The sequence below is a fragment of the Chitinophagaceae bacterium genome (genome assembly GCA_016717285.1).
Lineage (GTDB): Bacteria > Bacteroidota > Bacteroidia > Chitinophagales > UBA10324 > JACCZZ01.
The window spans coordinates 346029-403699 of sequence record JADKFU010000001.1 but is presented as its reverse complement, the minus strand read 5'-3'; the positions used below and the strand labels follow the sequence as shown (position 1 = coordinate 403699).

46 protein-coding genes (2 of these 46 cut by a window edge) are annotated in these 57671 nt (G+C 41.2%); 26 read left to right on the top strand and 20 right to left on the bottom strand.

Going from position 1 to position 57671, the window contains the following annotated elements:
* On the top strand, positions 1–939 hold the 3' portion of the coding sequence (gene ftcD / locus IPO83_01740; protein MBK9730004.1) for a glutamate formimidoyltransferase. The gene continues 720 nt to the left of window position 1, outside the view; only the last 939 of its 1659 coding nucleotides appear in the window; the start codon falls outside the window, past its left edge; its stop codon occupies positions 937–939.
* A gap of 88 nt (positions 940–1027) precedes the next feature.
* On the opposite strand, the gene IPO83_01735 is transcribed toward ftcD, so the two are convergent.
* Positions 1028–2215, bottom strand: coding sequence for a T9SS type A sorting domain-containing protein (locus tag IPO83_01735; protein ID MBK9730003.1), 1188 nt, complete (start codon positions 2213–2215; stop codon positions 1028–1030).
* 391 nt (positions 2216–2606) lie between these two features.
* Between IPO83_01735 and IPO83_01730 the strand changes: the two genes are divergently transcribed.
* Complete coding sequence (locus IPO83_01730; GenBank protein MBK9730002.1) at positions 2607–3113, top strand: hypothetical protein; 507 nt, start codon at positions 2607–2609, stop codon at positions 3111–3113.
* A 98-nt stretch (positions 3114–3211) separates the two neighbouring features.
* On the opposite strand, the gene IPO83_01725 is transcribed toward IPO83_01730, so the two are convergent.
* Positions 3212–3709: a DinB family protein gene (locus tag IPO83_01725; GenBank protein MBK9730001.1), complete on the bottom strand. Its 498-nt coding sequence runs from the start codon at positions 3707–3709 to the stop codon at positions 3212–3214.
* Positions 3710–4245: 536 nt separating this feature from the next.
* Here IPO83_01725 and IPO83_01720 point away from each other — a divergent pair.
* The gene (locus IPO83_01720; protein ID MBK9730000.1) at positions 4246–5466 is read left to right on the top strand and encodes an aminotransferase class I/II-fold pyridoxal phosphate-dependent enzyme; all 1221 of its coding nucleotides are present in this window, start codon (positions 4246–4248) and stop codon (positions 5464–5466) included.
* 225 nt (positions 5467–5691) lie between these two features.
* Here IPO83_01720 and IPO83_01715 read toward each other — a convergent pair whose 3' ends face one another.
* Positions 5692–5826, bottom strand: a complete 135-nt coding sequence (locus IPO83_01715) for a DUF4907 domain-containing protein (GenBank protein ID MBK9729999.1) — start codon at positions 5824–5826, stop codon at positions 5692–5694.
* A gap of 85 nt (positions 5827–5911) precedes the next feature.
* Here IPO83_01715 and IPO83_01710 point away from each other — a divergent pair, with 85 nt between their 5' ends.
* The 3 genes from IPO83_01710 to IPO83_01700 are packed head-to-tail and all read left to right on the top strand — an operon-like array spanning position 5912 to position 18603.
* Positions 5912–7192 (top strand): hypothetical protein, encoded by a 1281-nt coding sequence (locus IPO83_01710; GenBank protein MBK9729998.1) that lies wholly within the window; start codon positions 5912–5914, stop codon positions 7190–7192.
* Positions 7193–7233: 41 nt separating this feature from the next.
* Entirely contained in the window at positions 7234–8490 is a 1257-nt protein-coding gene (locus tag IPO83_01705) for a hypothetical protein (protein ID MBK9729997.1), read from the top strand.
* 33 nt (positions 8491–8523) lie between these two features.
* The gene (locus tag IPO83_01700) at positions 8524–18603 is read left to right on the top strand and encodes a PKD domain-containing protein (GenBank protein ID MBK9729996.1); all 10080 of its coding nucleotides are present in this window, start codon (positions 8524–8526) and stop codon (positions 18601–18603) included.
* A gap of 312 nt (positions 18604–18915) precedes the next feature.
* Here IPO83_01700 and IPO83_01695 read toward each other — a convergent pair whose 3' ends face one another.
* Positions 18916–19194, bottom strand: a complete 279-nt coding sequence (locus IPO83_01695) for a sigma-70 family RNA polymerase sigma factor (GenBank protein ID MBK9729995.1) — start codon at positions 19192–19194, stop codon at positions 18916–18918.
* Positions 19195–19513: 319 nt separating this feature from the next.
* On the opposite strand from IPO83_01695, the gene IPO83_01690 reads away from it, so the two are divergent.
* Together IPO83_01690 and IPO83_01685 are read left to right on the top strand one after the other, a co-directional pair.
* Complete coding sequence (locus IPO83_01690; GenBank protein MBK9729994.1) at positions 19514–20299, top strand: alpha/beta fold hydrolase; 786 nt, start codon at positions 19514–19516, stop codon at positions 20297–20299.
* Between the two features lie 13 nt (positions 20300–20312).
* Entirely contained in the window at positions 20313–21110 is a 798-nt protein-coding gene (locus IPO83_01685) for an alpha/beta hydrolase (GenBank protein ID MBK9729993.1), read from the top strand.
* Positions 21111–21152: 42 nt separating this feature from the next.
* On the opposite strand, the gene IPO83_01680 is transcribed toward IPO83_01685, so the two are convergent.
* The 4 genes from IPO83_01680 to IPO83_01665 all read right to left on the bottom strand — a co-directional run bounded on the left by IPO83_01680 (position 21153) and on the right by IPO83_01665 (position 24203).
* Positions 21153–22433, bottom strand: coding sequence for an outer membrane beta-barrel protein (locus tag IPO83_01680; GenBank protein ID MBK9729992.1), 1281 nt, complete (start codon positions 22431–22433; stop codon positions 21153–21155).
* Entirely contained in the window at positions 22417–22992 is a 576-nt protein-coding gene (locus tag IPO83_01675) for an RNA polymerase sigma factor (GenBank protein ID MBK9729991.1), read from the bottom strand. Before IPO83_01675 ends, IPO83_01680 begins: the two co-directional genes overlap by 17 nt.
* Positions 22993–23109: 117 nt before the next feature.
* Complete coding sequence (gene rdgB / locus IPO83_01670; protein ID MBK9729990.1) at positions 23110–23718, bottom strand: RdgB/HAM1 family non-canonical purine NTP pyrophosphatase; 609 nt, start codon at positions 23716–23718, stop codon at positions 23110–23112.
* Positions 23715–24203, bottom strand: a complete 489-nt coding sequence (locus IPO83_01665; GenBank protein ID MBK9729989.1) for a hypothetical protein — start codon at positions 24201–24203, stop codon at positions 23715–23717. The genes rdgB and IPO83_01665 overlap by 4 nt, the downstream gene beginning before the upstream one ends.
* A 194-nt stretch (positions 24204–24397) precedes the next feature.
* On the opposite strand from IPO83_01665, the gene IPO83_01660 reads away from it, so the two are divergent.
* Complete coding sequence (locus IPO83_01660; protein MBK9729988.1) at positions 24398–25483, top strand: branched-chain amino acid aminotransferase; 1086 nt, start codon at positions 24398–24400, stop codon at positions 25481–25483.
* Between the two features lie 182 nt (positions 25484–25665).
* Here the strand turns inward: IPO83_01660 and IPO83_01655 are convergent, their stop codons facing one another.
* Together IPO83_01655 and IPO83_01650 are read right to left on the bottom strand one after the other, a co-directional pair.
* Positions 25666–26388, bottom strand: coding sequence for a TerC family protein (locus IPO83_01655; GenBank protein MBK9729987.1), 723 nt, complete (start codon positions 26386–26388; stop codon positions 25666–25668).
* 63 nt (positions 26389–26451) lie between these two features.
* Positions 26452–27750: a NupC/NupG family nucleoside CNT transporter gene (locus IPO83_01650; GenBank protein ID MBK9729986.1), complete on the bottom strand. Its 1299-nt coding sequence runs from the start codon at positions 27748–27750 to the stop codon at positions 26452–26454.
* A gap of 94 nt (positions 27751–27844) precedes the next feature.
* Here IPO83_01650 and IPO83_01645 point away from each other — a divergent pair, with 94 nt between their 5' ends.
* Complete coding sequence (locus IPO83_01645; GenBank protein MBK9729985.1) at positions 27845–28282, top strand: thiol-disulfide oxidoreductase DCC family protein; 438 nt, start codon at positions 27845–27847, stop codon at positions 28280–28282.
* 66 nt (positions 28283–28348) lie between these two features.
* Here IPO83_01645 and IPO83_01640 read toward each other — a convergent pair whose 3' ends face one another.
* From IPO83_01640 to IPO83_01630, 3 genes are read right to left on the bottom strand one after another with little or no spacing between them, the layout of a single operon-like run.
* On the bottom strand, positions 28349–28963 hold the full coding sequence (locus IPO83_01640; protein MBK9729984.1) for a bifunctional nuclease family protein: 615 nt from the start codon (positions 28961–28963) through the stop codon (positions 28349–28351).
* A gap of 22 nt (positions 28964–28985) precedes the next feature.
* On the bottom strand, positions 28986–29963 hold the full coding sequence (locus IPO83_01635) for an electron transfer flavoprotein subunit alpha/FixB family protein (GenBank protein MBK9729983.1): 978 nt from the start codon (positions 29961–29963) through the stop codon (positions 28986–28988).
* Between the two features lie 28 nt (positions 29964–29991).
* Positions 29992–30732: an electron transfer flavoprotein subunit beta/FixA family protein gene (locus tag IPO83_01630; protein MBK9729982.1), complete on the bottom strand. Its 741-nt coding sequence runs from the start codon at positions 30730–30732 to the stop codon at positions 29992–29994.
* A 92-nt stretch (positions 30733–30824) separates the two neighbouring features.
* Here IPO83_01630 and IPO83_01625 point away from each other — a divergent pair, with 92 nt between their 5' ends.
* Together IPO83_01625 and IPO83_01620 are read left to right on the top strand one after the other, a co-directional pair.
* Positions 30825–31145, top strand: coding sequence for a tetratricopeptide repeat protein (locus tag IPO83_01625; GenBank protein MBK9729981.1), 321 nt, complete (start codon positions 30825–30827; stop codon positions 31143–31145).
* A gap of 140 nt (positions 31146–31285) precedes the next feature.
* Positions 31286–31645, top strand: a complete 360-nt coding sequence (locus IPO83_01620; GenBank protein ID MBK9729980.1) for an MmcQ/YjbR family DNA-binding protein — start codon at positions 31286–31288, stop codon at positions 31643–31645.
* Positions 31646–31660: 15 nt separating this feature from the next.
* Here IPO83_01620 and IPO83_01615 read toward each other — a convergent pair whose 3' ends face one another.
* The gene (locus IPO83_01615; GenBank protein MBK9729979.1) at positions 31661–32200 is read right to left on the bottom strand and encodes a hypothetical protein; all 540 of its coding nucleotides are present in this window, start codon (positions 32198–32200) and stop codon (positions 31661–31663) included.
* Here IPO83_01615 and IPO83_01610 point away from each other — a divergent pair.
* Entirely contained in the window at positions 32172–32723 is a 552-nt protein-coding gene (locus IPO83_01610) for a cupredoxin domain-containing protein (protein ID MBK9729978.1), read from the top strand. The two genes, IPO83_01615 and IPO83_01610, sit on opposite strands and share 29 nt — an antisense overlap.
* Positions 32724–33017: 294 nt before the next feature.
* On the opposite strand, the gene ppk1 is transcribed toward IPO83_01610, so the two are convergent.
* Positions 33018–35129 carry a polyphosphate kinase 1 gene (gene ppk1 / locus IPO83_01605; protein ID MBK9729977.1) on the bottom strand — a complete coding sequence of 704 codons (2112 nt, stop codon included), beginning with the start codon at positions 35127–35129 and terminating at the stop codon, positions 33018–33020.
* 205 nt (positions 35130–35334) lie between these two features.
* Here ppk1 and IPO83_01600 point away from each other — a divergent pair, with 205 nt between their 5' ends.
* The 4 genes from IPO83_01600 (at position 35335) to IPO83_01585 (ending at position 38131) form a co-directional block, all read left to right on the top strand.
* Positions 35335–35934, top strand: a complete 600-nt coding sequence (locus IPO83_01600; protein ID MBK9729976.1) for a hypothetical protein — start codon at positions 35335–35337, stop codon at positions 35932–35934.
* A gap of 236 nt (positions 35935–36170) precedes the next feature.
* Positions 36171–36359, top strand: coding sequence for a hypothetical protein (locus IPO83_01595; GenBank protein ID MBK9729975.1), 189 nt, complete (start codon positions 36171–36173; stop codon positions 36357–36359).
* Between the two features lie 263 nt (positions 36360–36622).
* Positions 36623–37198, top strand: a complete 576-nt coding sequence (locus IPO83_01590) for a GNAT family N-acetyltransferase (GenBank protein MBK9729974.1) — start codon at positions 36623–36625, stop codon at positions 37196–37198.
* Positions 37199–37318: 120 nt separating this feature from the next.
* Complete coding sequence (locus IPO83_01585) at positions 37319–38131, top strand: T9SS type A sorting domain-containing protein (GenBank protein ID MBK9729973.1); 813 nt, start codon at positions 37319–37321, stop codon at positions 38129–38131.
* Between the two features lie 183 nt (positions 38132–38314).
* On the opposite strand, the gene IPO83_01580 is transcribed toward IPO83_01585, so the two are convergent.
* Together IPO83_01580 and IPO83_01575 are read right to left on the bottom strand one after the other, a co-directional pair.
* Complete coding sequence (locus IPO83_01580; GenBank protein MBK9729972.1) at positions 38315–39628, bottom strand: RagB/SusD family nutrient uptake outer membrane protein; 1314 nt, start codon at positions 39626–39628, stop codon at positions 38315–38317.
* A 47-nt stretch (positions 39629–39675) separates the two neighbouring features.
* Positions 39676–42672, bottom strand: coding sequence for a SusC/RagA family TonB-linked outer membrane protein (locus tag IPO83_01575; protein MBK9729971.1), 2997 nt, complete (start codon positions 42670–42672; stop codon positions 39676–39678).
* A 210-nt stretch (positions 42673–42882) separates the two neighbouring features.
* On the opposite strand from IPO83_01575, the gene IPO83_01570 reads away from it, so the two are divergent.
* The 8 genes from IPO83_01570 (at position 42883) to lepB (IPO83_01535) (ending at position 52162) form a co-directional block, all read left to right on the top strand.
* Positions 42883–43356, top strand: a complete 474-nt coding sequence (locus IPO83_01570; protein MBK9729970.1) for an NUDIX domain-containing protein — start codon at positions 42883–42885, stop codon at positions 43354–43356.
* A 165-nt stretch (positions 43357–43521) separates the two neighbouring features.
* Positions 43522–46125, top strand: coding sequence for a TonB-dependent receptor (locus tag IPO83_01565; GenBank protein MBK9729969.1), 2604 nt, complete (start codon positions 43522–43524; stop codon positions 46123–46125).
* A 220-nt stretch (positions 46126–46345) separates the two neighbouring features.
* A complete protein-coding gene (locus IPO83_01560; GenBank protein MBK9729968.1) occupies positions 46346–47158 on the top strand; it encodes a ParA family protein in 813 nt (270 codons plus the stop codon).
* Entirely contained in the window at positions 47151–48023 is an 873-nt protein-coding gene (locus IPO83_01555; GenBank protein ID MBK9729967.1) for a ParB/RepB/Spo0J family partition protein, read from the top strand. The genes IPO83_01560 and IPO83_01555 overlap by 8 nt, the downstream gene beginning before the upstream one ends.
* Before the next feature lie 227 nt (positions 48024–48250).
* Positions 48251–48826 carry a hypothetical protein gene (locus IPO83_01550; GenBank protein MBK9729966.1) on the top strand — a complete coding sequence of 192 codons (576 nt, stop codon included), beginning with the start codon at positions 48251–48253 and terminating at the stop codon, positions 48824–48826.
* Between the two features lie 63 nt (positions 48827–48889).
* Positions 48890–49636, top strand: a complete 747-nt coding sequence (gene dapB / locus IPO83_01545; protein MBK9729965.1) for a 4-hydroxy-tetrahydrodipicolinate reductase — start codon at positions 48890–48892, stop codon at positions 49634–49636.
* A gap of 189 nt (positions 49637–49825) precedes the next feature.
* Entirely contained in the window at positions 49826–50932 is a 1107-nt protein-coding gene (lepB, locus tag IPO83_01540; protein MBK9729964.1) for a signal peptidase I, read from the top strand.
* A 126-nt stretch (positions 50933–51058) separates the two neighbouring features.
* On the top strand, positions 51059–52162 hold the full coding sequence (gene lepB, locus IPO83_01535; protein MBK9729963.1) for a signal peptidase I: 1104 nt from the start codon (positions 51059–51061) through the stop codon (positions 52160–52162).
* Positions 52163–52236: 74 nt separating this feature from the next.
* On the opposite strand, the gene IPO83_01530 is transcribed toward lepB (IPO83_01535), so the two are convergent.
* Positions 52237–52602 (bottom strand): DoxX family protein, encoded by a 366-nt coding sequence (locus tag IPO83_01530; GenBank protein ID MBK9729962.1) that lies wholly within the window; start codon positions 52600–52602, stop codon positions 52237–52239.
* A 223-nt stretch (positions 52603–52825) separates the two neighbouring features.
* On the opposite strand from IPO83_01530, the gene IPO83_01525 reads away from it, so the two are divergent.
* On the top strand, positions 52826–55249 hold the full coding sequence (locus IPO83_01525; protein ID MBK9729961.1) for a gliding motility-associated C-terminal domain-containing protein: 2424 nt from the start codon (positions 52826–52828) through the stop codon (positions 55247–55249).
* 349 nt (positions 55250–55598) lie between these two features.
* Here IPO83_01525 and IPO83_01520 read toward each other — a convergent pair whose 3' ends face one another.
* Complete coding sequence (locus tag IPO83_01520) at positions 55599–56201, bottom strand: SRPBCC family protein (GenBank protein MBK9729960.1); 603 nt, start codon at positions 56199–56201, stop codon at positions 55599–55601.
* Positions 56202–56357: 156 nt separating this feature from the next.
* A protein-coding gene (gene bshC / locus IPO83_01515; GenBank protein MBK9729959.1) for a bacillithiol biosynthesis cysteine-adding enzyme BshC crosses the window boundary here: on the bottom strand, positions 56358–57671 show its 3' portion. The gene runs 285 nt beyond the window's last position; only the last 1314 of its 1599 coding nucleotides appear in the window; its start codon lies beyond the right edge, outside the window; its stop codon occupies positions 56358–56360.

The following is a 57671-nucleotide window of genomic DNA, read 5'->3' as shown; positions in this document are numbered from 1 at the left end:
ATTGCACAAGTCAGCATCAATCTCACCAACATCAACATCACGCCGCTTCACATTGCTTTTGATGAATGTGTGAAGAGTGCCGCTTCCAGAGGCATGCGCGTAACAGGTTCAGAATTGGTTGGATTGATTCCTCTAAAAGCAATGCTGGATGCTGGAAAATATTTTCTGAAAAAACAACAACGCAGCGCTGGCGTATCAGAGGAAGAATTGATACGTATAGCAGTGAAGTCTTTGGGACTGGATGAGCTGACTCCTTTCGATCCTAATAAGAAAATTATTGAGTACCTGCTCCGCGAGGAAAAACAAAGCAAGCTCGTTCGCATGAATCTCCGCGAATTTGTAAATGAAACTGCGAGTGAGTCAATCGCGCCGGGTGGTGGTTCTGTATCTGCCTATATGGGATCGTTGGGAATTTCTCTTGCAACGATGGTTGCTAATCTTTCTTCGCATAAAAAAGGCTTTGATGATAAGTGGGAAACATTTTCAGGCTACGCAGAGAAAGGTCAGTTGCTTAAAGATGAATTATTAAGATTGGTGGATGAAGACACTTTTGCTTTCAACCGTATCATGGAAAGTTTTGGACTTGCAAAAAGCAGTGACGAAGAAAAAAAGATTCGTAGCCAGGCCATTCAGGACGCTACAAAAAATGCCATTGAAGTTCCGTTGCGCGTGATGCAATGTTCATTTGATGCATTTGAAATTATTGAAGCGATGGTTAAAACAGGCAATCCGAATTCTGTTACTGATGCAGGTGTTGGTGCACTGGCTGTTCGCAGTGCAGTTTTAGGTGCTTACTTAAATGTGAAAGTAAATGCAAAAGATTTAAAAGATGAAATATTGAAAGAAGCTTTTATTCAACGGGCGGAAGAGCTGAAGGAGAAAGCAGTGATCAGGGAAAAAGAGATATTTGAAATGGTGGAAGGAATAATTAAGAATTAAGAATTTGACTTTGGTCATTGATGGTCATTGGTCATTCAACAAGCTCGACCTACTAACGACTAACGACTCCCGACTAAGGACTTACTCACTACTTCACTACTTCAAATCCTTTTCTCAACACAACATCACCATTGATGAGTTGAATAAAATACATACCATTGTTCAATTTACTTATATCAAGACTGAACTGATTTGTTCCTTCATTGATCTGCTGAAAACCGAGGTACACTTTTTCTCCCTGCAGGTTGAAGATATTTACCTGACAGTTACCTTCGCTATTACTACTGATCGAAATAGTTACGCTGCCTGAAGCGGGAACAGGATACAAAATCAAATCACTCATTATTGCTTTGCCAACTTCTGTTTCCATTTTATATGGCAAACTGCTGATGGCTGCATGCAACGTGTAGCATTCAGTAGCACTGCTGGCACTGGCAACAGGATAAATTTTTATGGTGTAGGTACCGCTTACTGCTGTATTGTAAATGATACTTTCATTATTGGTTCCTTTCTTAGCCGAAGTTGCAATGTTCACTCCTGAAGGACTGAATAATTTCATATTGTAATTAGCAGGAAGTGTTGTAAGCGTCACGTTAATATTCGGCGCTGCAAGGCTGTTAGAGAATGAAAACCAATCAATATCGGTAGCTGTGCTGATTTGAGATAGCATGTCAACATCCAACGCAATGGATTTAGCTTTTGCCTTGGTATTATTTGGTTCATACGATTCACTGCAGCTACTTCCACCAACAATATTGAGTGTGTAATCTTCCACTTCACCTTCCACCAATGTTCCACAAGGACCGGTAATAGGATAAAATCCCATAATCACGCGCATGCGAGTGGATCCCGCTACGGCTGAAAGCGGAACATTAACCGGAGCAGTATAGTTGATTGCGGTATATGCAATAGAAGTAACCACTAACTCGCCAGCATCCACAAAATCTCCGTCAGCGTTCCAATCGATGTACACTTTCCAATTTTCCACATATCCGCCCCACGGGTTCGCATGACTATAGGTAAGCGTATAACTGCTGCCAGCTAAAACATCGGTACTCAGTGCCGTACCATCAAAATAGCCCCCTGTTTCAGCACCGGAAGCTCTTGCGATGGTGCCAATGGAAACATAATCAATATATTCATAGTAAGTATTGGCCCCATGCGCTGAGCAATAGGTAAGCAGATTCTCCGGGCCCTGCAAGGAAGAACCCTCGGAGCTATTAAAGGGCAATACAATAATTGCAACAAGCAAGATGCTGATAAGTGTATTTTTCATAGCGCTTTTTTTTGGTTGAAGAATAAATCCAGCCTGCAAAACAAGGCGCTCAAACACCTGAAAAAAATGATTTTTGACATTTTTACAGGTGACTTTTATCATCTTAATAACAATATTTATCATACGAATTGCTAAGGCTTACCTAATGCAAAAAAGTAAATACTGTAAATCCATCGAAAAGGGCTCCACGCAAAAACCACACAACCATTCCGATGTATTCTCCCTTGTTACTGTGCCTTGGGAAATAGTTTAGTTCTAAGTTCGACAAGAAAGCCGACCTACTAAGGATTAACGACTCCCGACTATTGACTTACTCACTACGCACTCCTCTTTTGCAAAAGCCACTTTTTCACCTACCTTTGCCGACTTCAAAATAAAAATCACCCAAATCATGAAAAAATTTCCCGGTGCACTTCTCTTTATGATCATGAGTATTGCTATTGTTTTTACAGCCTGCAATCAGGCAGGATTATCCAGCCAGATGCTTGGCAAATGGAAGATTGATGAAATGCACATTCAATACTACATGCAGCAGCAGGAATATGGCGAAAAGCAAATGCAATCACTGATGGACAGTGCAGCAAAATCAACGGATACTGCCAAAATCAAAACCTTCAACTCGCAGATCGATCAGATTAAAAATCAATTGCAGGCATTTCAGGCAAGCCGCGATTCCGCACTTAAAAAGAATACGTGGGAATTTCAGGAAGGTGGCAATTTTATTGCTACCGAAAATGACGGTCCGAGAAAAGGCCTATGGTCGTATGATGATAAACTCGGCATGCTGTTTACCGTAATTGAAAACCAGACTTCTTCTGTGAAAGTAAAATTCAATAAAGACACGATGGTGTTGCAGTTGGATTCGGTGAACTATATGAAGTTTACACCGCTTAAATAAGAATCAATTAAGAATTGAGAATAGGAATTGAGCTAAAAGTTCCATTACAGCCATAAATCTTCTGAGAGGATTTATGGCTGTAATTTTTTATTGATTCTTCATTTTCGCTTTTCGCGGTAGAAGGCGATGAGATCAGTGGCGGGAATTTCTGTTTTACCTGCTTCACGCAACATAGTTACAAGTTGCCCGCGATGATAGGTGCCATGATTTGATACATGCATCAAAATCTGGTACACGGGTGAAATGCCGGTAATGCCTTTCAAAGTTTTATAACTCACTTCCTGATTCAATTGCTTTTTATCATATGAAATTGCTTTTGCTTCCAGTGCTTTTGATGAAGCCATCAGGCCCGCTGTCAATTCTTCCTTGGTTCCCGCAAAAGGAACTTTTGGCCATGTGGAAGGTGAAATTCCTTCCAGTCTTGCCTGCCAGATATCCTGCGCAAACCAGATGTGCAGCAATGTTTCACGGATATTTTTGAAACTGCTTTTCATTTCCTGCAGCAGTTGTTCATCCGACAACAAAATAATCTCACTGCAAATTCTATCGTTCGCCCACAGGTTAAAGGCGACATAATCACGAACTATTTTTTTCATGTTTGAAAATTTTGAATTGGAATGCCACTGCAAATAAACAATTGAAAGTGCTGAATCAGAAATGCGCAGGTGCAAATGGAGTAGAAATAATTCTCTCCATAAAAGCTTTAAACTATCATTCTCCAATTTTCAACGCCTTTAAAATTTGTAGTCATTCAGGAAGAACCTCCTTACATTAAACATGGATGCTGATAACTTTCAATTCAGAAATTTTTGACTATCGCATCAACTGTGTGTTCACTTTTAAGGAGGTTCCTCCTGAATGACACGACTTGGATTGAACGTGTCAACTTTAGCATTAATGAAGAATAATGTTCAGTCTTTACACAAATTATGCATTCACTTGTAAGGAGGCTTTTCCTGAATGACACACTTGTACCTGTTGGTTTCATTGGGTGAATAATTGCTCAAACAATGACTAGTGGCAATTGACCAATGACGAAAAGCTATAAGACTACAAGACCAACGACTCTCCCGACTCACTACTTACTACTCCCTACTCACTACTCATTTGAATACCTTAGCAAAAAAAATCCATGAACCTCCACTTCGGATCCGTTTGCGTTCGCAATCCTCAAACAAAATTCCAAAATGCGCAACCGCATATGGAATCCATCGTTGCCAGCACTACTTTTTCCTACGATGATCCTGAAGCATTGATGGAAGTTTTTTTAGGGGAGCAAAAGGGGTTTATCTATTCCCGCTGGAGCAATCCTACGATTGAACTGGCAGAAAATAAAGTTGCCGCGTTGGAAGCTTGCGGCCTCAATGATAGCGATGGTTTACCACTAAAGCTGACTGCTAAAATGTTCAGCTCCGGCATGGGCGCCATCAGCACGTTATTTCTGGCGAACTTAAAAACCGGCGACAAAGTGCTGGCGCAGGAAAATCTGTATGGCGGCACTTCAGAATTTCTGAATAAATTTCTTTCACAACATGATGTGGAACCAGTGCTGATGGATTTAAAAAACCTTCAGCGTGTGGAAGAAATGGTGAAGCAGGATGGAAAAATAAAAATGCTGTACATCGAAACGCCTTCCAATCCTACGATTGATTGTTATGATATTGAAGCGCTGACGAATATTGCAAAAAGCAAAAATCTGCTTGTTGCAGTGGACAATACTTTCGCTTCACCTTATCTGCAACAACCTTTTCGTTTCGGTGTTGACTTTGTGGTGCATTCCACCACAAAATATATGAACGGGCATGGAAATTCCATTGGCGGCATGTTGATCAGTCGCGAAGATTCACCTATGAACAAAGCTATTTTCGATCACAGGAAATTGTTGGGCTCCAATAGCAATGCTTTTGATGCGTGGCTATTATTACAAGGTGTAAAAACACTTGAAATCCGTATGCAACGACATTGTTTGAACGCAATACAGGTGGCTCAATTTTTAATCACACATCAAAAAGTTTCTAAAGTTAATTATGCGGGACTTCCTTCTCACCGTGATCATGCTGTTGCAAAAAAACAGATGCGCGATTTCAGCGGCATGCTGAGCTTTGAATTGAAAGATGGGCTGGACGCAGGAAAAGATCTGATGAAAAATATCCGCCTTTGTCAATTAGCTGTTTCACTCGGAACAGTTGATACCATTATTCAGCATCCGGCTTCTATGAGTCATGTTGGTGTTGCAAAATCAGTGCGTGAACAATATGGTATTACGGATGGGCTCGTGCGGCTTTCTGTTGGTATTGAAGATGCTGGAGATTTGATTAGTGATTTGGAACAAGCGTTGGGAATTCGTCATTAGTCATTGGTCATTGAGTCATTGCTTCTGTCTTTGTCATGCTGACGAAGGAAGAATCTATCATCGTTTATCATTTAGTCATTGGTCATTGTGTCATTGGCACATCTGCACATCAAATCATTGGCACATCAACAGGTCATTGATTCATTGGTATATCTTCACATCAGACCATTGGCACATCAACAATTCATTGAATGATCAGCTTTCGATTGATTGCTTCTTCTTCAGCTACACCACTTTCACAGCACCTTCCTTTGTTTTGAATCCGTCATTGCCGGGAAGTCCGGGAATATTGGTTTGATGAATCATCAATTTACCAGCAGCATATACATCATAACAAAAGGTGTTGCCGGGTTCATGCAATTATCAGGAAATTTCTTACCGTCATTGTTTATGTGAATCCAAACTTGTTACATTTGATTTTTCCTCCTAATACAAATAAAACAACATGAAAAACTTTAAGACTCTGATTGCGCTGTTTGCAATAATCGCACTGGCTTCATTTGCACAAGCTACCGATCGTATTGTAGCTGACGGCGGGCAAGGTGGCGCTTTTCCCACTATTAACGCTGCGCTCACCGAAGCTTCAGCAGGTGACCGTATTCTCATTTATCCAAAAAGCGGCGGCTCACCTTACACAGAAAATATTGTGATCAGCAAAAACATACAGTTGCTCTGCGCGCTCGAGGGTAAATACTACGGCGTAAACGGCGCGGTAAATATTGATGGCGCTTCCTTGCCTGTAAATGGCGTGGTAACCATCATTGGTATGAATCTGCAAAACGGAAACATCAGTGCTTCCTCGCAGGCAAATTCAGGCGGAAAGACAAAAGTTAATATCCTCGGTTGCCGTCTTGATAACGGGAGTATTAATTTCTACGGACAGTATTATTACGACCTCAATGCCTCCAGTGATTCTTTAAAGAATGGTGTCATTCAACTGAGGTTCGGGAAAGTAATTGGTTGCTATATTCAAAATCAAACGTTAAGCAGCACGCATAATATCTACGTTACGAGCGACGCTATTAATACAAATGATTCCGTTTTAATCATAGGCAATCACATCATCACCTGCCCCACAAACGGATATTGTGCGGGTATCTATTGGGAATCAACCACGCAATTCCAATACATTGCCAATAACTACATCCTGTGTGGCAGTACAAATGGATACAGCGGCGGCATCTACATTTATACCAATAAAAGTTCGCTGGCAGGAAGAAACACACTGGTAAACAATACAATTTATTCTGCCGGCTATATGTGGATGGCCATTTATGAATATAGTCTTTATAGCAATAGTTATAACGATGTATTCAACAACCTGATTCTTTCAACGCTCAGCAGCGGATACGGAGGTATTTACTGGGGAACTACCGCTTCTTTTAACGCAATGAGCTACAACTTTATCAAAAGCAGCACCGGCGGATTGACTGGTTTGGCTAACGATGGCACGAATAATCTCAATACAAATTCTGCGGGATTCTTCAATATAAATGACGGCTCACTACTCGCGGGTGCTGATGCGCTTAATGCAGGTTATGGAGATTCAGCTTTCTATGATCTGGACATAACACGCAATGATGTCGGTTGTTATGGCGGCTCTTTTAGTCTCGCTCAGTTTCATCCGATGAATCTCGGTGCATCACGCATCACTTACATGCTGGCACCACGAAGGGTCACCATCGGGCAGTCTGTGAATATCAAAGCCAATGCCTTCGACCGTTAGAAACTGAAAACCAACCTTAACAAATCTTAAACTTTTACATCATGAAATTCTTACATAAACTTTCCGCGATTGTAACCTGCATTATCGTCGCAACCAATTTTTCAAACGCTGCCGACCTCGTTGTAGTAAGCGGTGGTGTGCTCCCACAATATTCCACTATTAATGCGGCCATTGCTGCGGCTTCCAACGGTGACAGAATACTGGTTACTCCCGGGTTGGAATATAATGAAGCGTCCATCAACATCAACAAGAATGTACAAATACTCAGCAATACAGAAGGACAGCAGTTCCAGGTGAGTGCAAATATTACGGTTACTCCTCCGGTTGCAGGTTCGAATATCATCATTCAGGGAATGGACCTGATCATTGGTAATATTATTGGCGCTGCAGTTCCCGGAGGTGTAAGATCTAAGTTCACCATGGTGGGAAGCAAGATCAGAAACGGTAATGTTGACTTTTATACCAATGCTTACTGGGAATTGAATATGATGCAGGATTCTTTAATAGGAACGAATCCGTCAATCAGTCTGCGCTTTGGTAAAATAATTGGCAATTACATTAATGGAGGAACAGGTAGTGCATACAGCATTTACATAATTAGTGAAGCTGCTGTAGCTGCAGACACAGTTTATGTAGTGGGCAACAAGCTTGAAATGTCTTCCACCGGTGCAGGCCAGGTTGGTCTTTACTGGGCAAACAGTACCAATTTCTTTTACATCGCAAATAATTACGTCAGGAACAATGCGTATGCACAATATCCCATGTATGTCAATGCCAGCAATTCCAATTTAACAGGCGGCAATACGCTTATCAACAATACATTTTACAACAACAGTTCAGGATATCAGACCATCACATTTTACAGTGTAAGTTCTTTCACATTCGTATATAATAATCTGGTGATGAATGGTGGCAGTGGTGCCTATGGATTTTACATGGCCGGTTCTCAAAACAACTATGTGATGAGTTATAATCACTTTCAACTCGGAAATTCAAATGCGATGTACGGAATTGTAAATGACGGAACCAACGTAATCGGTTCCAACACCACTTTCGATATCAATACAGGCATTGCACTAACGGGAACGGCCATCGACGGCGGATATCCTAACGATGGGTATGCAGATCACGATCTTACCAGGAATGATGCCGGCTGTGGTGGCGGTTCCTTGCGCATCACCAACTTCCACCCGATGAACAATCTTACGAACGGAGCGCGTGTCACCTTTGTAAATTCCCCGCGAAGAGTGCTGATGGGAAACAATGTGAATCTGAAAGCTGATTCATTCGACAAGTAGTTTGCAGTCAACCATCACACTAAAAAGAATTTCGTGAAGCCTTATCTACTCATAAAATGTTACCTGCTCGCCATCGGTTTACTGATGGTAAATTTTACGCAGGCACAATACCATTACGTGGCTGGCGGTGAATACTATATTGACACCGACCCTGGTGTTGGTTTAGCTACGCCGGTGAATGCCGCAGATGGCACGTTTAATAATATTACTGAACAGCTTACCAAAAACATAAGCGGACTCACCACCGGTTTTCATACACTTAATGTGCGTGTTCGTGATAACACCAATCATTGGGGACCAGTATTTACTACCGTGATGAAAGTGGATCCGGCCGTTACTGCCCGTGCGATGAACATCACACAAGGCGAAGTATTCTGGGACACTGATCCCGGACAAGGCAATGGCTCTGCGATGATTGCCTTCGATGGTAACTTCAACGATGCACTGGAGAAAGTGATGAGCAATTCATTCCTGCCACCACTCAGCAACGGCATGCATACGCTGAATGTTCGTGTGAAAGGTCATGACGCTGCATGGAGCCCTGTTTTTACTACCGTAGTTAGAGTTGATCCTGCGTTAGTCGCACGTGATATAAGGATTACAGCAGGTGAAGTATTCTTTGATACCGATCCGGGACAAGGTGCAGGTACAGTATTGATTTCTTTTGATGGCAACTTCAATGATGCATTGGAAACAGTAAAGTCAGGAACATTTTTACCACCCACCGTGGCAGGACTTCATACACTCAACATCCGCGTTCATGGTCCTGACGGAACATGGAGTCCGGTATTCACCACCGTTACACGGGTTGATCCTGCACAAACTTCACGCATAATAAAAATTACAGCCGGCGAAATTTTTTTCGACACAGATCCCGGACCAGGTTTGGCAACACCGTTGATTGCCTTTGATGGTAACTTCAACAGTGCTTTGGAAGTTATTACCACCAATAATTCAGGTTCAACGCTCACTAATGGAGCACATACACTGAACATCCGCGTAAAAGGAAATGATGGTTCATGGAGTCCGCTATTTACAACAGTGATTTCCGTGGACACAGCTTTAGCAATCCCCAACCTTCACATTACAGCCGGTGAATTCTGGTGGGATGAAAACATAGCCGGTGCAATTCCATTGATTTCATTTGATGGTTCATTCAATGATGCATTTGAAATAGTAATTAACAATGCCGCGCTCATTCCACCTTCTTCAGGTTTTCATAAAATGAATATTCATGTACAAGGATTGGATGGAAACTGGAGCAATACATTCAGCACAATATTGAGCGTTGAACAAGCCATCGTTGCCGGTAGCTTTTATATTACGATGGGCGAATTCTGGTGGGACAATGATACCAACAACACCACGCAACTGATTTCATTTGACGGAACTTTCAATGATGCTTTTGAAACTATCGTGAATAACGGAACAGTGAATCCTCCTTCCGGTGGATTTCACAAACTGAACATCCGGGTAAAAGGATTTGACGGAAATTATAGCAACACTTTCAGCTCCATCATCAGTGTAGAACAACCTATTACTGCCACCACATTTAAAATTACCATGGGTGAATTGTGGTGGGACAATGATACCAACAACACTATCCAACTCATTTCATTTGACGGAACATTCAATGATGCATTTGAAACACTGATCACCAACGGAAGCATCAACCCGCCTTCAGCAGGATTTCACAAACTAAATATTCATGCAAAAGGCTTTGACGGAAGTTTCAGCAATACCTTCAGCACCATTATCAGTGTAGAACAACCGATCACAGTACGTGATGTAAAAATCATCAGTGCACAATATTGGTGGGATGCTGACAGCACGAATGCACAAATCATGTTTGCATTCGATGGAAGTTTCAATAGTGCATTCGAACAAATCACAGCATCAGCCAACTCCGGATTAACCGGTTCCGGATTTCATTTGCTCAATGTGCGTGCTAAAAGTTTCGACAACAATTGGAGCAATACAATGAAGTCCATGGTGTTTGTTGATCCTTGTATCTCCTCTCCCACTGTTTCAGTCACTCCATCTACACCACAACAAATCTGTACAGGCAGCAGCATTTTATTAAGTGCTGTACCCAACAACCTGGTAAGTTATACATGGATTCGTGGTGCCGTAACTGTTGGCAGCGGTCCAACTTATTCCACATCAGAACCCGGCTTCTATAAAGTAATCGGCTACGATGCAAATGGCTGCCCCGGTCAATCTGCTTATGTGCAGGTGGATACTACTTCTGCAAATAGTGTTACGATTACGCCTTTGAGTGTCACAACATTTTGTGCAGGTGGTAATGTAACATTGGTTGGATCAGGTGGTTTCTCACAATATGTATGGAGTAATGGCGCTACTTCACAATCCATCAACGTAACTGCAACCGGAACCTTCACCGTTTCAGGAACATCAGGTGCAGGTTGTTCTGCCACTTCACAACCTTTAACAGTAACCGTAAATCCAAATCCTGCAATACCTACTATTAACATAACCGGTTCAACTGCGTTTTGTATGGGGGGAAGTGTGTTACTTACTTCATCTGCTGCAAATAGTTATTTATGGAATGATGGAGGAAGCACCACACAATCTATTAATGCAACTTCAACCGGCGCATACTTCGTTACCGTCTCCAATATTTACGGATGTCAGGCAACGAATACAACGCCTGTAATTGTGGATGTGCACAATCCAACCATCAGCGTTTATCCGGCAGGACCATTAACAGTTTGCAATTACAACCAGGCATCGCTTGCTGTTTATGCAACCGGAACGAATCTGAGTTTTCAATGGATGGAAAGCGGAAACGATATCAATGGAGCAACGAATGCTTCCTTCAATACTTCCATAGCGGGAAATTATTCCTGTCGTGTAACAGATGGATTGGGTTGTACAGCAACTTCAAATGTGGTTGCAGTTACTTTTGTTGCGCCACCTGTAGTTACGATCACTCCTTCAGGTTCTACATCTATCTGCAGTACAGGAAGTGTTGATTTAACTGCGTCACCTTCCGGACTTAATTACTATTGGTCGAATGGAGCTACCTCGCAAACTATTACCGCCACTTTACAAGGATCGTACAATGTAAATGTTACAGATGCTAATGGTTGTTTTGCTTCAGGAACTCCTGTTTCAGTTACTGTTTCTTCTCCATTAAATGGTTTTGTCGCAGACAGCATTGAACGTTTCTTACCAGGCAATGGAACAGTTCAATTCACTTCAAGTACCAATGGAACCATAACAGCTTACAACTGGAAATTCGGTGATGGCGGAACATCAATACTTGCGAATCCGTCACACACTTATACAACTTCAAGTGCTCCGGGATTTTATACTGTAAAACTTGCTGTTACGAACGATGCAGGTTGTACTGATTCTATCACGGCAAATAATATGATCCGTGTGTGGGATGAGTTTCCCCATGCAGGCACCACTTTTTATTCTTATTCCACTGAGGATGTTACCAATGTTTCTTTCATATCATCGCTTTATGGTTGCACCGTTCAACCCAACGGTCAAGTGTACATCACAAGTAACGGTGGTGATACATGGGAATACATCGGATTGCCTTGCACTTGTCATCTAAGCGGTGTAAGTTATGTTGGTTCACAAGGCAACAGCGCCATTTGGGTGGCAGGAGAAAATGGGTTTACCGCTGTGAATTATACAGGCACAGCGGGAGGATGGATTACGTATGTTATTCCCTGCGGATGTGACATCTCCAACATCTATTTCAGCAGTCCGAACAATGGCTACGCAGTTGGCACCAACGGACAAGTGTGGTTCTGGAATGGAACGTATTGGGGAAATATTTCTCCCGGCATTTCCAATAATTTCTATGCAGTAAATTATTGGGGCGGTTATCTGTGGGCTGTTGGTTATGGTGGCATCATCTGGCAGTATCAGCCCGGATTTGGTTGGGTGAATATTGTTTCAGGAACCGTCTATAATCTCTATAGCATCAGCTTCGGCTGCACTTGTGCAGGCGGAGGTTATAACGGCGGTGGTGGAGGATATGGTGGTGTCGGACTTGGTGTAGGTGCCGGCGGAACGATTATTATCAGCAATGATGGAGGTACTACCTGGCACAATTCCAATTCGGGAACCACGTACGATTTAACAGGCGCTTATGTGATTGATTCACTTCACATGATTTGTGTGGGTCAGCATGGTATCGTACTTACCACAGCAGATTGCGGACTTACATGGGTTCCGTGGAGTATCGGCAATACAGAAGATCTCACCAGTGTTACAGCAAGCGGATGTGTTGCTTATATCTCCGGAAACAATGGTGGCGTTTATACTTTCCCGATCAACTTCAATGCTGCACCTCCTGAATTTACGCTTTCAAATGATACCATTTGCGCGGGAAGCTTTGCAACATTAAACGTAGTGAATCCGAAAATCGGAAGTTTGTATGTGTGGAGCAATGGAAACATTGGCAATTCCATAATCACGAATGTGCCCGGAAACTATTCCGTAACTGAATATTCTCTCTGCGATACGATTACTTCTGCGGTTCAAACAATTTATCAGGGCATCGCAACTGCTTCCATTGATGTAAGCGGTTCAACCAATCTTTGTGGAAATGAAACCGTAACACTCACCGCCAGTAGTGGTGTTAATTATTTATGGAGTAACGGATCCATTGCCAGTTTCATTGTAGTGAATGATGCCGGAAGTTACAGCGTGACAGTAACAGATGTATCAGGATGCGCGGCAGTTGCTGATCCTGTCATTATCACAAGTGTGAGTCCGTTGAACAGTATTGCTGCTGATAGTCTTGAGCGTTTCCTACCGGGAAATGGCACTGTTCATTTCACCAGCAGCACTAACGGAACCATTGTTTCTTACCTCTGGGATTTTGGCGACGGATCAACTTCTGATCAGGCAAATCCATCACATACTTATGCATTGGCCAACGCTCCGAATTTCTATACCGTAAGTCTCACTGTTACGAATGACGAAGGTTGCAGTGATGTGATCACTACAGTTAACATGATAAGAGTATGGAACAAATTTGCCTGTACGGGAACTTCGTTCGCTTCTTACTCTTCAGTGGATGTTTACAACGCATCTTTCATATCAGCACTTTATGGTTGCGTGGTGCAACCCAACGGCCAGGTCTATCAAACAATTGATGGCGGAACTACATGGTCTTCACTTGGATTACCTTGTACCTGCCAGCTAAACGGGGTAAGTTATGTTGGCTCACAAGGCAACAGTGCCATCTGGATTGCCGGCGCAAGTGGCTTCACGGCAGTAAATTACTCCGGTTTGCCGGGTGGCTGGACGACTTACATCATTCCATGCGGTTGCGATATTCAGAATATTTATTTCAGCAATCCTAACAGTGGATACGCTGTCGGCACCAATGGTCAGGTGTGGTACTGGAATGGAATTTTATGGAGTAATATTTCTCCCGGAGTAACCAATACTTTTTATGGTGTAAATTATTGGAACGGATATTTATGGGTGGTTGGATACAATGGCATCATCTGTTATTATCAGGTTGGTTCAGGCTGGATAGCTGTGAATTCCGGCGTGCTCTACAATCTTTACGCAATTGCATTTGGCTGCACTTGTCCCGGTGGAGGATTCAGCGGCGGCGGTTATGGTGGTGTTGGATGTTCAGTTGGTGCAAATGGAAGTATTTCCATCAGCAATAATGCAGGCGCTTCGTGGCATCCATGTAATTCAGGAACCACATACGATCTCTCTGGCGTAATCGTAGTTGATTCACTGCACATGATTTGTGTCGGACAGCATGGTATCATTCTCACCACTTCCGATTGCGGCATGACATGGATACAGTGGAGTGTCGGCAATACCGATGACCTCACAGGCATAACTGCAAACGGATGCCTTGCTTATATCACCGGAAAGAGCGGCAAGGTGTACACCTTCCCTGTAAACTTTGATCCTGTACTTCCAACATTCAGCGTTTCAAGCGATACTGTTTGTTCAACAAGTCCTGCAACACTTAGCGTTATCAATCCGAGAGTCGGCAGTGATTATGTATGGAGTAATGGAGCAACAGGAAATTCAATTGTTATAGCTATTGGTGGAGATTATTTCGTTACGGAACATTCTTTCTGTGATACACTTGTTTCAGCAGCACATACGCTTGTTGGCGGAGTGGTTACACCCACCATTCAGGCAAGTGGTTCCACCAATCTTTGTGGCAACGGAACAGTAACGCTCACTTCCAGCAACGCTGCGAATTATCTATGGAGCAATGGCGCTACTACAAATTTCATTGTGGTGAATACGGCCGGAGATTACAGTGTCACGGTAACGGATGTTTCCGGATGCAGCGCGACTTCTGCAATAACAACTGTTACAGCAGGTTCTCCATTGAACGGATTTGCAGCCGATAGTCTCGAACGTTTCCTACCGGGAAATGGCACTGTTCATTTCACCAGCAGCACTAATGGAACCATCGTTACTTACCTGTGGGATTTTGGCGATGGAACTACTTCCGATCTTCCAAATCCTGACCACACTTATACTTTGGCCAATGCACCGAATTTTTACACCGTCACTTTAAAAGTAACAAGCGATGATGGCTGTACAGATTCCATTTCTATCATAAACATGATCAGGGTCTGGAACAAGTTCGCTTGTACAGCTACAACATTTACGACTTACTCTTCTGTTGACGTTCATAGCGCTTCCTTCATTTCAGCGCTGTATGGCTGTGTGGTGCAACCCAACGGTCAGGTCTATCAAACAATAGACGGTGGTGTAACCTGGTTGTCATTGGGTCTGCCATGTACGTGTCAATTGAATGGAGTTTGTTATATCGGCACACAAGGCAATTCAGCGATCTGGATTGCCGGTGCTGGCGGATTCACGGCAGTGAATTATACCGGCTTACCGGGCGGCTGGACGACTTACATCATTCCATGCGGTTGCGATATTCAGAATATTTATTTCAGCAATCCGAACAGTGGATACGCTGTCGGCACCAATGGTCAGGTGTGGTATTGGAATGGAGTTTTATGGAGTAATATCTCGCCCGGAGTTACCAATACTTTTTATGGTGTAAATTATTGGAACGGATATTTATGGGTGGTTGGATACAATGGCATCATCTGTTATTATCAGGTCGGTTCAGGTTGGATAGCTGTGAATTCCGGTGTACTCTACAATCTTTATGCAATTGCATTTGGCTGCACTTGTCCTGGAGGAGGATTTAGTGGCGGCGGTTATGGTGGTGTTGGATGTTCAGTTGGTGCCAATGGAAGTATTTCCATCAGCAACAATGCCGGCAGCTCCTGGCATCCTTGTAACTCAGGAACCATTTATGATCTGAAAGGCGTGATTGTAGTGGACTCGCTCCACATGATTTGTGTGGGTCATCATGGTATCATTCTTACCACTTCCGATTGCGGCATGACGTGGGTGCATTGGAGTGTAGGTAACACCGATGATCTTTTAAGCATTACAGCAAATGGTTGTCTTGCTTACATCACCGGAAGAAGTGGCCGTGTCTATACTTTCCCTGTAAACTTTGATCCGCTTCCGCCCACCTTTACTGCTTCAACAGATACCGTTTGTTTAACAAGTCCGTCAACACTCAGCGTAGTCAATCCGAAAGTGGGCAGCGAATATTCCTGGAGCAATGGCAGTACAGGTAATTCAATCATCGTAACTGCAAGTGGTGACTACTCAGTTACAGAAACAACTTTCTGCGATACGATTGTTTCTGCAATTCACACCATTGTAGGTGGAGTTGCAACGCCTATCATTACTGCAAGTGGTTCAACCAATCTTTGCGGCAACGGAACAGTTACACTTACATCAAGCGAAGCAGCAGGATATCTGTGGAGCAACGGAGAATCAACGCAATCAATTATTGTCAGCACCGCAGACAACTATAGTGTAATCGCTTCTGATGGTTCCGGATGCAGTGCAGTTTCTAATGTTGTGGTGGTAACCAGTATTGATCCGCTGAATGGATTTACTGCTGATAGTCTTGAACGTTTCCTACCGGGAAGCGGCACCGTTCAATTCAACAGCAGCACCAACGGAACAATCGCTACTTACCTGTGGGATTTTGGTGATGGCACTACTTCCGATCTGCCCAATCCGTCGCATACGTATTCGCTGGCTAATGCACCGAACTATTATACGGTGAAATTAAAAGTTACAAGTGAAGATGGATGCACAGATTCAGTATCCACCACCAACATGATCAGGGTGTGGAATATTTTCAATCATACTTCCACCACATTCGCTTCCTATTCCAACATTGATGTAGTGCGTGCTTCTTTCATCTCTCCGCTTCATGGTTGTATTGTTCAACCAAACGGACAAGTCTATCAGACAAGCGATGGCGGCACCACCTGGTTATCACTTGGCTTGCCTTGTACCTGTCATCTGAATGGTGTGAGCTATACAGGCACTCAGGGAAACAGTGCGATCTGGATTGCAGGCGAAGGCGGCTTCACGGCAGTAAATTATACAGGAACAATAGGAGGATGGATCACTTACATCATTCCATGTGGTTGCGATATTCAGAATATTTATTTCAGCAATCCTAATAGTGGATACGCTGTTGGCACCAATGGACAAGTGTGGTATTGGAATGGAATTTTGTGGAGCAATATTTCTCCCGGAGTGACCAATACTTTCTATGGTGTTAATTTTTGGAATGGTTATCTGTGGACAGTCGGTTATAACGGTATCATCTGCCGCTATCAACCCGGCTTTGGATGGATTGCAGTTAACTCCGGTGTACTTTATAATCTGTATGCAATTGCTTTTGGCTGCACTTGTCCTGGTGGAGGATTCAGCGGCGGTGGTTATGGCGGTGTTGGTTGCAGTGTTGGCGCTTATGGCAGTATCTCTATCAGCAACAATGCCGGTGGTTCCTGGCATCCGTGCAACTCCGGAACAACGTATGATCTCACCGGTGTGATTGTGATTGATTCATTACACATGATTTGTGTGGGGCATCATGGCATCATTCTCACCACTTCTGATTGTGGCATGACGTGGGTGCACTGGAGCATTGGTAATACCGATGACCTGCTGCACATTACGGCTAACGGATGTCTTGCTTATATCACCGGAAGAAGTGGCAGGGTATATACATTCCCTGTGAACTTTGACGCCCTTCCTCCTGACTTTACAGCTTCAGCAGATACCGTTTGTGAAGGAGATAGCGTGACGCTGACAGTAACGAATCCGAAAGTGGGAAGTGAATATGTATGGAGCAATGGCAGCACGGGAAATTCAATCTCGGTGAATGTCTCCGGAGATTATTCTGTAAGTGAAATCACTTATTGTGATACCATCGCTTCAACAGAAATACTGTCGGTTGAAGTGTTGCCCATTGTCGCCTATTACCAGGATGCTGACGCAGATCTGTATGGAAATGCTGCAGTGATTGTTCAATCCTGCATTCCTGTTGCAGGCTATGTGACAGACAGCACAGATTGTAACGATGACAATGCAAGCGTAAATCCGGGAGCCATAGAAATTGCAAATGGTATTGATGACAATTGTAACGGGCAAATTGATGAGGTTAATTGTGTACCCCCAACAGGACTGGTGCATACTGCTTTAACTTCTTCCAATGAATTGGTTAGCTGGACAGCCGTACCCGGAGCTACCAAATACAGTATTCAGTATGGTTTAGCGAATCCAACTGCAACATGGTTTCCAATGAGTGTAAATGCTCCCGGAACCTCTATTGTCATCAAAGGCCTCAGTGCTTCCACTAAATACAAATGGAAAGTGCGTAGCATTTGCGGAAACACGAAGACAGTTTATACACTTACAGATAAGTTCACAACGCTTCCGTTAAAAGAATCTGTTCCATTAAATACTTTGGATGACGGAAATCTCTTTCAGGTATATCCGAATCCTAACAATGGACATTTCGTTGCAGATCTCACGCTTGCATCCTGGATCAATGAAAATGCTACCCTACAGATCACCAATATGGTCGGACAAGTTGTTTATGAAAAAAAATCAATGGTAACAGATGGCAAACTTCACATGGAAATTGAATTAGCTGCTTATCAGAAAGGCGTCTTCCTGTTGCACATAGTAGTGAATGATCAAACGTTTATCAGGAAATTAGTGCTGGAAGAATAACCTGGCGAATGCTAAAATTATAAATCCGGAATGGTGAAAACGATTCCGGATTTTTTTTGAATAGGGTACAAACGAAGGAGCCCCAAAGGGGAATTTGGGGAAGTGGGGGGGGCGGGGCCGCGGGGAGGGGGGGGGGGCGCGGGGGCCGGACCCCTTCCCTTTGCCTCAACGCGAATAATTCACGAATAATTGCTTCGCGTATTCATGGTTGAAATGCTGCAACCTCTTCAATCCTTTTTAAGAACTCTCATATTATAAATTGAATGCAGGCAGACATTGGGATAAACCGGCACAATTCCAGCGACACGCGATTCACATTTTAACTACAAATATGCCATGAGTGAACAACCATCCAACTAGTCCCTCAAAGCATTGCATATTCGCCTTTTTGATTGTCCGTTCACGCATTTTGTAAGTAGCCTCTTGTGATAAGCCAAATATTTCAGCTACTTCATTGATGCTATAGTCACAGATCAGGTAGTGGACACAACGTAATTCCTCTAATGTAAATGCATAATTATAGTTTGGTCGCAACTCAAACATAGACAGTGACATTAACTTGCCAGGCAATTCATAGGGTTTGCTATTCATATGATACAGTTTTATAGATTCAGGGTCCAATATATACATTCTTCGTTAGTTGCTAAAATATTTAATGCTTCAAAATTCATTTAAAACTTTTAAGATTTTTGCAAGTCCGGAATTATTGATCAATTTTTAAACTCTTTATAATATCAATCCTCCATTGGTACTATTCATCATCATGATCCCGCACTATAATGAAAAAACATGTGAAAAGCTGCTTCATTCAAAAACCCATTCCAATGAATAACCTTTCACCAATCCTGCGTGTATTTTTTCCCGCTCTTATCTTCAGGAAACAATATCTTGGAATTCGAATTCGTGAAGCATGAACATTCTTATTTACATCGGGTTGGCATGGGTAGTGGTTTGTGTGATCATTTATTTTGTGCAGGAACGGTTTATTTTTCATCCTGAAAAACTGCCACAAAATTTCAAGTTTCAATATGACCGCCCGTTTACTGAATTGTTTTTTGATGTGGAGCGCAATGTCCGAATCAATGGTTTACACTTTGCAGTAGAAAACCCCAAAGGCCTCATCCTTTATTTTCATGGTAATACCCGGAGCATCAAAGGTTGGGCGAAGTATTCAAAAGATTTCACGAGGTACCAGTACGACCTGGTGATGATTGATTATCGCGGCTTTGGAAAAAGCACCGGTAAAAGATCAGAAGATGTGATGCTGAAAGATGCGCAGTTTGTGTATGAAGAACTGAAGAAAAAATATGCAGAAGACCAGATCATTGTATATGGAAGAAGCATAGGAAGCGGATTTGCGGTGCGTGTTGCAAGTTTAAATACACCCAGGTTTTGTATTCTTGATTCTCCTTACTACAGCTTTCAACATATTTCAAGTCGTTATCTTCCATTCCTTCCGATGCCATTTTTACTCAAGTATCCGATTCGGGCTGATCTGTGGATGGAATACGTAAAATGTCATACCTACATTCTTCATGGAACTAAAGACAAGCTGATTCCCATCAGTAGCAGTGAACAACTCGTTTCGATTGCACCAAAACGAATCACGCTCATCAGGATCGAAGATGGCAAGCATAATAATCTTCCGTCATTTCCTCAATATCACGCATTTTTGCGCGACATTTTATTGTACTAAAAAGATAAAACGAATGGGTTGGCTGATCTTAAGCTTCATCATATTATACGTTCTATATTGCCTTGCTTTCATTTTACTTCAACCCTATTTGATTTTCCGGCCTGAAAAATTGAAGGATGATTATGTATTCAATCCGAAGGTTTCCTTCAAAGAACTAAATACACACGCAGCCGATGGTACAAAGCTGAATGGAATATTGCTGCAACCTGAAGCAAAAAAAGGCATCATTATTTACTTTCATGGTAATTGGAAAAACCTCGACAACTATTTACCATTCACTAAAAAATTTACTGATCTTGGTTTCAGTGTGCTATTGCCTGACTACAGAAGTTATGGTAAAAGTGAAGGCCGGTTAACAGAACAACTTTTCTTTTCCGATACAGAACATTGGTACAGGATAGCGGTTAATATTTGTGCAGCCGAAAAAATTTTCATTTATGGACGATCCTTAGGAACTGCCGCTGCAACCTATCTGGCTGCACACCAACCGTGCAGACAGCTTATCCTGGAAACACCTTTTGCAAACATGTACGACATTGGAAGAAGATACGGTATGTTGTTTCCGGATGGAAACTATCTGCGCTTTAGTTTCAGAACAGATGTCTTAATACAGTCGGTCAAAATTCCTATCCTGATCCTGCATGGAAATAAGGACGAAGTCGTCTCCATCAAATCAGGAAAAAAACTGAAGCAATTTCTAAAAGAGCGGGATCAGTTTGTTGTGATAGAAAATGGACGTCATAAAAACCTCCATCAGTTTCAAGCGTATCATCTTGCATTAAATAATTTCCTGGATTCGGGAGAGCTATAGAAACAATTCCAGGTTAATTAAAAGCAGATAATGTTTTTATTGCTATAAAGAAGGAACTTTCTGAGTCCGCTTTAATGAGAAATTCACAGCCGCATGAACACCCAATAAAAAATTGTGCGGATCATCAAACTCAAGATATTCAGGTGTATCTTTTACAAATAAATTTGAACCAATTGAAGTACGGAGCCCGATTGTAAAAAAAGCGGCTTTCCTGCTAATGAAATCATAGTCGAGCGCTGCAACTACAGCATATTCATTCTTGCGAAAAAGATTTTGATTGCTCACTCTTTCCTTACTTTCATCCACGCTGTAAGTTATCATCCGGCCATATTGCACACCCAACGAGTAATTCACAAAGAAAGGAGTCTCTGTAATTCCTGACCAACCCTGCACCTTATAGCGCATCAGAACAGGAAACTGCATATAGTTAAATGAAACATGCTTTTGATTGTACTCAAGGCTGGTGGTCCTGTTATCTTCCGGTAAATATTTATAACGTTGTCCTTCCTGTGAATGAATAACCCATGCACCTTCCACGCCCCATTTATTATTGAAATTATAACCGCTTTGCACCATGATGGCCATGCCAAATGTTGGCGTGAATCTCAGGTTATCGTCATGAAAAGATTTTCCATCTACGATGAAGGTGGAATTGAATGTTTGTCCAAATCCGAAATATAAACCTGCCGCATCGGCAATGTAGAAATCAGGATCATTGGAAATGGAAGGATAAGCATGCTGACGAAGTTCATTAGTTCTTGCAAACGCGAGCTGATCATCAATATCAAATGCATTGTTAATCGCTAACGGTGCCACATAACCATTCCCGGCATACCATTCGAAGGGAACAAGGGATGGACCGCCAATTAACCTTGTTACAGATTCTTTCCAGTCAGATTCAACTTCAGCATAAAAATCAATTTCATCTTTAGCTGTAGCAGTAACAAGTGGCATTTCCTGATCATTGCTGCTGGTATTCCTTTCGGACGCCTTCTCACTATTCGATTCCACCGCCTTTTCAAATGGTATCACTTTCGATGTGCCTGATGTTATGAAAAAATCATTTGCTGAATGTTGAGGTATCAACTTACTTGAAACAATCTTTCCCGGATGAATGTTTGAGTTAATCAATACGCCACCGGAACCAAGTAAAAGCAACAATGCTACCAGCAAGAAACGCCTGCCATTCTGATTACGCCTCGCTGCCAAATGAAGATCATCAGTCAAATGATTCCACACTTTGCCTGATGGGTGCGACTTGTGTTGCCGCAACTTCTTGCTGAACTGTTCATCAATAATATGTCTATCAGAAGACAGCGGCATATTTTTGTATTCTTTGTGAATTCAAAACCATCTTTTGTAAAAGGTATCGCGCTCTTGCCAACTGCGATTTAGAGGTACCAATGTTTATCGAAAGCAGGTCTGCAATTTCCTGGTGTGAATAGCCTTCAATAGCATACAGGTTAAAAATGGTACGGTATCCGGGAGCCAGCCGCTGCACCATGTTGAGTAAATCATTGGCTGACAGGTGATGAAAATCATCTTGTTGTACCAGGTCATTCTTCATGTCTTCCACTTCCATCATATTTCTGGTTACCTGGTTTTTCCGGTAACCTTCAATAGCGGTATTTACAAAAACCCTTTTCATCCAACCCTCAAACGAACCTTCGTTTCTGAACTTATGAAGATTTGCATATGCCCTGATAAATCCTTCCTGTAACATGTCTTCAGCCTGGCAATAATCACCAGCATATCGCAGGCAGATCGAAAACATGCGGGGAGCAAAAACTTTATAAAATTCCTCATGCATTTTACGATCGCCCGTGATGCAACCTTCGATTAATTGCTGTTCGCTGATTTTATCTTTACCCCAAAGTCGCATGGATGGTAATTTATTGACTTAAAAATAGAAAGAATAGTTGCATTCGCACAATATCATTTGGTCAGCTTTAAACAGTGCCACAAATTCAAACAGCCATTATCATCTTCGAAGACTTTCTTACGGGCCCGGATGTGAATCTGAATGATTATGGGTTTTAAGAAATTCTTTCATCCTTTCAACAGCAATGCGGCGATGGCTGGTTCTATTCTTTTCTTCCTTACTCATCGTCGCGAAAGTCTTGTTACTTCCTTCCGGAATAAAAACCGGATCATATCCGAATCCGGAATTACCTGTTATATCTTCCGAAATTATTCCTTTCACTATTCCTTCAAAATAATGAATTTGATCTTTCAGAATAAGGCATACTATGGTTCTGAATTTTGCTTTGCGGTTTTTTTCACCGCTCATCTTTCGAAGTACCCGTTCAATATTATCAGTGGCACTTTTACCATTACCAGCATAGCGAGCTGAATAAACACCCGGCTCACCATTCAATGCATCAATCTCCAATCCGGTGTCTTCAGAAAAACAATCCATCGAAAACTTATTGCTGATAAACTGTGCTTTTTCCAATGCATTCTCTTCCAATGTTTCGTGTGTTTCAGGTAGCTCTCCTTCATAATAAAGATCGCTGAGAGAAAGCACATGGATATCATTGCCAAGCATTGCCTGCACTTCATCACGTTTAAACCGGTTCTGTGTAGCGAAAATCAGCGTGTGCATTATTTAGCTTTGAGATGATTAAATAATTTCCCCGCTTCATTAAAAAAATCTTTCTTCAGTATTTCATTCTTTTGTACCTCAGCAAAAGATACGGTAAATAGCAGATTGCAATTCATAAACCGGATACCCTTATTAACTTCATAATCAATATTCAATGTAAGATCAGCGGGAGTAACTCCGCAACAAATCATGTTAACAATGCCCTGAGTAACCGATAAATCACGGAATGAAAGCGGGTGCTCGCTATATAAATGGCAGGCAGCATTGTCACTCGCAACGCCCAGCCAGGCTGCCATTTTTCTCAGCAATTCAAAATCAGATTCAGGAATCTCCTGATTAAAAGCATTTTTAAAGAGAAACAACAACAGCGGCGATTCAACAATTTTATGATCAAGGTTTTTAAATGTTAACAAAACAGTTTCTGCCGGTGTATAAATTGGTTTCCTGAATAGTTGATTCAATGACGCTGTTGATATTGTTTCCTGCATGACAAATATTTTATACTGTGTCTAAACATTTCAAGCTCACTTAACCTTCTAAACCCTTCCAACTCTGCGATTCCTTCTTCGCGCTTAAAAATATTCATTCCCGGAATAGTTTCTTTACGAAAAAAGGATTTTTTAATTTTATGGCACAATCCGACTTTAGCTACCGCCTGGATTGAGCCATTAAACCTCCTTTTATGAAATATCCATTTCACATTGAACGGACTGAAACCAGCCGTTTAGGAACCGTTAATTTCAAAGAGCTTGCATTTGGCAAGTTATATGGTGATCACATGTTTGTTGCTGAATGCAGGCAAGGAAGATGGTCAGACTGCAAAATTATTCCTTATGGAAATTTGTCATTCAGCCCTGCATCATCTGCTTTGCATTATGGTCAAATTATTTTTGAAGGAATGAAAGCATATAAGGATACTTATGGCAATCCCCAATTATTCCGTCCTGAAAGAAATCACAAACGTTTTAATGCTTCCGCCGCACGTATGGGAATGGCTGAAATTCCCGGCGAACTTTGGCACGATGCATTACATGAACTGATCAGTCTCGATCATGAATGGATCCCTGAAGAACAAGGATGTTCTTTATATGTTCGGCCATTTATGTTTGCCACTGACCGCTTTATCGGCATTCGGCCCACTGAGTTTTTCAAGTTTCTTATCATCACTTCTCCCGCTGGATCTTATTATTCCAAACCGGTGAAAGTAATTGCTTCAGATCATTACGTAAGAGCATTTGCAGGCGGCGTTGGATTCGCTAAAGCAGCGGGAAATTATGGTGCTACCATGTTGCCACTCAAGGAAGCACAAAAGCAAGGTTTCGATCAGGTCTTATGGACGGATGGTATAGAACATAAATATGCGCAGGAGATTGGAACCATGAATGTTTTTTTTGTTGTGGATGGTGTGGCTATTACGCCAAACCTGGATGGAACTATTTTAGATGGCGTTACCCGGGACAGCGTGAAAGAACTTTTAAAAAGTTATGGTACAAAAGTAGAGGAACGCAAAATTTCGCTGGATGAACTTTCGGATGCGCACAAAAAAGGACTTTTTACGGAAGCTTTCGGAGCCGGGACAGCAGCTTCCATTACTGCCATTTCGCATATTGGTTACAAAGGTGCTGTGATGGAATTACCACCGATCGATGAAACCACTTTTTCAGCAAGATTAAAACAAGACCTCGAAGACATAAAAACCAGTCGCGTTCCCGACCCTTTCGGTTGGGTGGTGAAGGTGAAGAGTAAGTTGGTATTGGAGGAAGTATAGCGTTGCCTGGGCTAAGACCAATAGTAAGTATGAAGTATGAGGTATGAAGTATTTGATGTGCCGATGTGCACGATGCCTGGATGTGCAAATGGTTTTGATGATGCCATGAATGACCAATCACTTTTTACTATCGACTCAGGACTAACGACTAACGACTTTTCCCACTAATCACTACTCGCCACTCACATCTTCGGACTTTTCTTCTTCCGCACCCTCATATTGAGAAACTCTACCAGGAAAGAAAAGGCCATCGCAAAATAGAGATATTGTTTTTCAATATGATAATGTAAGCCATCTGCCACCAGCAATATACCGATCATGAGCAGAAAAGAGAGTGCGAGCATTTTTATTGTTGGATGTTTATTTATGAACTCACTCACCCACTTGGAAAACACGAGCATAAAGCCCATCGCTGCTATCACTGCAATCACCATGATGGAAACATGATCCACCAGGCCAACCGCAGTTAATATCGAATCAACAGAGAAAACGACATCAATAATGATGATCTGGATAATCACTGACCCAAAAGTGTTCTTGCCTTTTAAATTCTTCTCCTGTTCATCAACGTGTTCAATTTTTTCATGAATTTCTCTGGTGGTTTTATAAAGCAGAAATAATCCTCCTGCAATCAATATAATATCCCGCGCACTGAGTGCGAATGCGCCAAAAGTGGCTACCGGCTCAGTAAGATGTGTTAACCATGAAATTGAAAAAAGCAACAATATTCTTACAATTAAAGCAAGTGAAAGCCCAATGGCCCGGCCTCGTTGCTGTTGATGTTTGGGTAACCGGTCGGCAATGAGCGATATAAAAATGATGTTATCAATGCCCAAAATAATTTCCATAAAAACCAGCGTAAGCAAACTTACCCAGCCGTCAGCAGTCATGAGGAAATCAAACATAGTGGTTACAAAAATTTAGTCTGCAAAAATAGAAATGGATTTGTTTCCATTGGTTTAAAAATTTCAACCGCTGTACAACATTCCGGCAATTACTGCCGTCATGAAACATGCAATGGTGCCACCGATCAAAGATTTTAACCCCAACGATGATAAGTTCTGTCGTTGATTGGGCGCCAGTGCACCAATGCCTCCTATCTGTATGCCAATAGAAGAAAAATTAGCAAACCCACAGAGCGCATAAGTTGCAATCACGATGGATCTTGGATCAGTAAGCAATCCTTCCTTCATCAGATTACCCATGGAAATGTAGGCGACAAATTCATTAATCACCGTTTTTTCGCCTAGAAGTTGGCCAATCGCAAGCATGTCATGAGAGGAAACACCCATCAGCCAGGCCAGTGGAGCAAAAAGATATCCGAACAAGAACTGCAGGGAAAGTCCATCATATCGGTTACCTGTAAGTGAAACTATTTGATTATTCAATCCTCCGATGCCGCCAAATAAATGCAGGAGATAATTAAGTACTGCCATCAATGCAATAAATACTACCAGCATGCCTGCTACATTCAATGCAAGCTTCAGTCCATCTGTAGTTCCATTGGCAATGGCATCCAGCACGTTACTTCCGATTTTTTCTTTCGGCACCTGTAAGTCTTTCGCCACTTTATCCATCTCTGTTTGCGGAAATAAAATTTTAGCGCAAACTATTGCCGCCGGCGCCGACATGATGGACTGCGATAACATATGCAAAGCATAAAACTCCTGTTGTGTTCTGTCTGCGCCACCCAAAAAACTTACATATGCTGCCAGCACACTGCCCGCTGTATTGGCCATGCCGCCAATCATTATACAGAGTATTTCACTTTTCGTCATGCCGGCCAGGTAAGGCTTCACCATGAGCGGTGCTTCCGTTTGTCCAAGGAAGATATTGGCCGCAGTGGACATGCTTTCTGCTCCGGAAATCTGCTTCATTGTTTTGCTCATCACCCATGCAAATCCAAAAACTATAATCTGCAGAATGCCTAGATAATACAGCAATGCCGAGAGCGCCGCAAAAAAGACAATGTTCGGAAGCACCTGCACTGCAAATACATACGCCCACGACTGCGTCTGATCAGCAAGATTGCCAAAAAGAAATTCTGTTCCTTTATGTGATAAATTTATAAGAGTGACAAAGCCTTGTGATATGTATTGGAAAATGTCGCGAAAGAAAGGAACATGCAAAATTCCTATCGCGAATAAAAGTTGTAATACCAATCCAGCACCTACCAATTTCCAGTCAATTGCTCTTCGGTTGTTACTGAAAATAACACAGATAATAAGGAGTGAAGCAAGCCCTATAAGTCCTCTTACAATTTCCATCAACAGTGATTTGTCGGAAAGATGATAATTAATCTGATGAAATTGAAATATGACCTTGCGAATGTGCCCCGGATCATGAACTTGAAATCATACATTGGCATTTACAGTAAATAATTCATCTGAAGTGAATCCATCTCCTTCCTCCATCATTCTGTTTGACGGCGTTTGCAACCTTTGCAATGGCTTCGTGCAGTTTGTAATAAAAAGGGATAAGACTGAGCGTTTTATTTTTGGCACTTTGCAATCAGAAGCTGCCACGAAATTATTAGATGGTTTTGAGTATTCATCTGAAAAAATGAACACCGTTATTTTGATTGAAGAGGGAAAGATCTATACGCAGTCAACTGCCGCTTTAAGAATTGCAAAGCAACTTGCAGGAGGATGGAGTCTTTTCTATGGATTTATTATTGTCCCGAAATTTTTAAGAGACGGAATCTATAATCTGATCGCAAAATATCGGTATCGGATTTTTGGGAAGGAGCCTACTTGTATGGTTCCTGCACCGAAATTGAAAAAAAGATTTATCGAATGATACTCCGTCTATTGGATAGTACTTCAACCATGTCTCTTTAAATAAAATAAAATTTGAAGTAAGAATCTACGACTGCTTCTTCCTTCTCGATATTTCATCTCTTACCATGATCGCCTGTTCATAGTCTTCCTTTTCCAATAAAGTTTGCAGTAATAAATTCAATTCAGGCAATGATTGACGGGCAAGGTCCATAGATTTTACCGCTGTTGTTGTTCCTGATTTTTTTTCCGATTTGCGCTCTTTCACTTCCAGTTTTTCTTCTTTTACAGGTTCTTCCAATATCAAGCCTGCAGAATCAAGAATAAATTCATAGGTATAAATAGGACAATCAAATCTTACCGCCAGCGCCAATGCATCTGACGTTCGTGAATCCACTTCAATCAACTCATTGCCACGTTTGCAAACCAACTGTGAATAGAAAATTCCATCCAGCAGATTATTGATGATCACTTCTTTCACTTCAATATTGAACGATTGGCAAATGCTGCGCATGAGATCATGTGTCAGCGGACGTGTCGGATTCATTTTTTCCAATGCAACTGCAATGGCCTGTGCTTCAAAGCCACCGATCACAATCGGCAACCTCCGGATTCCGCTCACCTCTCCCAGCACAACAGCATACGAATGCGATTGCGTGATGCTATGTGATAAGGCAACGATTTCCAATTCTATTTTCTTCATGCTCCTCCGATGGTTAAAAAAACTAATTTCCTGCTTTAAACTTTCGCAATGCTTCATTCAGTTTTGGAACTACTTCAAAGGCATCACCGATTATTCCATAATCCGCGGCTTTAAAAAATGGCGCTTCCGGATCTTTGTTAATTACTACCATCACTTTGCTTCCGTTTACTCCGGCCAAGTGCTGAATAGCGCCTGAAATTCCAATTGCAATATACAAATTAGGCCGGATTGCGATTCCGGTTTGCCCTACATGTTCCGTATGCGGACGCCAGTGAATATCGGCAACAGGCCTTGAACAGGCAGTGGCAGCACCCAGAATACCTGCCATCTCTTCCACCATGCCCCAGTGCTCCGGACCCTTCAATCCGCGGCCGCCTGATACCACAATTTCAGCATCCGAGAGCGAAATGGTGCCTGATGCTTTTACTACTTCCTTAACAGTTATTTTAAAATCTGCGTCCATCAGTTCAGGTTTGAATTCCGTTAATACAGCGGAATTTTCTGTTTTTTCAGGAGCTACAGAATTAGCAATCAATGAAATAATCTTCTGTGCAGAATGCATTTCATAAGTCGCAAAAGCCTTTCCTGAGAATACATTCTTCCTGACTAAAAATGAATTTCCATCCTTAAGAGGTAAATCAATCGCGCCTGAAACGAGGCCTGCACGAAGTTTTGCGGATAATACCGGCGCAATAGCTTTGCCATTATAATTTTGAATCAGCACCAGCACGTCAGCATTTATCTGAGCTTCAGCCTGGGTAATTACTTTAGCAAAAACAAGCGGATCAAAATTTTTAAGCCTTGCATCTTTAACAAACCAGACTTTTTTAATTCCATAGTCGCCGAGCGTTTTCAACTCCGCCTCATCCGCTTCATCTATACACAGTGCATGTGCTTCAACACCAAGCATGGCACTTACTTTCGCCCCATAGGTTGCGGCTTCATATGCAGGCTTCTTAAATTTTCCTTCTGATGCTTCTACAAAAACAAGTACACTCATTATTATTGGATTACAGCGTTAAAGAAATTCAAATCACTTTCGCTTCATTGTGAAGCAGTGCCACTAATTCTTCGGGATGATCGGCAGAAATCATTTTCGGTCCTGCCTTTTCTTTTGGCATGTCGTAATGCTTTACGGAAGTAAATTTTTCCGAAGCAAAGGGCTCGAGGACTTTAATAGGTTTTGTTCTTGCCGCCATAATTCCGCGCATGTTGGGAATTCTTGCTTCTGCCATTCCTTTCGCAGCACTGATTACAAATGGAGTCTGAACATTGATTATTTCTTTACCTCCTGAAATATCCCGCTCAACAGTGGCAACATTTCCGGCCATATCTAATTTAGAAGCCATTGAAATAAATGGAACGTCCAGTAAGCCCGCTACCATACCACCTACTTGCGATCCATTATAATCCAATGTTTCTTTTCCCGATAGAATGATGTCATAATTTTCAGTCTTCGCATATTGCGCAATCTGATCCGCTACAAAAAAGGCGTCTTCAGGCTCAACATCAACTCTTACCGCGTCATCTCCGCCAATAGCAAGCGCTTTACGAATGATGGCATCACAGTCGGCACCGCCCACATTTATTACAGTTACTGTTGCTCCGGATTGTTCTTTTATTTCAATGGCGCGAACCAAAGCATACCATTCATCATAAGGATTGATGATAAACTGCACCTTGTCACTGTTAAATTTCGTGTTATTATCGGTGAACGTAATTTTTGTGGTAGTGTCAGGAGTCTTACTGATGCAAACTAGAATCTTCATGTCTATCTTCGTGTTGGTTAAGTCAATAAAAGCGGGTTTACGCATCATTGAAAGAGCTGCAAAGGTAGCCAAAAACTTTTTCCTGATAAGCAATGAATAACTCCAGAATGGAACAGTTACTGATTTTTTTGTCCGGTAACCCTAAAGACAGTTTTGTAAAATTTGCACTGGCGTTGGAATACGCCAAATTAGGTGATGATGAAAAAACACTCTCTTATTTCAAAGAAATTTTAGCCGATGATCCGGATTATTGTGGCACCTATTATCATCTGGGCAAACTCTATGAAAAGCTGAACAAAAAAGAAAAGGCGGAAGAAACTTATAAAGAAGGATTGAAACGCTCGTTGGGTAAAGAACAAAAAACTTATCAGGAATTGCAGGAAGCTTTAAATCAATTGCTGTTTGAAGAATAAACTGCTGCTTTGTTAAGTAAACATGGGCAGTCTACCTTTCAGATAATTTCATTGTTGTTGTAACCCCAGTCAAAAGTCAGTGTCAATTCAAAGTGTAAGACCTCACTACTTCATTCAAACTTTTCTACTTCAGTTTAATCATGACACACGAATTCATCCGCGATTTTTGTTTGAACAAAAAGGGAGTAACGGAAGAATTTCCTTTCGATAAGGATACACTTGTATTCAAAGTAATGAACAAAATGTTTTTGCTCACCAGCCTGGAATATCTTCCTGTTCGTATAAATGTCAAATGCGACCCTGAGCTGGCGATTGAATTAAGAGAAAAATTCGACACTGTCTATCCGGCCTTTCACATGAATAAAAAACACTGGAACAGCGTGGAGGATGATGGAAGTATTCCACAAAATGAAATTGCAAAAATGATTAATCACTCTTATGAACTCGTAGTAGCAAGCTTACCCAAAAAAATAAGATCCGAGCTTGAAAACCTTCAGTAATAGCTTGCAGCATTTCTATTTTGGGGATGGTTTAAGTGTAAACTCGGATTTGCCCAATACTTTATCTTTGTCATCAAAGGCATATACGCGGTAAGTTGCGACATCGTACAGGGTTACTTCTTTCGACAACCAGTTTTTTCCTGGTTCAGGTGATTGTTTCAAGGTGGAGCTGAACACTTCTTTGCCATTTTCCAATTTATAAAGATCATAGCTGACCAAAGCAGGCCTGACCGAACCAAACTGCAACAGGAAAACAATTCTGGCACTGCTCCCTGATAAAGTAAATTCCTTAGCGGCATTCACTGCATGCCCCTCTTTATCTACTGACTTACAAAAAGTAATTGCTTGTGCGTTGGCTATTGAGACAATTGCCGGTATCGAAATCAGAACGAAAATAAATCGGAGTCTATTCATGTGGGTAGGTTCATTAAACGCCGTGCCAAAAAACATTCGGTATTTATTCCGGATATTAGAAAACAAATTGGCAATTTTACTGTTGGTTAATTTACTTAAAAAAAATAAAGCTATGAAAAAATTCCTTTTAACATTTCCCATTCTGGTAAGTGCACTTTTTTTCGCTTCTTGTGGTGGTGGCTCAAATCAGGAGAGTCAGACTGCTGCAACAGATACTTCAACAACGTATGTTTCGGAAACACCTGCTGCAGCGTATGACCCGAGTAAGATTGATCCGAATGCCCCTGTGATGGAAATTTCGCTGGAAGCACAGGGCAATGCAATGGACGTAATGGCATTCTCCACATCAGAAATCAGGGTAAAAAGTGGCACTACCGTTAAAATTCATTTTGTGAATAAGGCAACAGATATTGCCATGAAGCACAATTTTTTTATTGTAAAAGACGGTGCAATGGAAGCTGTTGCTACAGCGGCAATTACAGCAGGAGCTGATAAAAGTTTCGTGCCTGATGATAAATCAAATATCCTCTACACCTCGAAAGTGCTGGAACCCGGACAGTCCGAAGACCTGATTTTTGCAGCACCGCCATCCGGCAATTATCAATTTGTATGCACCTATCCTGGACATTGGCAAAGAATGAATGGAAAGTTTATTGTTGAATAAGTTTTGTTCGCGGAATTGCAATCAATAGTTTTCATTCGTGTAAAATGAGAGTGCAGATTTTCTGTAAAATTTCAAATCAGTCAAACAGGAAACAGTTCGTTTGAAGATATTTTGAATAGAAAACCAGGATTGAATTTTAAAAAAAGAGCGGTAAATGACCGCTCTTTTTTTATACACTAACTTTTTGAAATTACTGACAATCTCACAACTGACAACTGACAACTGACAACTGACAACTGACAACTGACAATAGACAACTCACAACACCTACCGCCAACAACAATCCAAAAAAATTTAAGCCGAAGCAGTAGTACTTTCCGGCTCAGGTGAAATCTCAGTTGATTGTTGCGATAACTTTACGACTTCCATTTTTTCCTTTAGATAATAATAGATTTCATCCTGCGACCGGTAAGGAGGATTATTATCTTTTCTATAGTGGTTTAATTGGTCTGCATCCATTTCACGTGCCTTTACATTATCACGGAACTGAATATTAAAGTAATCTTTGAGTTCCTTATTGATTGCAGGATCAAGAACAGGACAAGCCATTTCAACCCTGCTATTCAGGTTACGAACCATCCAATCCGCTGATGTCAGATAGACCAGTTCATCTCCGTCATTATTAAAGATAAGCAAACGTGAATGCTCCAGAAATTTATCAACGATACTTATGATTTCAATGTTCGGCCGTAAGTCTTCGGCTAACACACCCAAAGTGCTGGTACCTCTTATGAGCATACGGATTTTCACACCGGCTTTTGCTGCTTCAAGAATTTTAGCAACCATTCCTTCATCAGCAAAATTATTAAGCTTGATATCAATCCTGGCAGCCCTTCCCTTTTGAGCCAATTCAATTTCGCGCTGGATTAATTTTTCAAGCCGTTTTCGCATATGCGTCGGCGACATCACCAGGTATTTATAGTCAGGTACCTTATACGTATTCAAAAAGAACTCAAACATCCATTGCAACTCTTCGGTTATCCTGAGATCAGCGGTAAACAAACTGTGATCAGCATATACACCTGCTGTTGACTCGTTATAATTCCCGGTTGAAATATTTGCGTACTGTACAATTTCCCCCTTTTCCTTTCTCGAGATCAAACAAACCTTGCTATGCACTTTTAAACCCTGAATACCAAAGATCACATGCGCACCCTCATCTCGCAGCGTATCACTCCACAAAATGTTATGCTCTTCATCAAACCGCGCCTGTAATTCCATCACCACGAGTACTTTTTTTCCGTTTCTTACTGCATTGATCAGGGCATTGGCAACCTTTGAACCTTTTGCCATCCTGTAAAGGGTGATTTTTATCTCTGTCACTTTCGGATCAATAGCCGCCTCCCGCAGAAAGTCTATAAAAGAGTCGAATGATTGATAAGGGAAATGCAACAGTATGTCCTTGCTACGTATTACCTGAATTATGCTCTTGTTGGGTTTTATATCAGGGTGTTGCAATCTTTCCAACTTCGGATAAAGCAAATGAGTTTTACCCAGGGAAGGAAACCGTTGAAAATCTTTGAAGTTATGATACCTTGCTCCTGCCACAAGATTATCGATGCCCTTTTTAAGGTGCATGCGTCTTAAAATATAATCCAGCATGTCTGAATCAATGCCGGTATCATAAATGAAGCGAACTGGCTTGCCTCTTTTGCGTTGTTTAATTCCCTTCTCTATCTTTTCGGTGACGCTTTGATTGAAGTCTTCTAATAAATCAAGCTCTGCATCACGTGTAAGTTTTATTGTTGCTGCCTTATACGTATCATGGGGGAAGATATAATAAACATCATCCAGGCAGAACCGGATCACATCATCCAATAGTATCACGAAATTACGCTCACCATGTTTTGGTAATACCAGAAAACGGGAAAGCCTGTCGGTAGGAATTTCGATTACTGAATACTTTGGTTTGTGCTTGAATTTGCTGTCTGAAAGTAAAACAGCAAGATAGATAGCATGGTCCTTCAGGTAAGGAAATTCCACAATGGCATCTACCATTATAGGAACCAACGCGGCACGTACTTCCTGTTGAAAATAATTTCTGACAAAAGCGCCCTGCTCATGAGTAAGCTGCAGTTCATTCACTATAAAAACACTTTCCTGCTCTAATTCGTGTATAATTTGCTGGTACGCCAGGTTGAACTTATTCTGCATGGTAATTACCCTGTCGAATATTTCCGCCAACACCTTTTTCGGTGACTCTCCGATGGTTTTCTTTGCACGCTTGCCAAGTACGGCCATCCTCTTTAGCGAGGCCACGCGCACACGGAAAAACTCATCAAGATTAGATGAAAAAATACCGAGGAAACGAAGCCGCTCTAATAATGGTACAGCCGGATCTTCGGCTTCCTGTAATACACGCGCATTAAAAGATAACCAACTGATCTCCCTGTTTATTAATCGCACAAATGAATTTTTAGTTGAGTATTTTAAGCGGATATACAGAACAAATAATAGAAATCATTTTGCATTATTAAGGTCGCTGAATATCCGGATTGGGAGAACCAAAGTAGTAACTTCTCTAAATATTCCATGTTAAATTTAAAGTTCAAATAACCCTTACTTTACCCTGAATTAACAAACTCAGGCAAAACGCACCACCATAAATTTTATGGATACAGCAGTATTATTTAAAGAATATCTTAAAGAGGAAGAAATAATACTGTGGACCGGTCAGCCAAAACGCGGGATTCAGATCCGTGACGCTGACCTTATCCTGATTCCGATGAGTATCATTCTGATCGGATTCTCCATCATCCTGGATTATACATTGGTTCATTATAACTCCGGGATATTTTTTAAACTCTTTGGCGGACTGCTGGCACTTGCAGGTATCGAGCTCGGACTGATCCGCTTCATTATGGATGCTGCCCGGCGCGCTTCTACTTTTTATTGCATCACCAATAAAAGAGTAATCGTATTAACCGGCAAGCGAAAACGCCTGATTAAGACCCTTCCACTTAAAAACATAGACCGGATGGAAATTACCGAAGAGAATGACGGTTCAGGATTTATAATTTTCGGCAATACAAATCCTTTATATCCGTGGCTGCTAGGAGGTTTCTATTTCACCACCGATTCTGTGCCGGGACTTGAATTATTACCGGATGTAAAAAATGTCTACCGCATTATCAACAAACAAATAAAAGTGGATTTGACGCCTGGCCTTGCTGCAGAAATCAGAAAAGAAGATCGTAAAGATTTGAATTGAAAAATTGTGTTCAATTCCAGGCATTTATTGGCTGGCTAGGTCAACTTAGTATTTGTGTAACATTTGTTTTGAATTTGATCAAACCAGAGTTCTAATTACGCGGGATTTTTCTAATTAAAAATTCGGTTAAAAAATAACAATTGAATCTTAAGATTATTTATTTCTTAAGCCGGAATTTTTTACCGGCTATGGCACAATTTTAGTTTGCGGCGACCGTCAAAAACTTTAAAAATTACATGCAACAAGAATTTATGAAACTATACCAGGTCTGTGAAGAACCTGCGCCTTTCGGCATCAAAATCGGAACATCCATTGAACGTGGAGTGAAACGGCTCAGCGGAAAGAAAAGCCGTTTTGTGATTCGTATAATAACATGGCCGTTGCAAGTGCTTATTGGTATGTTCCAAACTGCACCTAAAAAATGATTTCTAATCGATCAGTAATAATTTAGACATACAGTAAGCAGTTGCTTAAAATGCGATTTTTTTTACAATGCAAATGATGATTAATTGCTCAAAACTATTGCGTCCATTCGCTATCTTTTTTAGAAAGCGGGAACCATAAAAAGATTTAACGCATTTTTCTTTCCTGAAAACTTCTCTGGAAAATTACAATTGGATGCAACAATATCACATAGAATTTTATCTTTAACATTGTGATGTGTTAAATAAAAAACCAATTTTTTAAATTGAATGCCGTAATCATAGAACCGGTATCAAAAGATTCTCAGGTGGAAGAAATTCTACAATTGCAGCAATCCAATCTCGCACAGTTTCTAAATGAAAAAGAAATATCAGAACAGGGCTTCGTAACAGTTCAGCATGAACCTGATGTACTGAAAACAATGAATCACCAATCTCCATCCATCATTGCTACATTTAATCAGAAGGTGGTAGGCTACGCTTTGGTAATGCCAAAAAACTTCAGAAACAGTGTGCCGGTACTCGAGCCAATGTTCAGAATTATCGACAGCCTTTCCTATAAAAGTTTGCCGCTTTCATCCTACAACTATTTTATAATGGGTCAGGTTTGCATCCAAAAGAATTTCAGAGGGCAAGGTGTGTTCGATCAACTGTATGCAAAACTTCGTGATTCACTTTCAAACCGCTATCAACTGTTAATTACTGAAGTTGCGAACAGGAATCAGCGGTCAATTAATGCCCATTTGCGGGTAGGTTTGAAAACAATACATCGCTATACAGATTCTGATGGTGAAAACTGGGAATTGATGGTGTGGGATTGGCGCTCCACTCTTTATATTTAATAGAATCTGCTGCATCGATGTTGAATTTTATGGCCTGATTTTTATTTACAATTACTTGTCATTTTTTATTGACGATCATAATCTTTTTTATTTACTTTGCTTCAAACTAAATCTCCTAACATGAAACAACAACGATCTACACTCTCCAAAAAAATTACAGGTTATTCATCGATGGCAGCTTCCCTGCTGGCGATCTCGAATATTGCAAATGCCCAAATTGTGTATACCGATGTAAATCCTGACTTCGTCGGTACAGGTAATGGGGCTAGTTATGATCTGGATTTAAACAACGACGGCACTACCGATTTCCAGGTTAATATTACCAGTAATGGAGCTGATGTTAAACTTTTGATAAATGCCATTGATAATAATGCAATAGCAGGCACAAGCAGTGATCCTTATAAATATCCATCGCTACTTCAGGCCAATGATGTAATTGGAGATGCATTAACCTGGGTAGAAGGAAATTATCAGACAATGGCAACATCCGGTTATTTTCAGAACCCTTATGGTAATTGGTTTGGCGCTACTGATGCGTATATGGGTTTGCGCATCAAAGTAGGTACGGGTGATCATTATGGATGGGCACGATTTGATGTTTCAGAAGATGGAAAAACATTTACCGTAAAAGATTACGCATACGAAGCCACCGCAGCTGCTTCTATTGCAGCAGGTGATGCCGGCAATATCGGTATTACTCCTGTGAATGCACTTGGTTACAAAGTTTTTTCTGCTAATCAATCAATTCATGTGCAACTAAAAAACGATCTTTCTGGAGATGTTACCATTACCAATTTACTGGGTCAAACCATTAAGTCAGTTGAAATCAATTCAAATGTAATGGCAATTAGCATGGCTGGTGAGGAATCATCTATTTACCTGGTTACTGTTCGACAAAACGGTGAAGTATTTACTCAAAAAGTAAGACTTTAAATCGCTTTAACTACAAGTTTTAAGGCTGCTTCATCAGAGGCAGCCTTTTCTTTTTGTATCAGACAATATTGAAGATTTAGCTTTATACTTTCCACCTTATAAATTGCCAGTCTGGATTTCCTGAGGTCACAAATTAAAAAGAGGGGCAAATGCCCCTCTTTCTAAAATGCAATTTCTTTTTATTTACAATTCTTCATTCGCAGGCCTTGGGAATTGCACCCATACATCATCACCTGGCCTGTCAATGGGCAACTCACCTAACTTATTATACCTTCTCATGTCAACCCAGCGATGCCCTTCTGCAAACAATGAATAACGCCGTTGATTCAGGATCTCATTGGTTACTTCATCCTGTGACGTACTTCCTGAATATATACTCAGACCTGCTGCTGCACGGATAACATTTATAGCTTCTATGGCAGCACTTGAATTACCCGTCTGATTTTTTGCTTCAGCATAAATTAGAATTAACTCTTCATTGCGAATAATGCAGACAGGATCCACATTAGATTTATATACCCAAACATCGTAATTACTGGTGAGATCATCAGCGAAGGCCGGCTCATCTCTCAAAACGGTTTTTGATGCAACCCTCAAATCACCAGGCTCCGCATCTGCATTAAATGAAGGCTGTGCACAACGCGCATTGGAACCTGTAGACGAGTTCAAAGGAGTATAGGCATCATTGAGCAAATCACCGCCGGAAGTAGAATATACCATATAAACCCCTGTTGTAAGTGCTCCTGCCAAATCAAAAAACGACTGATTTAATACGGCTTCAACTCCCGAAAAATCTCCTTCATAAAGTGTTACCCGCGCAGCAAGTGCCCTGTTAAACTTAGCAAAAGTACTTGGTGTATCAAATCCCGCAAATCCGCTGGTAAGCGTGAATTTGAATGCATCGCCTCCATTGGTCAGATCAGTATAACCCTGGTCTAACAGATCAAGTATTCCCTGCAATGATTGCTCGTAACTTAGAAAAGGACCTGGATTATCCGCATCTTCTACATCTACCCTGATTCCATTCTGATATTGCATGTTGAGTGCATTCAGCATTTGTTGCGCCTGGATCGTCTTTGCAAAGCCCAGGTAGCCATTCTTTTCCTCATCTGTAAGGGCTGCCGTGGTATTTGCCACCGCATGTCTCAATATCCATCCATTTCTTACAATGCGGTAATGATCTGCCCACGGATTGGTGGTGTAAAAGGTATTAGGGTCAAGAACAGAAGATTCTTTTCCCAGCAAATCGGAAGTGAATCTTGGATCTGATCCGGAATAGCGATAATAATCGCGACCGATCACCGACATATCATCAAGATAGGTATCGAAACGATTACGCATACCAGAGAGCATTCCTGTTACAAGGTTATTAAGCTCATCAACAGTTGCATTTGCTTCAATACCTTCCAGCGAAGGATTATTCGGATCTACCTGGTCATCAATTTTGCAGGAATTAAAACCCGATAACAACATGACAACAACAATCGTGTTGAGCATGTGTGATTTGATATTATTGAATTTCATGTGCTGAAATTTTTAACTGATTAGAAATTAAGGGTAACAGATGCATAAAATCTTTTCGCAGAAGGGAAAGGATTAACTTCCACACCACTGGAGATTCCGTTTCTGCCGAAGTTAGAAACTTCAGGATCGTAACTCGGGTATTTAAAGAAGTTCAATGCGTTGTAAGCTGAAAGCCCCACCTTCACCGATTGAAGCGTATTATTTGTTTTGGTACTGAGATCACCAAAGGTGTAGTAAAGACCCACTTCACGCAATCTTACATAGCTGGCATCCTGCACAAATACTTCTGCCGAAGAACCCAAAAGACCAAGACGGTACGGTCCGTTTGGAGTAGCTCCTGCCGGATCAAGGTTTACATCATCAAAGTCAGGACTTGTTCCGAAAATGTCAGTCAGCAGCGTTGTAAGGTTCACGTTGTCGCCGCCCTGTTTCCAGTGCAGTACAAATGCAAGTTCCCAGTTTTTCCATGTGAGATTTTCATTAAAGGAAATCTGAAAATCAGGTTCAGCATCTCCCCAAACTACCAGGCCATTATCAGAAGTATCCTTTCCGGATGGATCACCTATACCAACAATTTGTGTGGCACTGGCGCCTTCTTCAATATAAAATGTTCCAAGGGTTGCTCCGAAAGAACCTACGGCATAAGATGGAATATCCAGCTTGGTAATTTCGGATCGGTTAAACCAGAAGTTAGTTTGATTGAACCAATTGAAATCTGCTTTCTTAATAATATCAATACCTAATCCAAGCTCAAGCCCTTTGTTCCTCAACTCTGCAGCATTGGTAACTTTATTCACGTAGCCTGTTGATGCCGGAACCAGAGAAATCAACAAAAGATCTGATACATTCTTAATGTAGTAAGTTGCTTCAACGGTTATGCGGCTATCAAGAAATCCAAGATCAGTTCCGAATTCCAATTCACTCTGACGCTCAGGTCCCACCTCATTATTACCTTGAGTAGTGTTGATTAATGAACCTGCTGTACCTTCAATAATTGTGCTGCCCAATGAAGTAAATGCCGATCCGAACGGAGCGAAGTTACCTGACTGGCCATAGGCAATTCTCAATTTAAACTGGTTCATGCCATCAGAATTCCAGAAAGCAAACTCAGTTAAGTTGATAGCTGCTGAGGCTTTTGGGTAATAGTAAAGTTTGTTCGGGTCTCCGTTGTTCGATGATTTATCGCCCCTGAGACCAGCAGTGAGAATCAGCTTATCATTGAAATTAAATTCTAACTGACCGAAGCCGCCCAAATCAAGCTGCTTGCTTCTAAATTGGTACATGTCCACTGCACCAGCCTGACTGACATTGGTTTGAGAACCAATCAACTGAGTGGCCGTTGCTATCATTGTATTGCGGTCGAAACTTTCACGTGTTAAACCTGCTTGCGCGCGTAAATTGAATCCGCCTGCCGCCGGAAACAACGAATACACCAGGAACGCAGATTCATTATCATTGAAGCTGGTAGTAGTACCTTGTATAGAAGCACCATTGGTACCATTACCATTCTTTTCGAATTGCAATTCTTTTGGAAATATCGCTGTGGTTTTGAATGTATAGGCATCCAGTCCTCCATTCAGAATCAACTTTAGTGAATGACGTTCATTCGTTACAATCTTTGTCGTAAGGTTAGCACCTCCGATAAACCTGTCAACCGCTTCATTATTGGTCATCAGGTCTCGTGTTTGCAAAAAATTAGCAGCGCTGTACGGGTTATCCGGATAATTCCCTTCTTCATCGGCCTGCAATTGTGCCCATGAAGGAGTTCCGGCAAATGAAATACCCATCGTGGTGCTGGTATTATCATTGTTAAAATATCCGCGATCAGCAGAGCTTTTAACATAATTAGTGCTTACTGCGAGATCAATGCGCTCACTTACCTTATGGTCAAGATTCAGACGAATACTGGTTTTGTTATAGCCGGTATTTTCTACAATGCCATCTTCGGCTTTGTGAGAAATGCTTGCATAAAATGAAGATTTATCAGTTGCATTTGCGAATGAAAGACGTGTATCAGAAAGAAAACCGGTGTTTCCATACAATTCCTGTTCGTAATCGTGCAGGGTATTGGTGGATTCTGCATCAAGAAAATTTTGAACTTCACCTTCTCCAAAGCTACTTGCTACTTTGTCTGCATCCCATTCACGTGTTCCCTGGGGGTTGAGCATAGTTTGAAATCCCACGCTCTGCGAGAACTCAACATTAGCATGGTCCTTAATTGCATTCTTGCCACGTTTGGTGGTAATAATCACCACACCTGACGAAGCTCTTGAGCCGTAAATAGCTGCAGCAGAAGCACCTTTTAAAATTTCTATGGTTTCAATATCTCCCGGATCTATATCTGCAATACGGTTGGATGCATTATCCTGATCAAACACTGCCGTGTTTCCACCACCTGCTGCATTGGATATAGTATTAAGTCCTGCTGCAATAGATGAATTATCAACATAAACACCATCTACTATAAACAACGGCTGCGCCGGAGCATTGATAGATGTAATACCTCTCATTCTAATTCCAATTCCGCCTCCTGGCGCACCTGAACTCTGTGTTATTTGTGCTCCTGTAAACTTACCGTAGATCGCAGCATCCAATGTTGATTGCGTGGTGATACCTGTAAGTTGCTTTGCAGAAATAGATGCCACAGCATTTGCCGAGTTCGTCCGTTTTACGTTAGTTGCCAAGCCGGACACAATTACTTCATCAAGTTCTGTGTTGGTTTCTTCAAGAGCGACATTTATAGTACCTCCTGTTGTCACTTGTTTTTCCTGAGTCCGGAAACCCAGGTAAGAATAAATAAGGGTGGCAGATGACCCTGAAACATGGATTGTATAATATCCATTTTCATCAGTCACAGCACCGGTATTGGTATTTTTAACGGATACGGTTACTCCAATGAGCTGTTCGCCCTTGTTACTGGTAACGGTGCCGTTGACGTCAAACTGTGCAAATACAGCATTGCAAAACGCAGGTATTGCAATCAGAGTGACGCATAGCTTGTAAATAATTTGTTTCATGCGCGTTTGGTTTTAGTGTAACAATTGTAGTAAAAAATTAATTGGATTGAAAAAATTAGCTTAAAAGATATATACAGTGTCTTTACAAATGACCTCATTTGAGAACAATCCGGTATCTAAATATTGATTGAATAATAGACTGTTTATGGAATTATCCCGGTCTATGCTTTCACCGTTTTATTCGCTCATTACTATCTTTGTTTGTAAAGCATGAACAATCTATCTGATCTTCCAACACAATTCACTATCAGGGTTTACGGTATCCTGTTAGATGAATCAATGGGCGTACTGGTTGCAGATGAATTTCAAAATGGCCGGCGGTTTACCAAATTCCCGGGAGGTGGATTGGAATTGGGTGAAGGAACACGGGATTGCCTGGTTCGTGAATGGAGAGAGGAATTAAACCAGCGTATTGAAGTAACTGAACATTTTTATACGACAGATTTTTATCAAATATCTGCTTTTGATAACGCAAAACAGGTAATCAGTATTTACTACCGGGTCAAACCTCTGGAGAAAATGGGAATCAAAATATCCGCACTTCCTTTTGATTTTGCGGAAGAGAAAGATGGGGCGGAATCTTTTCGATGGATTGCTGCCGGAAATTTTCAACCAGATTTACTTACTTTTTCAATTGATAAGCTGGTGGCAAAAATGATCCAGGCGTATTTGCAGCAAACCTGAATGGTCAGGTTTATTATTGCCATTCGTCATTTAAATTGTTGAGAAAGAATACCTGATAAAAATGGACATCTTCTATGTTGAAAAGTATGTTATTAAAAAATTGTCCCTATTATTAACGACAATTTACAAATCTCCTACATTACTCTTCCATCAAAAAAAATACTCATGAAAAAACTCTTACTACTGCTGCTTGTCATAGTCTCTGGTAATCTTCTTTCTTTTGCACAGACTACTGTAACAGGAAAAATTACCGATAAAAACAATGAGACACTAACAGGCGTAACCATCGCGGAAAAAGGTTCAACTAATGGAGCTTATAGCGATGAAAACGGAAGCTACTCAATTATCATAAAAAAACTTCCTGCATCAATTGTCTTCAGTTACATAGGTTATGCACCTCAGGAAATTGCGATTACCGGTTCAACAAGCCTTGACGTAATTATGAATGACGCTGCCACAGAACTGGCTGCGATTGAAGTAGTAGGCAGCCGCTCTCTCAATCGTTCTATAACCAATACGCCGGTTCCTGTTGATTACATTGATCTGAAAAAAATTTCCAACGAAATGGGACAGCTTGATGTAAATCAATTGCTTCATTACCTCGCACCTTCTTTTAATGCCAACAAGCAATCAGGATCAGATGGTGCTGATCATACCGATCCTGCAACATTGCGAGGTTTAGGTCCTGATCAAACGCTGGTGCTCATTAATGGCAAGCGTCAGCATCAATCATCATTGATAAATATTTATGGAACACGTGGCCGGGGTAATACCGGAAGCGATCTGAATGCTATTCCCATTTCATCTATTGATCACATCGAAATTCTGCGCGATGGCGCATCCGCGCAATATGGTTCTGATGCGATAGCAGGTGTAATTAATATTGTATTGAAAAAATCTACCGGAGAATTTACCGGCAATGCGAGTGGAGGTGCCAACCTTGCGAAATACCGCTTTGATGATAAAAGTTTTGACGGAGGAAAAATTACTTTAGGCGCCAATTATGGTTTTAAGATTGCGAAAAACGGGTATCTTAATCTTTCCGGAGATTATCAGAACAGCGGCCATACCAATCGCGCAAATATTCCTGCAGACTGGTATCCCGGTAATACTGATGTAAGAAATGAATTTGGTGAAGCTGCCGCTCAGGGTGCGGGCTTTATGGCAAACCTTGAAATTCCGCTCAGCGACAAAACAGATGTGTATGCATTCGGTGGTTACAATTATCGTAAGACAGATGCATTCGCATTCACTCGTGTGGCTGATGATGCACGAAATGTGATCAGCATTTACCCGGATGGATTTGATCCCATCATTCAATCAAAAATTGGTGATCTCACTTCAGCGGTTGGTATCCGCACCCGGCTGGGAGAATGGAAATTTGATCTGAGCGATGCATACGGTTCCAATAAATTTCATTTCTACGGCGATCATACTCTGAATGCTTCTTTAGTTGATGCCTCTCCAACATCATTCGACGATGGTGGAACTCAACTTTCGCAAAACACAATTACACTTGATGCAAGCCGCTTTTACAAAGACGTTATGAGTGGATTAAACATCGCTTTTGGAGGAGAATTCCGTTCGGAGAATTACCAGATTTTTGCTGGTGAAGAAGGATCCTGGCAAACATACGGTCCCGTAATTTTTTCTATTGATGAAGAAACCAACGATACAACATTTCGTCCAGGCGGTTCTCAGGGATTTCCAGGTTTCCGTCCCGCAAATGAAGTGAATGAAAACAGAACTAATATCGGAGGTTATGCTGATGTAGAGTTAGATCTTACTGATGACTTTATGTTGGATGCCGCTATCCGTGCTGAGAATTACAGCGATTTCGGTGGTACCATCAATGGTAAGCTCGCAGCCCGATATGCTTTTACAAGTAACTTCGCATTGAGAGGATCTGTAAGTACAGGATTCCGCGCTCCTTCACTTGCACAGGTTTATTTCAACCAGACATTTACGAATGTTCAAAATGGAAAAATTTTTGACGCGGTAATCGCCAATAATGTTGACCCTATTACGGAGGCGCTTGGCATTCCACCTCTCAAAGAAGAGACAGCATTAACAGGAAGTCTTGGATTTACTGCGAGCAATGGCCAGGGATTTACAGCTACGGTTGATGGCTATTATGTAAAAATAAATGACCGCATCGTACTTACCGGACAGTTTGATAACAGCGATCCGATCATTGGTCCTACACTGGATGCTTTGAATGTAACGGCAGCACAATTTTTTACAAATGCAGTAAATACTACAACCTTCGGACTTGACGTGGTATTGAATTATTCAATGCGTTTAGGGAATAATGATCGGCTTTCGTTTTCTTTCGTGAGCAATATCAATAAAATGGAAGTAGATGCAGTAAACACCAGCGGATTGCTGGAGGGAAAAGAAGATTCTTATTTCGGGCAACGCGACAGTGCATTCCTCGTGAATTCTGCGCCGCCCACCAAATTTAACTTAGGTATAGCGTATCAACACAAAGACTTTACTGCTAACCTCCACATTAATGAATGGGCGCCATTGACATTTTATGATTATGACCCCAAGCCTTACACTTACGACATGAAGTTTACTGTTGATCTGACGCTTGGTTACAACATCACTGACAATATCTCAGTGAACATTGGAGCAGTGAACCTCTTCAATACTTATCCTGATTATTACGATCCTTATGAAACAGAAACCGGTGGAGCCTGGGATGCAGTGCAAATGGGTTTTGATGGTACATTTCTTTTCGCGAAAATTGGCTTAAAGTTTTAGTAAAAAAAATAATCACCGGCTTGTAAAGTGTTGGAATATTTTGCACACAAAACTTTGCAAGCCGGTACTTGATTTCTGCGGAACGTATAAAATACTAACTTGCAAATGGCGCAACCTGTGTATAACTTTCAATCCTGATTCCACTCTTCCATCATCATAATTGTACCTTTGACAAGAGGTCTCCCGTCGGGAATAATGACCCATTGAAATCTTCTTATACATGGGAAAAGTTATCGCCATAGCCAATCAAAAAGGCGGTGTGGGAAAAACCACCACGGCCATTAACCTGGCTTCTTCACTTGCGGTTTTGGAATACAAAACACTGCTGATTGATGCCGATCCGCAGTCAAATGCCACTTCAGGAATCGGTTTCGACCCTAAGAATATTACCACCAGCATTTATGAATGCCTGATTGGAGAACAGAAAATAAAAGACATCCTGCTCAAAACGCAAACACCCAACCTTTTCCTGGTGCCTGCGCATCTCGATCTTGTTGGTGCAGAAATAGAATTGATTAATCATCCGAACAGGGAACGCATTATGCGCCAGGTGTTGGAGGAGATCAGAAACCAATTTGATTATATCATCATTGACTGCTCTCCTTCACTCGGATTAATTACTGTGAATGCGCTCACTGCAGCCGATTCTGTGCTGGTGCCTGTGCAATGCGAATACTTCGCACTGGAAGGCCTTGGTAAATTGCTGAATACAATTAAGATTATTCAAACACGCCTGAATCCGGATCTTGAAATTGAAGGTATAGTATTAACAATGTATGACAGCCGTCTCCGACTGAGCAACCAGGTGGTGGAAGAAGTACGCCGGCACTTCGGTGATCTTGCTTTTGATACGATCATTCATCGCAATACCAGATTAGGGGAAGCACCCAGCTTCGGAAAATCGGTGATCATGTACGATGCAGAAAGTAAAGGGGCCATCAACTATCTGAATCTTGCACGTGAAATACTGCAGAAAAATGACAGCACGAAAATGAAGTCCGCTGAAAAAATTATCGAATTTGACCATGACTAACAAACGACCAGATTTAGGAAAGGGCATTCGTGCACTGCTTGAGAATATGGATTCATCTGTAAACAATGAAGCCACGATCCTTGGCAGCACCTCCAATATTCAACTCGATCAGATTGAGGTGAATCCATTTCAGCCGCGTCATGATTTCGATGAAACTGCTATGCAGGAGCTTGCAGGTTCAATCAAAGTACATGGCGTAATTCAACCTATTACTGTTAGAAAAATTTCTGTAAAAAAATACCAGTTGATCGCCGGTGAACGCCGCCTGCGCGCAGCAAAAACAGCCGGCCTGCTGGAAATTCCGGCCTTTATCAGGTCTGCCGATGACGAACAGATGCTGGAAATGGCGTTAATTGAAAATACGCACCGTGAAGACCTCAATGCAATGGAAGTCGCGATCAACTATAAACGATTAATCGATGAATGTAACCTGAAACAGGAAGACCTCGCAGAGAAAGTAGGAAAGAACCGCACTACGGTTACCAATTATTTACGACTGCTGAAGCTCCCACCTGAAATACAGCAGTCAATAAAAAACAAATCGATTACAATGGCGCACGCGCGTGCCATCATTAGCGTAGAAGATCCATTGGTACAGTTGCATATTTTTAAGGAAACAATGAAGCATGATTTGTCTGTAAGGGCAGTAGAAACACTTGTACGTGACTATACACAGACAAGAAAAACAATTACCAAAAAATCAGCCACTTTGCCTGCTGCTTACCAACGGCTCCAGGAAAAAATCGCTTCGCATCTTGCCACTAAAGTGCTTATTAAAAGAAAGCGTCTTGGCAAAGGTGAAATCGTGATTTCCTTTTTTTCTGATACCGACCTTGAACGGCTTTATGAATTACTCGGCGAATGAATTATTTTCCCGGTAAAAACTCAAGTTGTGTTGCATCCATACAACCCGGAATAACTTATTACTTCCGAAGGCACTTTCAAGCATAAAAAATTCTTTGCGTTTCTTTGCGTTATAGTTTCCTTTTCTGATAAAGAAGCCCTGCATTGAAATCAGCATTCATAAAATATTCTGTCATAAAGTTCCTTTCACTGCTTTTACTGCTGCTCTTTTCGAACCATGCTTTAATTATGGCGCAGGATACATTGCAAGTCTCCCCAGTGGATACTGCTTCTAACCTGAAAAGCCAGAAGACTTTCCGCCTCTTTCCGGATGAACATTCGCCCAAAGCAGCAGGAATTGCATCTGCCATTATACCCGGATTGGGACAGGCATACAATAAAAAATACTGGAAGATTCCGATTATTTATGCAGGCCTGGCTACAGCCGGTTATTTCATCTATTACAATTATACGATCTACTCCAATTTTCAAAAAACCTATCAATTACGTGGTGATGGTGACACAGCCACTAATTTAAGTTCTTTTGATGTCTGGTACATCACCAGTACACAAACTATTTATACAGATGTTTATGAAAGCACGCAGCTATCAGAGTTGAGCAATATTTATCGCCATAATACAGACCTTTCCATAATCATCGCTGCCGGAATCTATGCGCTTAATATCATTGATGCCGTAGTGGATGCACACCTTTTTCACTTTGATGTGAGTGATGATTTAAGCATGAATGTGCAACCCTTTTATGTTCCACCGGTTATGGGAGTGGCGCGTGGAGGACTAACGCTTACCCTGACCATGAAGTAAAAAAACGAGCATCTTATTTTCAACATGATTCGATTTATATTACTTTCAATAATTGCTTAACAAATGAATATTACACTACTCGGATACGGAAAAATGGGGAAGATGATTGAGCAATGTATTGTGGAGGAAGGCAAGCATACTGTTGTTTTGAAGATTAATGCTTCAAATCGTTATGCCATCACATCCGAACTATTACAACAATCTGATGTAGTGATAGAATTTTCAACTCCTTCAGTGGTTATTGATAATATTAAATGGTGCCTGGGAGCCGGTGTTCCTATGGTTGTTGGAACAACCGGCTGGTATGATAAATTAAATGACGCAAAAAAGTGGTGTGAAGAAAAAAACGGTTCACTGGTGTTTGCCAGCAATTTCAGTATTGGTGTCAATATCTTTTTTCAACTCAACAGGAAACTTGCTCAGTTGATGAGTGTACGACCAGAATACAACCCTATTTTAACTGAAATTCATCACCCTCAGAAAAAAGATGCACCTAGTGGCACTGCTATAACATTGGCCAATGATCTTATTAAGGAATCTGTTGAAAAAAAGAAATGGGTAAATACCGAGAATGAACTTCCATTAACAAAAAGCGACAATCCATCTGAATTGATAATTTTGTCGCGCCGCGAAGAAGCAATCATAGGCACACACGTTGTTGACTATACTTCTGCAACAGATAAAATTGAAATCAGGCATGAAGCATTTTCACGCGAAGGATTTGCAAAAGGAGCAATTGCAGCAGCCAACTGGATTCATGATAAGAAAGGTTTTTTTGAATTTGGGGATATCGTTGGTGAGTTGGAGTAGTGAGTAGTGAGTAGTGAGTTGTAGAACCGTTTAATAAAAGCAATTAAAAATTAACAACTCGTAAGGTTTGTAATTGAAAAGATTCAACTATTGTCAAGTGCCTATTGACTAATGACAAATGACTATTGATTATTGAGTAATTGACTATTTGACTAATTGACCAAAGACTTAAGACTTAAACAAAACGAAATGAATTGGAAATTCTGGCAAAAGAGGGAAGCAAAAAAATCAAAGAAGAAAAAGTCAAAGACGCGCGAGTGGGTTGATGCACTGGTATTTGCTGTAATCGCAGCAACCATCATTCGCACTTTTGTATTGGAAGCATATACTATTCCAACGCCATCGATGGAAAAATCGCTGATGGTAGGTGATTTTTTATTTGTAAGCAAAATGCACTTTGGCGCCCGCATACCCCAAACGCCACTTTCTTTTCCATTTGCGCATCATACCATGCCGGTTATCGGAGGTAAATCATATCTGGAATGGATACACCTTCCCTATTACCGCTTACCCGGATTTCAAAGCATTAAGAATAATGATGTGGTGGTGTTCAATTACCCGATGGAAGATTTCCGTCCGGTTGATAAGCGGGAGAACTATATCAAACGCTGTATTGGAATTCCAGGTGATACATTAGAAGTTCGTGACGCAGCAGTGTATATCAACGGAAAAAAAAATACCGATTGGCCAGGTCAACAAATTGATTACCTGGTAACAACCGATGGAACAGGCATCAACGAGCGCCTCTTGCAGGATCTCGATATTTCTGAATATAGTCCGACCAACAACCCCGGGCAATTCCGTTTCAATCTTACTGAAAGCAGTTCAAAAGAGATTGTTAAACTTAAAAACGTAAAATCAATGGAACCGCTTGTATGGTCGAAAGGCCTGGTTCCTGAAGCATTATTTCCCGGAGATACTAAACATTTTCCCTGGAACATTGACAATTTCGGTCCGATCTGGATTCCAAAAAAAGGGGTGAAAATAAATATCGACAAAGATAATATCGCGCTTTATCAACGGTTGATTACGATTTACGAAGGACATAAGCTGGACGTTACCAAAGATGGAAAAATAATCATTGATGGCAAAGAAGTTACAGCGTACACCTTCGGTATGAATTACTATTGGATGATGGGCGATAACCGGCACAACTCTTATGATTCACGTTACTGGGGATTTGTTCCTGAAGATCACATAGTAGGTAAAGCATGGTTTATCTGGATGTCGTGGAATAAAAACGGATCTGTTTTTGACAAGATCAGATGGAGCAGGTTATTTCATGGTATTCATTAAAAAGTGACAACGTCTGTAAATATTTGTCGCAACAGCAGTTGCACTACCGGATTTCTGCAATTTTTCATCCTTGTTCATGCCTATTGAAATCTCGGTATTCAGTGGATTATAAAAGTGATTGTTGAAATGTTTGGATTAATACCAAAAGAAAAAAGTCAGGTTGGGGTAAAGAAAAAATCCAAATCACGTGATTGGGTTCACGCTATTATTTTTGCAGTAATAGCAGCGATAATTATCCGCGCATTTTTGATGGAAGCATTCACCATCCCGACAGCCTCGATGGAAAAATCACTGTTGATCGGTGATTTTCTTTTCGTGAGCAAAATGCATTATGGTGCAAGAATACCGCAAACTCCTATCAGCTTTCCATTTGTTCATAATACATTGCCATTCACAAATGGTAATTCATACCTGGAATGGATCACCATTCCTTATTTAAGATTGCCCGGATTTCAAAAAATAAGAAACAACGATGTGGTAGTTTTTAATTATCCGATGGAAGATTTCCGTCCTGTTGATAAGCGTGAAAATTATATCAAACGATGTATCGCTATTGCGGGTGACACGCTGGAGATAAGAGACGCAGAAATATTTATCAATGGAAAAAAAGTTGCTGACCGGCCCAGGCAACAACAAGAGTATTCCATTATTACGGATGGTACTTCTATAAGTGCAAAATTATTGGACGACCTTGATATAACTGAGTTTTCGCGGCTCTCTAATCCGGGTGAGTTTCGTGCCAGTCTCACAAAAACTGCAGTTGATTCGCTTCTTAAACTGAAGAATGTACGGTCTGTCACAGAAATAATCTGGCCTAAAGGAACGGTTCCGGAGTCGATCTTTCCAAATGACCTTCACCATTTTTCGTGGTACGTAGATAACTTTGGTCCGTTCTGGATTCCTGAAAAAGGAGTTACTGTTTCCATTGATACCAATAACATCTCGCTGTATCAGCGAACTATAAGTGTATATGAGGGTCACACACTCCACATTGAAAAGAATGGCAGCATATTAATTGACGGCATAGAAACCACCACGTATACTTTTAAAATGAATTATTATTGGATGATGGGTGATAACCGTCACAATTCATTGGATTCGCGCTATTGGGGTTTCGTACCTGAAGATCATATTGTGGGGAAAGCATGGTTTGTATGGATGTCATGGAAAGCGGAAGCGTCAGGTTTTGATAAGATCAGATGGGACAGACTCTTTCATGGAATTCAATAAATAACTTATTCAGTTTACAAAAAAAAAGTCCCTGCCATATGCAAGGACTTTGACATTTTTAGAACCTATCCTGCTCATGATTTCTTTCCCATGCCTGCAACCATCAGCGCTGCAGCCGCCATCGCTGTGTCTTTTACAACCATACTGACAGCCATTTGTGCTGATGCAGGATCAGCAAGTCCCGGCATATGAACAGTGATTACAATGATTATGAGAAAAACAGCCAGCAGAATCCCTGAGTAGTAAGTGTACCTGTTGATGATAAAACTAACTGCCGCCGCAAGCAGGCAAATGCCGGTAAAATAAACCATAGGAACGGCCATTCCGGATAAAAAAGAAGGAATCATGCCGCTCATTGCATTCGCGTTGGTAAGATGGCCTACGCCAAAAAAAGCAACCGTTAAACCAAAAAGGATACGGCCAATTGTTGTAAGATTCATGTTCATGTTGTTTTATTTAGTAGGTGAGAAGAAAAGAATGAAACAGATTTTATCCACTGTATCGGTCCGAAGATACATGGTAAAACATATGACAAATAAAATTGCTTCCTCATCTTTTCAACATTTGGATTCCTTACTTCAGCCGGATAACTGAAAAAATTTAACTTTGGCCACTTTACTGATCTCAAAAAGTAAAAAAGCCACAGACTACTACCTTTTCCGGATGAAAAAATTACTGACCGTCTTCGTTATAATATGTTGTTGCCATCTATCTGTTGCTCAAAATATCAGTGGCATTATCAACAGTTACGCACAAGTGCTGGCTATTGCAGGAACCACGGTTACTGCTGGATCAACCGCAGGGTTTGCAGTAGGCGATAAGATCATCATCATTCAGATGAAAGGTGCGTCCATTACCACCACCAATACTTCGGCATATGGAGATATCACCAATCTCAACAATGCAGGCAATTGGGAATTTGCAACTATTTCGGCAATCAATGGAAATGATATCACCGTTGCCGCCCCCTTTGTGAATGCTTATACTACTACCGGTAAAGTTCAGTTGGTAACAGTGCCTGCTTATTGTGATGTAACTATCACGGATACACTTACCTGCGCACCCTGGAACGGACTTATGGGAGGTATACTTGCATTTATGTCGGGTGGTACGATTAACATGAATGCTGACATCAATGTAACCGGAAAAGGATTTCGCCCTGGCACGGCCTGTAACACCGGCTTTTACGCATGCAACAATGCAAACTGGTTCATCAATCCTACTAATTGCCTTGGTGGCTGGAAAGGTGAAGGCATTGCTGAATATGTAAATAATGCGCAGAGCGGCGGTCGTGCTAAATTAGCCAATGGTGGTGGTGGATCGAATCCCGGTAATAATGGCGGAGGTGGTGGTGGAAATAAAGGAGCCGGTGGTTTAGGCGGTTTCGAAGATAACAGTTGCGGGATAACCGCTGTGCAGGGCATTGGTGGATTAGGATTGAATTATACATTAGGAAAAATATTTTTAGGTGGTGCAGGAGGTAATGGAACAGGTGATGATTCACAACCAATCTTCCCCGGAACACATGGTGGCGGAATTGTAATGATTTCTGCAAATACGATTAACCCTAACGGATTCGCTATCAGAGCAGATGGAAAAGATCAAACCAATATTACAAGTGATGAGGGTGCCGGTGGTGGCGGAGCCGGAGGAGTAGTAGCGCTTGATGTCATAACAGTATTGAGTCCATTGACGATTTCAGCAGATGGAGGTGATGGCGGATCAATTTCCAATAATGTGATTCCTACCGGATGCCAGGGACCTGGTGGTGGCGGAGGCGGAGGAGTTCTTTGGAGTACTGGTGCGGCAGTTCCTATAAATGTTTCTTTCACTGCCAATGGTGGATCTCCCGGCTTAATGTTGCAGCCAGCCAGTGTTTGCTTCAATACGCCTAACGGTGCTACTGCCGGTGCGGCTGGAACAACTATTTTCAACTTTCCATCACAAACACTTCCACTTTCAAGTACTCCTGTTTCATTAGGAAGTGATTTTAATATTTGTCCACTGGGGACTGACACTATTTCAACCGGCGCCGGTTATAGTTCTTTTTTGTGGCAGGACGGTTCTACCGATTCATTTTTTGTTGTGACTGATTCCGGCAGCTATATAATAAAAGCCGCTGATATGCTTGGTTGTTTTAGTGCTGATACTGTTCATGTTGGATTTTTACCTCCATCTGTTTACAGCATGGGTAATGATACTATAGTTTGTGCCGGACAATTAGTGGTAATTGATGCCGGCGCAGGATTCAGCTCCTATCTATGGCAGGATTTATCAACCACACAAACTTACAATGCTACGGATCCCGGTGTCTATTTTGTTACCGTTGTTGATACAGATGGATGCATCGGACTCAGTTCAATTAAGGTGAATAATTTTGGAATTGCACCGCTTGAGATCGGGAATGATACGTCCTTATGTGAAGGCGATAAGATAATATTTAACGGCGGAGCTTTTTCAGATTATATCTGGCAGGATGGTTCTAAAGGACCCATTTTTACTGCTACAACACCAGGAATTTATTATGTTACCGTAACCGATTTTAACGGCTGTGTACAAACTGATACTGCAGAAATTTTTGGATTTTATCAGCAACCACCGGATTCATTTTTAAACGATACCGTACTTTGTACGAGTCAGTTTATTTTGCTCGAAGGTCCGCTTGGATATGCCAGCTATTTATGGACCGATAGTTCAACCACGAGCGCAATAACAGTATTGCAACCCGGTATCTATGGACTCACGATCACCTCAAGTGACGGATGTAAGAGTAGTGACTCAACTACCGTTGCGCTTAAATGTCCAACCAGTGTGTTTATGCCCACTGCTTTTTCTCCTAACGGCGATGGCGTAAATGATACTTATCTTCCTATTGGATACAACATCAAAACCTACAACATCCGCATCTATAACCGCTGGGGACAAATCGTCTATCTATCCTCAGATTATACTGTTGGCTGGGACGGTCGTGCCAAAGAAGTGAAATGCGAAATGGGCACTTACATTTATTATGTGACCTGGACTGGTACATTGGATGGTATTGAGTCAGCTGGAAATTTAAAAGGTAATCTGACACTTATCAGATAAATCTCTTTAGCTTTTATATTGCTAAGAAATCTGTTTCCACGCATAGCAGAATTTATTCTTAAAGAAGTTTTACTTCACCGGGTAATTTAGTATTAGCCCAATCAGCATCGTACGTCAACAGGATAAGTATGCAGCTTTGTTGATGCACTCCAAAAATTTGTTCCGGGATATAAATGAACAAGCGTGTTCCTAAGGTTATCGAAGAGCAACAAAAATAAGGTTAAGAAAAAATTGACTTTTATTCTACCTGCATTCAGCTTTCGAAATATCACTCACTTAAAAAACCAGTTGTAACAAAAAGTCCACTGTTTCCGGAGCTTTGCATTTTCTTTAAAAAAGAAATTCCTTATCAGGAAGGCTTCACTGCTGGTTCCGTAGAGTCAGCAGGCATAGGATTTATTTCTGGTTGCACTGGTGGTGTATAGCTCTCCGATGTTCTCTTTAAATCGGATAACCCTTTATCAAAATCTCCACCCAACATTTGATCCATAAACAAACCTAAATATCTCGCCATAGGATTCATACCCATATCCATGTCCATGCCCCAGGTTACTTTCGTTCCTCCATCAGCCTCCTCAAAACCAAATGAACCTGTTGCAATACCATGTTCCATAAAATCCAATGAAGTGATGATGGATTGATTGGTCTTACTTTCAGTGATAGATAACTTCCCTTTGCCTACTTGCTCATTGTCACTCATCCAGGAGTAGCCTGCACCTGTTCCTTCCTCTGGTCCGAAATACGTAATCTTCATATTCGGATCAAGTTTATTCCATGGCATCCAGTTGTTCCAGTTGTGAAGATTATTCACCTGGTTAAATACGATTGCTGGTTGCGCATTAATAACTGCAACCCTTTCCACATGCACTTTCGCGGGAAGGAAAAACGAAATGACCAATAGCAGAAGCAAGAAAGCCGCTATGAAAATTCCGATGCGTTTTAATGTTTTCATGTGATTAATTTTTTACTAAGATAGTAAATACTTTACATGAGTGGACAGGACTTTAAGAGTTGATAGTTGTCTGTTCTGAGAGGTGAAATGTTCGAAAAAAGTTGAGCGTATGAATTGAAATAAAATGAAGCCAGTATAGCAGCTGCATTTTATCATTTATTCTTCCTGAAGTATCGTGAATTGCAACTCCATAACATCAAGATGCAACTTCAATTCAGTCAAAAACATTTCTCCGTATTTCATATAATAGGGAAGAAAGTTTTCATATCGTTCCTGAAGACCATTGGCCGGAAACAGCTTTTCCTTCAATGTTTGCAATTGTTGAATGGCAACCTCTTCCTTCTTTTTAGCAGCCTTCCTTAACTTATCTTCAAGTGATTCCAGTGATTTTTGCATTTTCACTTTTTCCGCTTCCACTGATCCCTTTAAACCAGCATCAATTTGCGAAATACGATGCATAATACTGTTCATAAGGTCCTTCAATTCAAGCTTTTCCTTTTCGAGTGAAAATAAATCACCAGTCTGCTCAGCAAGGTATTGATTAACAAGTTTGTCGGAAGATTCAAAAATTGATTTCCCGGAAAGATTCAGTTTTTTCATTTTTGATACATTACCACTGTCAATCCATAAAACTGAATTGCGCAGTAATAACATCGGATAGGCAACACCGGCCGTATCAAACAATGATTTCAGCTGCATCCAATAAGTAACTTCCGCACCGCCACCAATAAAAACAATATTCGGCAATACCAATTCCTGATAAACGGGACGCAATACTACATTAGGACTGAATTTTTGAGGATGTGTTTCAAGCAGTTTTAAAATTTCGTCCTTCGAAAACGTGAGCGTTGTATTCAGCACTTTCCATAATTCTCCTTCTTTAATAATACGTTTGCGAATACCATCATCAAGATAGAACAGATTGATCTCACGGGGCATAATCTGTGATTGATAATTTTCAGAAAATGCTTCAGAACTTTCGTTCACAACAGGCAATGAAAATTGCTCCAGCAACTCTTTTTTTATCACCGGAACAAATAACCGCTTCAATGCAGCATCATCCCCATCAACAATCACCAAACCATCTCCTGCAAAAAAATGATACAGTATTTTTTTAGTAGCAGCTGCAATAGTTTGTTCTTTAAGATAAAAATCCTCCAGCAATTTGACACAACGGATGGCATCATCAGAAGTGCCAAGCACTAATTTAATCTCTTCTATTAAGCCAGAAAGCGATTCCGTTTTCATTCGCCCAAATGCGCCTTCCTGGTCTGTATGCCACGTAATTTTTTTTGAGAAGAGCTGCACATGATTCAGCTCTTCTTTGTCGTGATCTTCACTTCCCATCCAATACACAGGTACAAAATGAAAATCAGGAAATTTTTCGCTCAGCTTACGAGAAAGATTAATGGTGCTGATGATTTTATAAACCAGGTACAATGGTCCAAGAAATAAATTCGGCTGATGCGC

What these genes read in the sequence shown, in the direction of transcription:
- IPO83_01675 (MBK9729991.1), bottom strand. Translation starts at nt 22,992, where the DNA reads ATGCGACTTTGGGGTAAAGATAAAATCAGCGAACAGCAATTAATCGAA.
- lepB (MBK9729964.1), top strand. Translation starts at nt 49,826, where the DNA reads ATGAATTGGAAATTCTGGCAAAAGAGGGAAGCAAAAAAATCAAAGAAG.
- IPO83_01660 (MBK9729988.1), top strand. Translation starts at nt 24,398, where the DNA reads ATGAAATATCCATTTCACATTGAACGGACTGAAACCAGCCGTTTAGGA.
- IPO83_01655 (MBK9729987.1), bottom strand. Translation starts at nt 26,388, where the DNA reads ATGTTTGATTTCCTCATGACTGCTGACGGCTGGGTAAGTTTGCTTACG.
- IPO83_01525 (MBK9729961.1), top strand. Translation starts at nt 52,826, where the DNA reads ATGAAAAAATTACTGACCGTCTTCGTTATAATATGTTGTTGCCATCTA.
- IPO83_01615 (MBK9729979.1), bottom strand. Translation starts at nt 32,200, where the DNA reads ATGGGAAATGTTAAAAGGAATTTTTTCATAGCTTTATTTTTTTTAAGT.
- IPO83_01685 (MBK9729993.1), top strand. Translation starts at nt 20,313, where the DNA reads ATGGGTTGGCTGATCTTAAGCTTCATCATATTATACGTTCTATATTGC.
- IPO83_01720 (MBK9730000.1), top strand. Translation starts at nt 4,246, where the DNA reads ATGAACCTCCACTTCGGATCCGTTTGCGTTCGCAATCCTCAAACAAAA.
- IPO83_01680 (MBK9729992.1), bottom strand. Translation starts at nt 22,433, where the DNA reads ATGCCGCTGTCTTCTGATAGACATATTATTGATGAACAGTTCAGCAAG.
- IPO83_01705 (MBK9729997.1), top strand. Translation starts at nt 7,234, where the DNA reads ATGAAATTCTTACATAAACTTTCCGCGATTGTAACCTGCATTATCGTC.
- IPO83_01730 (MBK9730002.1), top strand. Translation starts at nt 2,607, where the DNA reads ATGAAAAAATTTCCCGGTGCACTTCTCTTTATGATCATGAGTATTGCT.
- IPO83_01570 (MBK9729970.1), top strand. Translation starts at nt 42,883, where the DNA reads ATGAACAATCTATCTGATCTTCCAACACAATTCACTATCAGGGTTTAC.
- IPO83_01610 (MBK9729978.1), top strand. Translation starts at nt 32,172, where the DNA reads ATGAAAAAATTCCTTTTAACATTTCCCATTCTGGTAAGTGCACTTTTT.
- dapB (MBK9729965.1), top strand. Translation starts at nt 48,890, where the DNA reads ATGAATATTACACTACTCGGATACGGAAAAATGGGGAAGATGATTGAG.
- IPO83_01635 (MBK9729983.1), bottom strand. Translation starts at nt 29,963, where the DNA reads ATGAGTGTACTTGTTTTTGTAGAAGCATCAGAAGGAAAATTTAAGAAG.
- IPO83_01550 (MBK9729966.1), top strand. Translation starts at nt 48,251, where the DNA reads ATGGCGCAGGATACATTGCAAGTCTCCCCAGTGGATACTGCTTCTAAC.
- IPO83_01695 (MBK9729995.1), bottom strand. Translation starts at nt 19,194, where the DNA reads ATGAATAGCAAACCCTATGAATTGCCTGGCAAGTTAATGTCACTGTCT.
- IPO83_01650 (MBK9729986.1), bottom strand. Translation starts at nt 27,750, where the DNA reads ATGGAAATTGTAAGAGGACTTATAGGGCTTGCTTCACTCCTTATTATC.
- IPO83_01625 (MBK9729981.1), top strand. Translation starts at nt 30,825, where the DNA reads ATGAATAACTCCAGAATGGAACAGTTACTGATTTTTTTGTCCGGTAAC.
- IPO83_01595 (MBK9729975.1), top strand. Translation starts at nt 36,171, where the DNA reads ATGCAACAAGAATTTATGAAACTATACCAGGTCTGTGAAGAACCTGCG.
- IPO83_01520 (MBK9729960.1), bottom strand. Translation starts at nt 56,201, where the DNA reads ATGAAAACATTAAAACGCATCGGAATTTTCATAGCGGCTTTCTTGCTT.
- IPO83_01620 (MBK9729980.1), top strand. Translation starts at nt 31,286, where the DNA reads ATGACACACGAATTCATCCGCGATTTTTGTTTGAACAAAAAGGGAGTA.
- IPO83_01665 (MBK9729989.1), bottom strand. Translation starts at nt 24,203, where the DNA reads ATGCAGGAAACAATATCAACAGCGTCATTGAATCAACTATTCAGGAAA.
- lepB (MBK9729963.1), top strand. Translation starts at nt 51,059, where the DNA reads ATGTTTGGATTAATACCAAAAGAAAAAAGTCAGGTTGGGGTAAAGAAA.
- IPO83_01530 (MBK9729962.1), bottom strand. Translation starts at nt 52,602, where the DNA reads ATGAATCTTACAACAATTGGCCGTATCCTTTTTGGTTTAACGGTTGCT.
- IPO83_01555 (MBK9729967.1), top strand. Translation starts at nt 47,151, where the DNA reads ATGACTAACAAACGACCAGATTTAGGAAAGGGCATTCGTGCACTGCTT.
- IPO83_01585 (MBK9729973.1), top strand. Translation starts at nt 37,319, where the DNA reads ATGAAACAACAACGATCTACACTCTCCAAAAAAATTACAGGTTATTCA.
- IPO83_01560 (MBK9729968.1), top strand. Translation starts at nt 46,346, where the DNA reads ATGGGAAAAGTTATCGCCATAGCCAATCAAAAAGGCGGTGTGGGAAAA.
- IPO83_01735 (MBK9730003.1), bottom strand. Translation starts at nt 2,215, where the DNA reads ATGAAAAATACACTTATCAGCATCTTGCTTGTTGCAATTATTGTATTG.
- IPO83_01565 (MBK9729969.1), top strand. Translation starts at nt 43,522, where the DNA reads ATGAAAAAACTCTTACTACTGCTGCTTGTCATAGTCTCTGGTAATCTT.
- IPO83_01575 (MBK9729971.1), bottom strand. Translation starts at nt 42,672, where the DNA reads ATGAAACAAATTATTTACAAGCTATGCGTCACTCTGATTGCAATACCT.
- IPO83_01630 (MBK9729982.1), bottom strand. Translation starts at nt 30,732, where the DNA reads ATGAAGATTCTAGTTTGCATCAGTAAGACTCCTGACACTACCACAAAA.
- IPO83_01640 (MBK9729984.1), bottom strand. Translation starts at nt 28,963, where the DNA reads ATGAAGAAAATAGAATTGGAAATCGTTGCCTTATCACATAGCATCACG.
- IPO83_01725 (MBK9730001.1), bottom strand. Translation starts at nt 3,709, where the DNA reads ATGAAAAAAATAGTTCGTGATTATGTCGCCTTTAACCTGTGGGCGAAC.
- IPO83_01690 (MBK9729994.1), top strand. Translation starts at nt 19,514, where the DNA reads ATGAACATTCTTATTTACATCGGGTTGGCATGGGTAGTGGTTTGTGTG.
- IPO83_01600 (MBK9729976.1), top strand. Translation starts at nt 35,335, where the DNA reads ATGGATACAGCAGTATTATTTAAAGAATATCTTAAAGAGGAAGAAATA.
- IPO83_01710 (MBK9729998.1), top strand. Translation starts at nt 5,912, where the DNA reads ATGAAAAACTTTAAGACTCTGATTGCGCTGTTTGCAATAATCGCACTG.
- IPO83_01580 (MBK9729972.1), bottom strand. Translation starts at nt 39,628, where the DNA reads ATGCTCAACACGATTGTTGTTGTCATGTTGTTATCGGGTTTTAATTCC.